48 protein-coding genes and 2 pseudogenes (1 of these 50 only partly in view) are annotated in these 57,003 nt (G+C 67.1%); 28 read left to right on the forward strand and 22 right to left on the reverse strand.

Annotation, left to right across the window (positions count from 1 at the left end):
* Nucleotides 1-163: 163 nt before the first annotated feature.
* From ABY44_RS13240 to ABY44_RS13255, 4 genes are all read left to right on the forward strand, one after another.
* Entirely contained in the window at nt 164-631 is a 468-nt protein-coding gene (locus ABY44_RS13240; RefSeq protein ID WP_060082641.1) for a hypothetical protein, read from the forward strand.
* Nucleotides 632-859: 228 nt separating this feature from the next.
* Entirely contained in the window at nt 860-2,080 is a 1,221-nt protein-coding gene (locus tag ABY44_RS13245; RefSeq protein ID WP_060172883.1) for a putative glycoside hydrolase, read from the forward strand.
* On the forward strand, nt 2,026-4,413 hold the full coding sequence (locus tag ABY44_RS13250) for an exo-beta-N-acetylmuramidase NamZ domain-containing protein (protein WP_196488022.1): 2,388 nt from the start codon (nt 2,026-2,028) through the stop codon (nt 4,411-4,413). The genes ABY44_RS13245 and ABY44_RS13250 overlap by 55 nt, the downstream gene beginning before the upstream one ends.
* 294 nt (nt 4,414-4,707) lie before the next feature.
* The gene (locus ABY44_RS13255; protein ID WP_230948841.1) at nt 4,708-5,841 is read left to right on the forward strand and encodes a TIGR03364 family FAD-dependent oxidoreductase; all 1,134 of its coding nucleotides are present in this window, start codon (nt 4,708-4,710) and stop codon (nt 5,839-5,841) included.
* Between the two features lie 87 nt (nt 5,842-5,928).
* Here the strand turns inward: ABY44_RS13255 and ABY44_RS13260 are convergent, their stop codons facing one another.
* The 3 genes from ABY44_RS13260 to ABY44_RS13270 are packed head-to-tail and all read right to left on the reverse strand — an operon-like array spanning nt 5,929 to nt 8,226.
* Entirely contained in the window at nt 5,929-7,119 is a 1,191-nt protein-coding gene (locus tag ABY44_RS13260; RefSeq protein ID WP_060172815.1) for a zinc ribbon domain-containing protein, read from the reverse strand.
* A gap of 29 nt (nt 7,120-7,148) precedes the next feature.
* Nucleotides 7,149-7,832: a hypothetical protein gene (locus tag ABY44_RS13265; protein WP_224051807.1), complete on the reverse strand. Its 684-nt coding sequence runs from the start codon at nt 7,830-7,832 to the stop codon at nt 7,149-7,151.
* 19 nt (nt 7,833-7,851) lie between these two features.
* The gene (locus ABY44_RS13270) at nt 7,852-8,226 is read right to left on the reverse strand and encodes a hypothetical protein (RefSeq protein ID WP_230948843.1); all 375 of its coding nucleotides are present in this window, start codon (nt 8,224-8,226) and stop codon (nt 7,852-7,854) included.
* On the opposite strand from ABY44_RS13270, the gene ABY44_RS13275 reads away from it, so the two are divergent.
* Nucleotides 8,198-8,959 (forward strand): hypothetical protein, encoded by a 762-nt coding sequence (locus tag ABY44_RS13275; RefSeq protein ID WP_230948845.1) that lies wholly within the window; start codon nt 8,198-8,200, stop codon nt 8,957-8,959. The two genes, ABY44_RS13270 and ABY44_RS13275, sit on opposite strands and share 29 nt — an antisense overlap.
* Before the next feature lie 116 nt (nt 8,960-9,075).
* On the opposite strand, the pseudogene ABY44_RS13280 reads toward ABY44_RS13275, so the two are convergent.
* A pseudogene (locus ABY44_RS13280) lies at nt 9,076-9,228 on the reverse strand (double zinc ribbon domain-containing protein); the annotation flags it as partial.
* A 514-nt stretch (nt 9,229-9,742) separates the two neighbouring features.
* On the reverse strand, nt 9,743-9,871 hold the full coding sequence (locus tag ABY44_RS13285; protein WP_021162513.1) for a hypothetical protein: 129 nt from the start codon (nt 9,869-9,871) through the stop codon (nt 9,743-9,745).
* A gap of 224 nt (nt 9,872-10,095) precedes the next feature.
* On the opposite strand from ABY44_RS13285, the gene ABY44_RS13290 reads away from it, so the two are divergent.
* Nucleotides 10,096-11,061, forward strand: a complete 966-nt coding sequence (locus ABY44_RS13290; protein ID WP_414143096.1) for a hypothetical protein — start codon at nt 10,096-10,098, stop codon at nt 11,059-11,061.
* Nucleotides 11,062-11,224: 163 nt separating this feature from the next.
* Nucleotides 11,225-12,334, forward strand: a complete 1,110-nt coding sequence (locus ABY44_RS13295; protein WP_060172817.1) for a DNA alkylation repair protein — start codon at nt 11,225-11,227, stop codon at nt 12,332-12,334.
* Between the two features lie 37 nt (nt 12,335-12,371).
* Here the strand turns inward: ABY44_RS13295 and ABY44_RS13300 are convergent, their stop codons facing one another.
* The 4 genes from ABY44_RS13300 to ABY44_RS13315 all read right to left on the reverse strand — a co-directional run bounded on the left by ABY44_RS13300 (nt 12,372) and on the right by ABY44_RS13315 (nt 16,773).
* Nucleotides 12,372-13,004 (reverse strand): hypothetical protein, encoded by a 633-nt coding sequence (locus ABY44_RS13300; RefSeq protein WP_060172818.1) that lies wholly within the window; start codon nt 13,002-13,004, stop codon nt 12,372-12,374.
* A gap of 33 nt (nt 13,005-13,037) precedes the next feature.
* Nucleotides 13,038-14,909: a hypothetical protein gene (locus ABY44_RS13305; protein ID WP_059696753.1), complete on the reverse strand. Its 1,872-nt coding sequence runs from the start codon at nt 14,907-14,909 to the stop codon at nt 13,038-13,040.
* Between the two features lie 173 nt (nt 14,910-15,082).
* On the reverse strand, nt 15,083-15,850 hold the full coding sequence (locus tag ABY44_RS13310) for a hypothetical protein (RefSeq protein WP_431641282.1): 768 nt from the start codon (nt 15,848-15,850) through the stop codon (nt 15,083-15,085).
* 56 nt (nt 15,851-15,906) lie between these two features.
* A complete protein-coding gene (locus tag ABY44_RS13315; protein ID WP_155637916.1) occupies nt 15,907-16,773 on the reverse strand; it encodes a PASTA domain-containing protein in 867 nt (288 codons plus the stop codon).
* A gap of 336 nt (nt 16,774-17,109) precedes the next feature.
* Here ABY44_RS13315 and ABY44_RS13320 point away from each other — a divergent pair, with 336 nt between their 5' ends.
* From ABY44_RS13320 to ABY44_RS13340, 5 genes are all read left to right on the forward strand, one after another.
* Entirely contained in the window at nt 17,110-17,481 is a 372-nt protein-coding gene (locus ABY44_RS13320; protein ID WP_060172821.1) for a hypothetical protein, read from the forward strand.
* Nucleotides 17,481-18,428: a hypothetical protein gene (locus tag ABY44_RS13325; RefSeq protein WP_230948846.1), complete on the forward strand. Its 948-nt coding sequence runs from the start codon at nt 17,481-17,483 to the stop codon at nt 18,426-18,428. Before ABY44_RS13320 ends, ABY44_RS13325 begins: the two co-directional genes overlap by 1 nt.
* A gap of 148 nt (nt 18,429-18,576) precedes the next feature.
* A complete protein-coding gene (locus tag ABY44_RS13330) occupies nt 18,577-19,179 on the forward strand; it encodes a TetR/AcrR family transcriptional regulator (protein WP_059696745.1) in 603 nt (200 codons plus the stop codon).
* A 418-nt stretch (nt 19,180-19,597) separates the two neighbouring features.
* Nucleotides 19,598-20,317 carry a response regulator transcription factor gene (locus ABY44_RS13335; RefSeq protein WP_021162521.1) on the forward strand — a complete coding sequence of 240 codons (720 nt, stop codon included), beginning with the start codon at nt 19,598-19,600 and terminating at the stop codon, nt 20,315-20,317.
* Entirely contained in the window at nt 20,317-21,822 is a 1,506-nt protein-coding gene (locus ABY44_RS13340; RefSeq protein ID WP_027792332.1) for a sensor histidine kinase, read from the forward strand. Before ABY44_RS13335 ends, ABY44_RS13340 begins: the two co-directional genes overlap by 1 nt.
* Before the next feature lie 19 nt (nt 21,823-21,841).
* Here ABY44_RS13340 and ABY44_RS13345 read toward each other — a convergent pair whose 3' ends face one another.
* Nucleotides 21,842-22,945 carry an AraC family transcriptional regulator gene (locus tag ABY44_RS13345; RefSeq protein WP_059696744.1) on the reverse strand — a complete coding sequence of 368 codons (1,104 nt, stop codon included), beginning with the start codon at nt 22,943-22,945 and terminating at the stop codon, nt 21,842-21,844.
* Between the two features lie 452 nt (nt 22,946-23,397).
* On the reverse strand, nt 23,398-24,186 hold the full coding sequence (locus ABY44_RS13350) for an HAD-IIB family hydrolase (RefSeq protein WP_060172822.1): 789 nt from the start codon (nt 24,184-24,186) through the stop codon (nt 23,398-23,400).
* 301 nt (nt 24,187-24,487) lie between these two features.
* Between ABY44_RS13350 and ABY44_RS13355 the strand changes: the two genes are divergently transcribed.
* Entirely contained in the window at nt 24,488-26,122 is a 1,635-nt protein-coding gene (locus ABY44_RS13355) for an AMP-binding protein (protein WP_059685891.1), read from the forward strand.
* Nucleotides 26,122-27,276: an AraC family transcriptional regulator gene (locus ABY44_RS13360; protein WP_060061316.1), complete on the forward strand. Its 1,155-nt coding sequence runs from the start codon at nt 26,122-26,124 to the stop codon at nt 27,274-27,276. The genes ABY44_RS13355 and ABY44_RS13360 overlap by 1 nt, the downstream gene beginning before the upstream one ends.
* A gap of 95 nt (nt 27,277-27,371) precedes the next feature.
* On the opposite strand, the gene ABY44_RS13365 is transcribed toward ABY44_RS13360, so the two are convergent.
* The 10 genes from ABY44_RS13365 to ABY44_RS13410 form a co-directional block, all read right to left on the reverse strand.
* Nucleotides 27,372-28,001, reverse strand: coding sequence for a PqiC family protein (locus tag ABY44_RS13365; RefSeq protein WP_060172823.1), 630 nt, complete (start codon nt 27,999-28,001; stop codon nt 27,372-27,374).
* Entirely contained in the window at nt 27,998-29,668 is a 1,671-nt protein-coding gene (locus ABY44_RS13370) for an intermembrane transport protein PqiB (protein WP_060172824.1), read from the reverse strand. Before ABY44_RS13370 ends, ABY44_RS13365 begins: the two co-directional genes overlap by 4 nt.
* Nucleotides 29,665-30,312 (reverse strand): paraquat-inducible protein A, encoded by a 648-nt coding sequence (locus ABY44_RS13375; protein ID WP_060172825.1) that lies wholly within the window; start codon nt 30,310-30,312, stop codon nt 29,665-29,667. Before ABY44_RS13375 ends, ABY44_RS13370 begins: the two co-directional genes overlap by 4 nt.
* Nucleotides 30,309-30,956, reverse strand: a complete 648-nt coding sequence (locus tag ABY44_RS13380; RefSeq protein ID WP_136471312.1) for a paraquat-inducible protein A — start codon at nt 30,954-30,956, stop codon at nt 30,309-30,311. The genes ABY44_RS13375 and ABY44_RS13380 overlap by 4 nt, the downstream gene beginning before the upstream one ends.
* A gap of 381 nt (nt 30,957-31,337) precedes the next feature.
* Nucleotides 31,338-31,598 (reverse strand): hypothetical protein, encoded by a 261-nt coding sequence (locus tag ABY44_RS13385; RefSeq protein WP_060172827.1) that lies wholly within the window; start codon nt 31,596-31,598, stop codon nt 31,338-31,340.
* Complete coding sequence (locus ABY44_RS13390; RefSeq protein WP_060172828.1) at nt 31,595-32,284, reverse strand: response regulator; 690 nt, start codon at nt 32,282-32,284, stop codon at nt 31,595-31,597. The genes ABY44_RS13385 and ABY44_RS13390 overlap by 4 nt, the downstream gene beginning before the upstream one ends.
* Before the next feature lie 113 nt (nt 32,285-32,397).
* On the reverse strand, nt 32,398-33,840 hold the full coding sequence (locus tag ABY44_RS13395; RefSeq protein WP_060198449.1) for an efflux transporter outer membrane subunit: 1,443 nt from the start codon (nt 33,838-33,840) through the stop codon (nt 32,398-32,400).
* 4 nt (nt 33,841-33,844) lie between these two features.
* Nucleotides 33,845-36,988, reverse strand: coding sequence for an efflux RND transporter permease subunit (locus ABY44_RS13400; RefSeq protein ID WP_060172830.1), 3,144 nt, complete (start codon nt 36,986-36,988; stop codon nt 33,845-33,847).
* 20 nt (nt 36,989-37,008) lie between these two features.
* Nucleotides 37,009-38,166, reverse strand: a complete 1,158-nt coding sequence (locus ABY44_RS13405; protein WP_060061322.1) for an efflux RND transporter periplasmic adaptor subunit — start codon at nt 38,164-38,166, stop codon at nt 37,009-37,011.
* 402 nt (nt 38,167-38,568) lie between these two features.
* On the reverse strand, nt 38,569-39,708 hold the full coding sequence (locus ABY44_RS13410) for an ATP-binding protein (RefSeq protein ID WP_060172831.1): 1,140 nt from the start codon (nt 39,706-39,708) through the stop codon (nt 38,569-38,571).
* A 226-nt stretch (nt 39,709-39,934) separates the two neighbouring features.
* Between ABY44_RS13410 and ABY44_RS13415 the strand changes: the two genes are divergently transcribed.
* From ABY44_RS13415 to ABY44_RS13440, 6 genes are all read left to right on the forward strand, one after another.
* Entirely contained in the window at nt 39,935-40,174 is a 240-nt protein-coding gene (locus tag ABY44_RS13415) for a hypothetical protein (protein WP_155637917.1), read from the forward strand.
* Between the two features lie 183 nt (nt 40,175-40,357).
* Nucleotides 40,358-41,053, forward strand: a complete 696-nt coding sequence (locus tag ABY44_RS13420; RefSeq protein ID WP_060172832.1) for a hypothetical protein — start codon at nt 40,358-40,360, stop codon at nt 41,051-41,053.
* A 10-nt stretch (nt 41,054-41,063) separates the two neighbouring features.
* Nucleotides 41,064-41,720 (forward strand): TetR/AcrR family transcriptional regulator, encoded by a 657-nt coding sequence (locus ABY44_RS13425; protein ID WP_060172833.1) that lies wholly within the window; start codon nt 41,064-41,066, stop codon nt 41,718-41,720.
* A gap of 60 nt (nt 41,721-41,780) precedes the next feature.
* Nucleotides 41,781-43,259, forward strand: a complete 1,479-nt coding sequence (locus tag ABY44_RS13430) for a flavin monoamine oxidase family protein (protein WP_060172834.1) — start codon at nt 41,781-41,783, stop codon at nt 43,257-43,259.
* On the forward strand, nt 43,260-44,162 hold the full coding sequence (locus tag ABY44_RS13435) for a c-type cytochrome (protein WP_060172835.1): 903 nt from the start codon (nt 43,260-43,262) through the stop codon (nt 44,160-44,162).
* A gap of 278 nt (nt 44,163-44,440) precedes the next feature.
* A complete protein-coding gene (locus ABY44_RS13440) occupies nt 44,441-45,112 on the forward strand; it encodes a TetR/AcrR family transcriptional regulator (RefSeq protein WP_059676297.1) in 672 nt (223 codons plus the stop codon).
* A 182-nt stretch (nt 45,113-45,294) separates the two neighbouring features.
* Here ABY44_RS13440 and ABY44_RS13445 read toward each other — a convergent pair.
* Nucleotides 45,295-46,053, reverse strand: a pseudogene (locus ABY44_RS13445) (thioesterase family protein); the annotation flags it as partial.
* Nucleotides 46,054-46,572: 519 nt separating this feature from the next.
* Between ABY44_RS13445 and ABY44_RS13450 the strand changes: the two are divergent.
* From ABY44_RS13450 to ABY44_RS13485, 8 genes are all read left to right on the forward strand, one after another.
* On the forward strand, nt 46,573-48,060 hold the full coding sequence (locus ABY44_RS13450) for a flavin monoamine oxidase family protein (protein ID WP_060172837.1): 1,488 nt from the start codon (nt 46,573-46,575) through the stop codon (nt 48,058-48,060).
* A gap of 10 nt (nt 48,061-48,070) precedes the next feature.
* Nucleotides 48,071-48,727, forward strand: a complete 657-nt coding sequence (locus ABY44_RS13455) for a c-type cytochrome (RefSeq protein WP_060172838.1) — start codon at nt 48,071-48,073, stop codon at nt 48,725-48,727.
* 34 nt (nt 48,728-48,761) lie between these two features.
* On the forward strand, nt 48,762-49,451 hold the full coding sequence (locus tag ABY44_RS13460) for a hypothetical protein (RefSeq protein ID WP_060172887.1): 690 nt from the start codon (nt 48,762-48,764) through the stop codon (nt 49,449-49,451).
* 560 nt (nt 49,452-50,011) lie between these two features.
* A complete protein-coding gene (locus tag ABY44_RS13465; RefSeq protein ID WP_060061331.1) occupies nt 50,012-50,845 on the forward strand; it encodes a phytanoyl-CoA dioxygenase family protein in 834 nt (277 codons plus the stop codon).
* Nucleotides 50,846-50,863: 18 nt separating this feature from the next.
* Entirely contained in the window at nt 50,864-51,277 is a 414-nt protein-coding gene (locus ABY44_RS13470; protein ID WP_060061332.1) for a RidA family protein, read from the forward strand.
* 269 nt (nt 51,278-51,546) lie between these two features.
* Nucleotides 51,547-52,911: a DUF1329 domain-containing protein gene (locus ABY44_RS13475; protein WP_060198467.1), complete on the forward strand. Its 1,365-nt coding sequence runs from the start codon at nt 51,547-51,549 to the stop codon at nt 52,909-52,911.
* 85 nt (nt 52,912-52,996) lie between these two features.
* Entirely contained in the window at nt 52,997-54,838 is a 1,842-nt protein-coding gene (locus ABY44_RS13480; RefSeq protein ID WP_048023287.1) for a DUF1302 domain-containing protein, read from the forward strand.
* Nucleotides 54,839-54,881: 43 nt separating this feature from the next.
* Nucleotides 54,882-57,003, forward strand: partial view of an efflux RND transporter permease subunit gene (locus ABY44_RS13485; RefSeq protein WP_060061335.1) — the 5' portion only. It continues 239 nt past the right edge of the window; only the first 2,122 of its 2,361 coding nucleotides appear in the window; the start codon lies at nt 54,882-54,884; its stop codon lies beyond the right edge, outside the window.

A 57,003-nucleotide genomic window follows, 5' to 3' on the forward strand; every position in this document is an offset into this window, starting at 1 on the left:
GGGCCGGTCGGGGGCACTTGACCTGCGTCAACCGGAAATCGACGTTCCGCGCGACGCTGGCTTCGTCAACGATGCGAATGCGTCACGTCGCGGCACGCCGGCCGTGACGCGCCCGGACGAACGAGCCGCATCGCCACCCGCGTGCCTGAATCGGGAGAACGAAATGCGGACTGGAATCGTCGGGTCGCTACTGCTGTCGACCTGTTTGATGGCCGCCGCCGCGAGCGTGCCGGCTCAAGCGCTGCCCGAGCCGATCGTGCGGAACGGTGCCGTATACATCACGGGCGGCGTCGGCGAGGAGGAAGTCGCGGCGTTTCGCGCCGCTGCGCCGCGTTACAACCTGCGGATCACGTTCGCGACGAAGGCCGGTCATTACCTGTCCGACATCGACGTCACGTTGGCGTCCGGCAAGTCGACGATCCTCGACGCGCACACGGCCGGCCCGTTCCTGTTCGCGCGCGTACCGCCGGGGCGATATACGGTATCGGCGCGCGATCGGGCCGTTCAGGAAGTCCGTCACGTCGTCGTGCCGGCGCACGGCGCCGTCGATATGCGGTTCTACTGGCGGAACCCGGACCGGCGCGATGTGATGCGGCTTTGCAGCGGTTGTCCGGGCGCAGGCACGCCCTAGACGCGCATTGCGATCGACGCGTTTCGGGCGGCGGCGCAGCGCGTGCCGTTGATCTGCCTCACGCGGCGTGGCGGCGGATTCGCAACAATATCCGCAGGAATTCGCGTCGCGAGGTGTGCTTTGAAGAATCGTGCAATCGTCCATTGGCCGCGTGCCGGGCGGCACCGGCATGAGCCGTTTCGAGGCGGGTGGCAGGGCGCAGCGACGCTCGGCCGCGTGCTGGCGGGCATGCTGCTGGCGCTCGCGTGTGTCGCCGCCCGGGCCGGAACCGTCCCGGTGACGGTCGTCGATGCCGGCAGCGGCCGGCCGGTGTCGGGTGCGCTCGGTTATGCGTCGGGCAGCAGCCTGGTTGCATCGGCCGCCGGCATGTTTGCCGCGCCGGCGGGCGACGTGACGCTCAGCGTGACCGCGCCCGGCTATGCACGCGCGGAGGTCGTGCTCGCCGCCGGCGAGACGGCACGCACGGTGCGGCTCGTCCCGTTCCGTCCGAAGGCCGTCTACCTGTCGGTCTACGGTGTCGCGGATCGCACGCTGCGCGACGCGGCGCTCGCGCTCCCGGGCCGCACGGCCGTCAACGCGTTCGTGATCGACGTGAAGGGCGATCGCGGGATGACGCCGTATCGCAGCGACGCACGCGAAGCGATCGGCGCGGCGAGCGGCGAGCCGGGCCCGCGCGTCGCGGACCTGCCGGCGCTGATCCGCGCATTCCACCTGCGCGGGCTCTACCTGATCGCGCGCATCGTCGTATTCAAGGACGATCCGCTCGCGGCCGCCCATCCCGACTGGGCGGTGCGCGACGCGGCCGGCGGAATCTGGCGTGATCGCGAGCATCTGCGCTGGATCGATCCGACCGTGCGCGCCGCGTGGGAACACAACTTCGATGTGGCCGAGGAGGCCGCGCGGATGGGTTTCGACGAGATCCAGTTCGACTATCTGCGCTTTCCGGATGCGAGCGGCCTGCGGTTCCACGAACCCAACACCGAGGCGAACCGCGTGGCCGCGATCACCGGATTCCTGGAGGGCGCGCGCGCACGGTTGCGGCCTTACAACCGCTACCTGTCGGCCGATATCTTCGGCTACGTGTGCTGGAATGCCGACGACACGCAGATCGGGCAGCGGCTCGGCTCACTGGGCGGGTTGGTCGATTACATTTCGCCGATGCTGTATCCGTCGGGCTTCACGTGGGGGCTGCCGGGCTGCCGCAAGCCGACCGATCACCCCGGCGAGATCGTCGGGCGGTCGCTCGCGGAAGCGATGCGCCGCACGGGGCTCGACGGCGTGCGGTTCCGGCCGTGGCTGCAGGCATTTCGCGACTATGCGTTCGACCGGCGCGCGTTCGACGCGGCGGACATCCGCGCGCAGGTCGACGCCGCGGACGCGGCCGGCACGGACGGATGGATGCTGTGGAATCCGCGCAATCGTTACGATCCCGCTGCGCTGCCGCGCTGACCGGTGCGCTGCTGTTCGCACTGGCGCCGGCCGGCGCTCGTGCGGTGCGCGACGCGGCACCGGCGACGGCGCCGCAACGCCAGGCGGCCGCGATCGATGCGGCGATCGCGGCTGAAATCGCCGACGGCCATCTTGCCGGCGCGGTCGTCGTGACCGGCGACGCGGACGGCGTGCAGGTGCGCGTGGCGCGCGGCTTGCGGGTGACGGGTGAGCACGCGGAGGCGATGACGGCCGATACCGTCTTCGATCTCGCGTCGCTGACCAAGCCCGTGGCGACGGCGGTCGCGATCTTCCAGCTCGCGGAGCGCGGCCTGCTGGGCCTCGACGCACCGGCCGCGCGCTACTGGCCCGCATTCGCGGCGCACGGCAAGGACACGATCACGATCCGTCAGCTGCTCGCGCACGTGTCGGGGCTGCCGGCCGGCGTGTCGTCGTCGCGCGCACTGCGCAGCCGTGCGGCCGTGCTGGCCGACATCGTCGCGATGATGCCCGCGGAGCCTCCCGGCACCCGTGTGCGCTACAGCGACGTCAACTACGTGGCGCTCGGCGAGATCGTCGCGCGCTTGTCGGGGCAGCCGCTCGACACATGGTGTGCGGGTCACGTGTTCGCGCCGCTCGGCATGGCCGATACCACCTTCAGGCCGGGCACGGCGATACGGGCACGCGTCGCGCCGACGCTCGTTCGCGACGGGCGGTTGCTCAGGGGGCGCGTGCACGATCCCGTCGCGGCGGCGATGGGCGGTGTCGCGGGCAATGCGGGGTTGTTCTCGAGTGCCGGCGATCTGGCGCGCTTCGCGCGCATGCTCCTGAACGGCGGCACGCTCGGCGAGACACGCGTGCTCGGCGACGGCAGTGTCGCCGCGCTCGAGACGCCGGCCACGCTCGACGCCGAAGGCGACTGGCATACGCCCGGCTGGCGGGTCGGGCCGCCGCTCGTGGCGAACCGCTATCGGTTGCCGCCGGCCGGTGCGCTGGAGCATCTCGGCTATACGGGCACGGCGCTGTGGATCGATCCCGTGACGCGCCGTTTCGCGATCGTGCTGACGAGCCGGCTGTATCCCGACGAAACCGGCACCGCGATGCCGCTGCGCGCGCTCGTGGTCGGCCTCGTATCGAGCGCGGCCGCGCCGGTGACGTCATTGCAGATCGCGACACGCGTGCCGACGATGGCTGCGGCCGTCGCGCAGGCCGGCCGGTTGCCGGTTTCGCGCGGGCCGGTGCTGGCCGGCATCGACGTGCTCGCGGCAAGCGGCTTCGCCGCCGTGGCCGGCAAGCGAATCGCATTCCTGACCAACAGGAGCGGATTCGACCGGTTCGGCCGGCGTTCGGCCGACCTGCTCGCGCGGGTGCCGGGCGCGCGGCTCGTCGCGCTGTTCGCGCCCGAGCACGGGCTCGGCACGGATGTCGACGAAACGTTCGGCGACACGACCGACGCCGCGACCGGCGTGACCGTTCACAGCCTCTACGGGGACCGGCGCAGGATCGCGCCCGAGTGGCTCGCCGACGTCGACGTGCTGGTGATCGACCTGCAGGATGCAGGCGTGCGCTTCTTCACGTATCTGGCCACGCTCGGCTACGCGCTGGAGGCAGCGGCCGCCGCGCACCGCCCGGTGCTCGTGCTCGATCGCCCCGACCCGCTGGGCGCCGACGTGGTCGGCGGCCCCGTGGCCGATGCCGAGCCGGCGACGTTCACCGGTTATTTCCCGTTGCCGCTGCAGCCCGGCATGACGCTCGGCGAGCTCGCGCGGCTCTTCAATGCGCGCCTGCATATCGGCGCGGCGCTCACCGTGGTGCCGATGGCGAACTACGCGCGCGCGATGCGTTTCGACGACACCGGGCTCGGCTGGGTGCCGCCGTCGCCGAATTTGCGGGATGGCGCCGCCGTGTCGCTCTATCCGGAGACGGGGCTCATCGAGGGGGCGGCACTCAGCGTGGGGCGCGGAACCGCGACGCCGTTCGGCGTGGTCGGCGCGCCGTGGATCGACGGGCGCGTGCTCGCCGGCGATCTTCGCGCGACGGGGCTGGCTGCGACGTTCACGCCGGTCCGGTTCGTACCGACGGAGGGGCCGTATCGCGGCAGGTTGTGCGAAGGCGTGCACATCCAACGGCGGCCCGGCGCGACGTGGCCGGGTGAAATCGGGCTGGCGCTCGCGCTGGCGTTGCGTCGGCGATATCCGGTGCAATTCCGGATCGATGCAATCCGCGCGTCGATCGGCTCGCGCGAAGTGGCAGACATGCTGGATGCGGGGCGGCCGCTCGGCGATATCGAACGGGTGGTCGAGACGCAGAGCGTTGCGTTCGCGCGCGAACGTGCGGCATTTCTGCTGTACTGACCTCGGCATCGCGCTGTCCTGTCGCGCCGGTCACGTTGCGCCACGCGCCGGCTACGGCATGTGCGAATGCCGCGCACCAACGGATCGATGCGATTCTCCACGGCGTCGTGCAATGGCAAAATTTGCCAAAACATGCCGTTTTGTGGCTTTTCACGCGGATGTCATCTCGCGTCGCGATAGTGCGGGATCGCGCGCCAGTCCCGGGGATCTACCCGCGGGACGCGGCGCACTGCAACCGACACGCCCGCTCCGAACGGGCGGTGCATCACATCTCGACAGAAGGAGCGTGCCATCGTGAACGCCATCGCAGCGGCGGATGCTTACGACGTGATCGTCGTCGGCGCGGGCATCGTCGGCCTTGCCCATGCCTATACGGCGGCGCTCGAGGGGCTGCGCGTCTGCGTGATCGAACGCGACGCCGCATGCGTGGGCGCGTCGATCCGCAATTTCGGTTTCGTCACGGTCACCGGGCAGCACGCCGGGCACAGCTGGCGGCGGGCGCGGGCGAGCCGCGAGGTCTGGGCGGACGTGGCGCCGCAAGCCGGCATCGATGTGCTTCACCAGGGCCTGCACCTGATTGCGCGTCGCCCCGAGGCGATGTACCTGATCGATGCGTTCATGCAGACCGGCATGGCCGACGGCTGCCGGGTCATGACGCCCGGCGAAGCGGCGGCCGTGGCGCCCGAGCTGCGGCTGCACGGCGCGCAGGGCGTCCTGCACAGCCCGCATGAACTGCGCATCGAGCCGCGTACCGCGATCGGGTTGCTGGCGTCATGGCTGGCCGAACGCTTCAGCGTGCGGTTCCGCTACGGCGAGATGGTGCACGAGGTGCGCACGCCGACGGTACGGACGTCGCGCGGCGTGCTGCACGCGGAGCGCGTGATCGTCTGCGGCAACGCGGACAGCCGTCACCTGTACGGCGACTGGTTCGCGCGGCACGAGGTCCGCCTGTGCCAGTTGCAGATGCTGCGCGTGCGGCCGCGCCGCCCGCTGGCGCTGCGCGCCGCGGTGATGAGCGACCTGAGCCTGCTGCGTTACGCGGGTTTCGCGGCGCTGCCGGCCGCCGGCGCGTTGCGTGCGCGCCTGAACGCGGAGGAGCCCGTGTGCGTCGGGTACGGCATCCACCTGATCGCGGTGCAGAGCGCCGACGGCAGTCTCGTGGTGGGCGATTCGCATGAATACGGCGCCGCACCGCTGCCGTTCGCAACGCAGGAGATCGATGCGCAGATCCTGCGCCTGCTGCACGAGACGCTCGATGTGCCGGAGCTGGATGTGGTCGAGCGCTGGACCGGCAGCTATCCGTCGGCGCCCGATGCCGATTGCGTGATCGAAGCGCCGGACGACGGCACGCGTGTCGTCGTCGTGACGAGCGGCGCCGGGATGAGCACGGGCTTCGGGATCGCGCAGGACGTGTTTGCCGCGTGGTGACGGCGTGGACGAGCCGGGGAGGCTCGCGCGGCTGAACCGGCCGGCGCCTGCCGATCGACAGCAGGCGCTGGCGCGATCATGCAGCCGTCACGCGTGACGGCGTGCGCCGCATTCGCCGCAGAACAGGTCGTCGGCGGCCATCGGCTTGTGACACTGCGCACACGCCGTGGCTTCGTCCGTGGCGGGCGATGCCGTATCCGACGCCGGCAGCGAAGCCGCTCCGGCCGCACCGGCGGCGTGTGACGCGCGTGCTTTTGCGAGGTGATCGGCGGCGCGCTCGCGTGCCTGTTCGGCGTGGCGTTTCGCGTCCGCGACGTGCTGGCTCAGTTTCTCTTCGGTCGCGGAGAAATCGACACCGCTGACCGTCTGCAGATAGATGAGGCACGTGCCGTTGACGAACGTCAGGAACGGGATCACGAGGCCGATCGCGACCAGCAGGCCGTTGCCGAAGCCGTACGCGCCCAGATAGGCCATGCTGCGGTAGTCGAATCCGCCTTCCGCCGCGTCCGCGCCGAGGCCGTACGCGCTGGCATGACGGCCGAAGCCGCCCAGGCCGCCGAGCGTGCTCATCAGGCCGCCCAGCGGGCTGGTGCCGGTGGCCGCCGAGATCGACGAGGCGATCGCGGCGCCCGTGCCGAGAATCCCGAGTACGACCGCGGACAGGACGCCGACGAGCAGCAGCAGCCCGAACATCCTGACGATCACGCCGAGCAGCTGGCGGCGGCCGATCTGCAACAGGCGTGCGGCGGTCTGCAGCGTCGAGTTGCCTTGCCAGATGGCGGGCGCGGCCAGCGGATAGCCGACGTACCACATGCCGGCGAAGATCGCGCCCGCGACGATCGCCGCGAGCGGATACGCGATCGCATAGAGCAGCGGGCCGAGGCCCGGGATCTTGCAGACCAGGAACACGATCAGCAGCGCGAGCAGGAACAGCACCCAGCCGACGGCGAGCAGCACGCCGACCCCGATCAGGCGGTGGACGGTGAACGTCGCCTGCAGCAGCGCGTCGGCGAATCCGACCGGCTCGCCCTGGGCATCGCGCATCAGCACGATGCCGACCGCGGAATAGCCGATCAGCGAGATCGCGCAGGTCGCGATGACGAACAGCAGGCCGAGCACGGGGCTGTGACCGAGTACCTGGATCGTGAGCATGCCCATCAGCATGCTGGCGACGAGCGCGAAAGCGCACATCGCGAGTGCGCGCCAGTTCGTGACGGCCTCGGCGGCGCGCAGTAGTCCGAACTTCCCCGACACGGGGGCGTGATCGAGCGTTGACATCGTTGAATCTCCTTGCAGGTGCGGGCGGGTCAGTGTGCGGCGGGGGCGTCGAGCAGCGCGACGACGGTGACGCCGTCGACCTGCGCGAGCTGGATGCTCGACTGCCGGACCGAGCCCGGCTTGCCGTTCAGGTAGACCTGGCTTTTCAGCGTATACGTGCCTTGCGGTGCGCCCGACGGCAGTTTCAGCGTGAAGCTGTTGTCGAATTCGCCGCTGCCCGGCGTCGCGTTGACGACCTTCTCGCCGCGCTTGAACTGTTCGCCCGACGGTGCATAGACGGTCACGACTTCCTTGACCTCCTGGACGGGCTCGTTCGTGCCGGACACCGCGCGAATCTGCGAGGCCAGCCTGATCGGCTCGCCAGCCTTGACGGCGGAGCGCGGCGTCACGACCGTGTTGTATGCGTCGATCTTCGCGTAGGGCGGCAGGTTGTTGCGGTTGCTTGCGCGGTAATCGCGGTCGACTTCGGCTGCCGTCTTCGTCTGCCGTGTCGCCACTTCGATCACCGCGCACGCGGCGAGTCCGGCCACCGCGCCGCCGATCGCGCCCTTGGTGCCGCCGATCAGCGCGCCGACCAGCGCGCCGCCGGCGCCGAGTGCGGTACAGCGCAGCACGGATTCGGACGAGATCCCGCCGGCGCCGTTCTGGGTGGCGCAGCCGCTGGCGAGCAAGGTGACCGCGCAGGCCGCGGCGAGGGTTTTCTGGATTGTCATGTCGGTGTTCTCCGGCGCTTCATTCAAGTGTGCTGTTGTTGCGCAGTGCATCCATCTGCCGCGCCTTCGCCTTGCCGATGAGCGTCTTCGCCGGACGGTTGCCGGGCTCGATCGCAAGGACGCTTTCCGCTGTCGCGATGGCCTTGTCGTACTGGCCGCGCGACAGGTCGCCCTGCGCGCGTTTCAGCAGGCCGTCGACGGCGGGCGATGCGGAGTTGGCCGCCGTGGACGGGTGCACGGGCGGTGCAGGGCGCGGCTTGTTGCGCGATGCTTCCGCAACGGCGGCGGGTGCGGGTGGTGCGGGTGCGTCGTCCTGCAGTTTCGCGAACGGCGACGTCTGTTGCGCGTTCGCCGATGCAGGCGGCGTGTTCGACGCGGGCGGCGTCGCGGGCACCGAAGGCGTCGCGACATTCGTGACGACGGCCGGGCCCGACGCGGGCGAGGTTGTGGCTGCGGCGGCGGCCGTATCGATCGGCGCGGACGCCGGTGTGTCGGCCGGCGTCGTCGCAACGACCGCGCTGGCGATGACGGTACCCGCTCCGGTGATGTCCGACGCGGCGTTGGCCGGGACGGCCGGCACCGTGGATGCGGCGACCGGCTCGGGCGTTGCGGGGGCGCTCGCCTGGCGGCCGTGCCACCAGAATGCGCCGCCCGCGCAGGCGACCGCGACCGCGACGCCCGCCGCAATGATCTTGAGTTTTGCCGACGTATCGTCGTTCGTAGTCGCGGGCTGTGCGATCGGCCGGGACACCACGCCGGATACCGGACGTATGGGTTCTGTATCCGGCGCCGGCGCGGTATCGGTGTCCGGTACGTCGCGAGGTTCGGCAACCGTTTCGACGGCGATCATGTCGTCGTCTGCGAGCGCCGCTTCGGTGCTTGCCGATGCGCCCGCAGGCCCGGACTGCCCGTCGGTGACGACGGGCGAGACATGCGACGCAGCTACCGTATCGCCGCGATGGTCTGCCGCTGCGTTGGGCGTGGCGGTTGCCGCGGCGCCATGCGATGGCAGCGGTGCGCTCGCGCGACCCGATTCCGCATCGGCGATGTTCGCGACGTGCGGGGTATCGTTCGGGGTGGTGTTCGCCGCCGGTGATTCGACGCCGATGTCGTGCACAGGCGCGTGAGCCGATTCCGCGGCTGCGTATGCGGGTTGCGGTGCGGACTCGGCCGGTGGAGCAGGCACGTCGATTTCGATTGCGCCATTGTCATTCGCGGATGCGACGGGCGTCCCGCACTTGTTGCAGAAACGCTGGCCTGGCGTCAGAACGGCATGGCAGCTCCGGCATGGTGCGCCGGCCGCTTCGTTACGAGTGGCCGCCACCGGTGTTCCGCATTGCTTGCAGAACTTGAGCCCGACGGGCAGATCGGTGCCGCAGTGGGTACACGCAGTCATGATTCAGTAATCCTCTTCTTTTGAACGATCGACGTGAAGGCGCCGTGCGAGCAAGCGCACGTATGTCCGAATCGCGGGATGGCGGCGTATCGGCCGTGTGCTACGAAGGCACGCGACGCGGAACGGGCCGCTCGGCGCGGGATATCAGTCGAATTCGGGACGGCCGCGCGGGAAGTGGCGGCATAGAGAAGAAGAGATCCGGCCGACGTGGATCGGCACGTATGGCACGTACGGCCCGACGAATCCGGATGTTCCGGTATTGAATGGCGAGTTCAAGCTTTCCCCGTTTCAGTCGCCAGGTTGAATCCGGCGGACTGTTTTCATTATTTGGATTGGTAATACAAATGGTCTTCTGCGGCGGATATTACACTGAAATCAAGCGGTTTTGCCATCCGCCAATCGCGTGGCGCAGTGTGTCGACGGAGAGTTGCACAGCACGGCAGCGAGCGCCTGGCGGCTTCGGAGCGGACGTCATGGCGCAGGAAGAATTCCGCTCGAAAATGCGCATCTGCCGTCACAGCAGACAGACGCGACGCAGCGTGACCGTGCGCAGATACACGGATTTATCGAGCCACGGCACAAACACGTACTCGTCGTATGCGTCGCAGCCGATCAGAATCCAGTGGGACAGAACGTTGGACATGATGGTCTCCTTGACCCGGCTCGTTTCTCTCTCTGACGTGGTGGGTGCCGACGTGCAGCTGTCGTCGTTCCGTCGTGCGCTCACACACGGTATACCCGGCGAGCACGGTACCTATTCCCGAAGCTGCGCGATGCATTTCCGCGGCATGTCGCTCATCGCGGGAATAAACGGGCTTGTTTCCCGGTATGTCGATCACGCACTGGAGGCATGGAGAGGAGGCGCCAATGCACGACAGGGAGAGGCAGACCGGGGACACGCCGGGCCGGGCGCAGCGCGATCGCGAGGGCGCCCCGAACGCGAGCGGGGCGCAGCGGTCGTCGTGGTTGCGGGAGGGCGGCATGCGCCCGCCACGGAGCAATCGTGCCTTGCGTCACGCACCGCATACGCACGACCCCGACGACGGTCGACCGGTGTCGGCGCATGACCTGATGCGCAAGACCGGGCGGAGGCTGCAGCTCGGGTCCGGCATCCTGCTGTGGCTCTATATTTCGATTCACATGGTCAATCACGCGCTCGGCATCTGGTCGATCGATATCGCCGAGCGCGGGCTGCACCTGGCGATCGGGCTCTGGCAAAGCCTGCCCGGAACGATCGTGCTGTACGGCGCGGCCGGCCTGCATTTCGCGCTGGCGATTCGCACCATTTACGGCCGCCGGCACTGGTCGCTGCCGCCCGCCGAATGGCTGCGTCTCTGGGCGGGACTCAGCCTGCCCATGCTGTTGATCCGCCATGTTGTCGGGACCCGCGTAGCGACCTCGTTCTACGGCTTCGAACCCAACTACGAGCGGGTCATCGTGTCGCTCCTCACGAGCGGCACGCAGGGGCTGCAGATCGCGCTGCTTGCACCGGGGTGGGTGCACGGCAGTCTCGGGTTGTGGTTTCATCTGCGCCGGCATGCGTTTTTTCGTCGCGCAAGGTTCGTGCTGCTGGCCTTGCTCGTCCTGCTGCCCGTGCTGTCGGCGGCGGGCTTCGTGCAGATGACCCGTGCGATCGTGCCGGAAAGTCTTGCCGTACCGGCGCCTGATGCGGCGCTGGTCGCGCATCGCGCCGCGCTCGACAGCTGGCGGCATCTGCTCGTCGCCGGTTATCTGTCGCTGATTGCGATCGCCTTCACCGGCGGTCAGTTGCGAAACCGGCTTTTCGGTGACGATCCATCCGCTGAGCCGCGGCGAGAGCCGACGCATGAATGAATACCGTGCGCCCGCTCGCGGTTCGCGATCCGCCCGTGCCGGCTGCACGCGCATCGGCGCAAGCCGGACAGGTAAAGTCTGCTGACAGAATCTGGCAGGGGCTTCGGCGATACTGTGCGTTTTCGCACCCGATGATCCGCGACGCGCGTCGGATCTCCACGTCATGACAACCAATCAAGTTCCCGTCCCGTTGAAGGAGTCGCTGGGGAAGCGGCAATTCCATGCGCTGTCCGACGCGCTGCATTCGATCGAGCCTGCCTTCGACCGGTCGGCATTTCTAGCCACGGCGCTCGAAGGCCTCGACGGCTTGACGTTGATGGAGCGCGTCAGGCGCGCCAGTCTCGCGATCGACACGGGCGCACGGCCGCTGCCGGGCGGGTACGATGCCGTGCTGGCGTTGTTGCAGGAGGCGGCGCCGCGATTGGGCCGGGGTTTCGTATCGCTCATCGCGCCCGATTACGTCGGGCAGTACGGTCGTCACGCGTTCGACCGTTCGATGGACGCGCTGAAATACTTCACGCCGTTCGGCACGTCGGAATTCGCGGTGCGCGAATTCCTGCGCATCGACCTGGCGCGTGCGCTCGCAACGATGGAAGCCTGGTCGCACGATGCGGACGATGCCGTGCGCCGGCTGGCGAGCGAGGGAAGTCGCCCGCGTCTGCCCTGGTCGTTCCGGCTCCGCGAGATCGAGGCCGACCCGTCGCTGGCCGCGCGGATTCTCGACAACCTTCGCTCCGACCCGAGCGCCTATGTGCGCCGCTCGGTCGCGAATCACCTGAACGACGTGGCGAAGACGTATCCGGCGTGGGTGCTCGATCGGGCCGAACGATGGGGCGGCGACCATCCGCATACGCGATGGATCGTCCGTCATGCGCTCCGCACCCTCGTGAAGCAGGGCAATGCGCGAGCGCTCGCGATCCTGGGTGCCGACAGCGCGCCGCGTCTGGAAATCGGCCCGTTCGGCGTGACGCCCGCGCAGGTGGTGCTCGGCGAGTCGATTACGCTCGCGTGCGAGCTGCAATCGACGGCCGAGACCGCGCAGCGGCTCGTCGTCGATTACCGTATCGCGTATGTGAAGCAGAATGGCGACGCGTCGCCGAAGGTGTTCAAGCTGAAGGGGCTGACGCTCGAACCCGGGCAGCGCGTCACGCTGCGGCATAGTCGCCCGATGCGCGATTTCACGACGCGCCGGCACTATGCGGGCCGGCATGAGGTGGAGCTGATCGTCAACGGTCAGGTCGTTGCGCGATCGTTTTTCGAGCTTGCCGTGTGAATCAATTCAGTGCCCGCGCAAAGGCAGGCGGCTTGCGCTATTGCACCAGTACCGCCTTGACGCAAGCCGGACCCAGTGGCTCGCCGTTATCGGAGCGTGCGCCGATGGCGTAGACCGAGACATGCATGCGTTGACGCTCGAAAGCATCGAAGAGCCACCGGCCGTGTTCGCCATAGTGAGGGTGACGACTGAACCCAATGGACTCCAGTGCCTCCGTGAACCGGGCGAAGTCGGGATCGCACGCCGGCAACGGGGAGGCCGGCGCGCCGGGAATCGGATCGAACATCAGATCCACACGCGTACCGGTATCACCGATCGTCAGCCGCTGGAGACTGAATGCCCAGTTGCCCGGCAGGCGTTGACCATAGCCGAACTGATCCTTGTCGATCGCTTTGGTCTGCACGCCAAAGATGCGGTGTACCGTTTCGGGCGTGATGTCGGTCACCTGGCTGCTGTCCTGAAGCAGCGCCAGCATGCGTTGTAGCGCCTGCGTCGTGCTCAGGTTCGCCGGCGCCCGGGATTCGACGGGCGATTCGCCTGCGCGGTCCGGCGCGGCCGAGTCCGCGAGCTGTCCGTATACGCAGTCAAAGGGCAAGCAAAAACTCAAGGCCGCCACGACAACCCCCGACGTGCGGAACAGGCTGCGGGCAATGGGCGGTTTGGCGGTCATGGCAATGTCCGGCGCGATGTTCGGGGCATGCGTCTAACGCACGCCAAGCGAATAGTCCTGGCCGTACACCGAGCGAAGTTCTCCCGGCTTGCCCAGGAGCCTGAGCGGGCGATACCTGGCGTTGGACAGGATGCGCGTGGCGCGCGGGTAGAACCCCGGGTCGGAAGCCAGCCCCCTTACGTGCGCCATGTCGGCCGCGATGCGCGTGAGCGTGTAGCGCGTCAGGTCGCACTGGATCTGGCCGCCGGCGATCTCGCAGGCTTGCTTGTCGTAGTCCGCGTTGGGCGGGGTAGGGTACAGGCCGTCGATCACGATGGCTTCGCCCGGCGCTACGCTGAACGAAGCAAATTCGCGCTTGAGCCTGGTCGAGACTGCCAGCCCGTCGACGGATTTCTCGCGGGTGACGGTCTTCCATCCCGCAGGCTCGGTCATCTCCGACACCGTGCTCTTTTCCGTCGCCCAGAATGCGCAGCCGCCGCTCTGGACGAAGACCGACGAGCAGTACGTATTCGTGACCTCACGGTCACGATACTGCGCGTTGAACCATTCCTGCGACTGGATGAAGTCGGTGTTCTTCTTGGGCAGCAAGGCGATCAGCCCCAGCGGCGAGCTGCCCGGCTTCTGCCGGGTGCCGAGTTGCGACATCGCCTCGGAGGTCGTTTCGTAGGTGTTGCCGGCGACGGTGTACGTGCCCGGATTGACGATGTAGACGAAGTACTGGGCGTTGCCCGCCACGAAGGTCGATACGTAGCCGTGCAGCCCCACTTCGGTGAAGGGTTCGTCCGGCCCCACGCGTATCACGTCATGGGCATCGGTCTTGTTTTGCCAGATGGTGGTGGCCGTCACGTCGGTACGGAACGCCCATTTCCTTGGGTCGATCGCCTCGTTGCCGGTGTATTTTTTGTCGAGGTTGATCGCGGGCACGATCACGAGGGACTTGCCGGCCACCACGGCGCGGTTGATCAGCCAGTCGATGCCGGTGTGCCAGCTTTCCAGCTTGCGCTCGCGGGGAAGCGCCGGGGGCGCTTTCGATTCGCCCGGTGGTGCTGCCGTCATGGCCGCGACGAGCGTGCAGATTTCCTTGCGCAGCGTTTCGTCGTCCATCTCCTGCTTCGGGTTGAGTCGTGCGACCACGGAGATCACGCCCAGCGCCTCCTCCAGCATGAAGCGGATCGGGAACGAGCGCTTCTCTCCCTGTTCCGGGAGCGGCTGGACGATCGTGACGTCGGTCAGCGTGCCGTATCGTTCGTTCGACGTCACGCTCAGCTTTGCCGCGGTGGCGGCTTGTGTCAGCCGCGAGGCCGCGTCGGCCGGGTTCAGCGCCTTGATCGGCAACCAGGTGGTGTAGTGGCGGCCCGTGACGCCATCCAGCGCGGGGCGGAAGTTATAGGTGCAGGTGGTAAAGGCGGGCGCGCCGAGAAACGCGTCGCTGGACGACGCGGGCGCCGTGGCGGCCACGCCTGAGCCCACTGCGTTGCGGCTCATGTCGACGCGGCCGAGCATGCCGCACATGCCGCCCCGGATGGCTTCGGGTGCTGCCTGCATGCCCGGGGGCAACGTCGTCGCCACGGAAATGGTTTTCGTGTCCTGATTGGCCGTCAGCGTAATGGCGAAGCCGCGTGCGCGGTCGCTTTGCTTTTGCTGGATGGTCAACTGGCCCGCCGGGCCGGTGTAATTTTCGTCGCCGATCACGAAGCCGTCGCTCGCGGCAATCTGCTTGAGTTGCGCGATGGCGTTGCGTGCGTCCAGTCCCGGCACCGTGGAGAAGGTCGAGAAGCGCGTGCCGGTGCCGGTGTCGGCTTCACGCCTGAAATTGGCCTCGCAACCGGCCGCAGCCGCGGCGTGGTGCCAGCCGAGACCCAGCATCAGCCCGGCGAAGGCCAGGCGCAGGCGTGCGGAACGCATGGTGCTGCGTTTCCCGTGTAGTGATGTCGTCACGTCGATGTCCCCCAGTCGATCAGAAGTTCAGGTGTGCGGTCGAGCGCTCGACGCCTCGCGGTTTCGGCTGCCGTTGCGGCCGCGGGCAGGTGTCGTCATGCACGGCGCGTGCGAGCGGCGCGATGTCGAGGCGCGCTCGCTCAGGCGTCGGCGCGCTTGCACCGCATGCTCGTGATACGTTGGTCCGGCCTGTTGCGGTAGAACACGAAGGTGGTTGCCCCGGGGCCGTGCTTGCCGCCATCTTCGTCGACGTAGGTTTCGGCAAACACCGGTACGGCCGCGTTGGCGATACTGACCCGGTAGAACACGTTCTTTTGCGTGTTGGGTGCGGTGGTGCCGTAGTCCCGCGCGCAACTGCCGGCGATGCGCTTGACCGCGGCACCTCTGCCGAACTGGCGCAGCAGAATGTCATGCGTGTCGTCGTTCGGGTAGAACTTCCGCAGCACGATCGACAGGACGGCGGTCGCATTGCCGTTGAGTACGACGCCGACGTGGCCTTCGTTGTCTTTTTTGACGCCGGCGCTCTCGCCGACCTTGCCGTCCGGCACGTCCACCTCGCCAAAACCCGCGAGCAGCAGGCTGCCGCCACGGTAGCGCGTGGCCTCGCGGGCGTTCGTGTCCGGATTGACGAGCGGCCCGGCGTCGTCCCAGTGCACGCCGGTGACGCTGTCGAACGCTGGCCAGGTTGCCGGCTTCACTCCGCCGAACACGCCCAACAGCGCCTGCAGCGGCAAATCCGCGGCCATCGCCGGCTCATGGGGGGCAGGCCGGGATGCGGCGGACGCAGGTGCTGTCATCGGGCGGACGGACGGCGTCGCGCGCTCGCACGCGTTCAGGCCGACCAGCAGCGCGCAAGCGGACAGCGCGCGCAAGACGTTGGCCGAGGTTCGCATGTGCAGACGTTGCATGAGGCGCTCCGCATTCATGGAGGGCGCGGCCGGGCAGCGCGGCGGGCGATGGGAGATCAGCGGCACTTGACGTCGTAGTCCGTGACGGACGGGAGGGCGCCTTCGCCTACGGTGGTCAAGGTCAACTTGCCGGCAGGGCCCGTGTAGCCGAAGTCGCAAAAGGCGAGCCCGGTGCCCGCGCAGGACTCGGTCTCGACAATGCCGCGCCTGACCAGGGCGGACTGCCGCGGCTCTCCGCTGGCGCCGCCTCGCACCGGATTCCACCCGTTGGCGATCAGTGCCTTGCGGGCCTTGTCGATCGGCATGTTGTAGACGTTGGGCACCTTCGCGCGGCCTTGGCATACGGCGTCTGCGTCGGCCACCCTGGACAGGCGCAGCGTGCCGTCGCGGTCGACGTGCAGGTCGCCGGCGGGCGAGGGGGCGATGTCGCCATCCCAGATGCGCACGGCGCCGCTCTCTAGCGGGGCCAGTCTGCCGATGGCGGTATCTTCCGCCGATTTGCCATAGGCCAGCGCGATCAGCCTGCCGTTCTCGAACACGGCCACGTTGCCTTGCGTGATGCTGCAGGTGCCGCTGGTCGCTGCCTCCATCTGGCCCGCGAAGCTGATCGCGCGGTAGGGTCCCAGCGGCATGTCCGACATGACGGCCCAGCCTTGCGCTGCCACCAGCCTGGCCGCCGCCGATTTCGGCTGGATGACCAGTTGCGAGCAGTCTCCGCGATCGTTGGCGCTACCAGCCATGGGTAGATTCGCGAGCGGCTTCATGCGGATGTCCTTCAACTCGGACACGACGCGTGGCGCGGATACGGTCGTTTGTGCGGCGGCCGGCACGGTGAGCGCGAGGCCGAGCATCAGGCCGGCGCCATACAGGCAGCTCGATGCGAACGATGCGGCGAAACGAGGCGGAAAGGAGGCGCGCGGCATGGCGGAGAAATCCGTAGAGGTCGTGGAAGCGGGCTACGAGGTACGGTGCGTTTGTGTTTGCCTGTTGCCGGCATCGCGAGAGGGAATGCGTCGCCGGGTAACGTTTTTATGAAGCGCTTCCGCTTCCCGAATATCAGGATCGGAAAATATATTCAAAGGCAATAAAGCGGAGGCCGTTGCGCATGCATCGGCTGTTTCCGCTTCGACATTCGGGATTCTAGTCAAAGTAGATCGACTAGTATACATTCGTCATATCTTGCTTCCCGATCCGTAAAGAAAGGCACCTGTTACCCGGCAGGAGGCGACGCCGAGTCCGGTACAGGCAGGAATTCCACCATGACGCTGAAAGCCGGTATCGATGAAATCGCCCGGAGCCTCGACGGATTGCATCCGCCCTGGTTGCCCGCGTACGACATGCGGGCCTATGCGGCGAAAGTAGATTCGGAATGCGGATATGGCTCCGACATGATGGTCGCCATCGAGATCAATACGAGAATGTTCGAGGAGATTGTTGCATTCGTGCATGTGTGCGGCGCGTTTGCTTCGCTGCAACCGTCCACTGCGCGACAGTACGCATGCGTGCGCAATGACAGCGCGGAAATCGACGACGTGCTCGCACTCAATGCTTCCCGGGCATGTCCGACATACACGGGGTTGCTGAAGTCGCTCGTCGATCGGGGTATCGTCGTGCGATGTGCGCTGGATTGATGTTCAACCCCAATGAGGGCTTGGTGCCGATTCAATCTGTACTGCGACGCATCGCGTTCGCAGTCGCGATCGGCACCGGGCCAAAAATGACCAAGCCTTTCGGACACCGTGCCATGCAGACAAGCGCATTCAGGAAAACTCCCGTTTTGTTCGCCCTGGTCAACCAGGCGCTCGCCTGCATCCCGCGTCGACGCCGGACGGCTCTTGGCGCGACAGTCGGGCTAATGCTGGCCGCCAGCGTGTTTTCGGGGTGTGCGCCCCTGTCGGCGTCTGCGCCGACGGATCCTCAGCAACAGCTTGCCGCAGAGCAGCGCAATGCGAATGCGTTGTATAGCCAGAAGGTGCTGGCTTACAAGCCGATGTTCGAGAATCCTGGCGGCTATGGTCGAGCGCAGATACTGGACGCGTACGAGGCGGTCCTCCAGCAGTACTCCGTCGCTGCAATCACGTATGTCCGTACCATCTATCCCGAGGCTCGACAGACGCTTCCGCCTGCCCTGCAGCCATTGCCGGCGCCGTCGGGGCCGGTCACGCTGGCGGTCGTCAATCGCGACTACGAGCATGTGCTTGGAATGGGCGCTGCGATGTGGGAGATGGATATGGCGGCGAACTTCGGCCGGCCATCCCGGTTCCCGATACCGAAATACACCGGCCCGGTGCTCATCATGCCGCCTACGCCACCGTTTCCGCCCCTGCAGGATGTTCGCGATCCGAAGTTCGCACGGCTCGTGGCCATGACGAAGAAACTGGACGATGCGCAGAAGGCGGATCTGGCACGAGAGCATGCCGCGATCGAACAGCAGTATGCCGAGCAGGCCGCGTGGCGGGCTCGACACCCGATGGGCCAGTACGATCACATCGATCCGAGAACCGGACTACCGTATGCGGCCCCGCAACAGGAGACGCAGCGGTGGTGCATGATGAACGGCGGCCGGGTGCCTTGCTGAGACTGCCGCGAGCAGGGGCATGGCGGCCACGTGTTTGACGCCCTGCAAGGCGTGGTCGTACCGGCAGCCTGCACGCTTGCCCTGCAACCTGAAGAATCGGTGCTGACGGTGGTGCTAAGATGCCGCCCCGTAGTCAGGAGAAGCATGCATGCGCGCGAGCAAACGCCAGCAGGTGGTGGACAAGGCCGGTGAGTTGTTTTCCCGCCATGGCTTTCATCCGGTCGGTATCGACCGGATCATCGCCGAGGCGGACGTGGCTCGCATGACGCTCTACCATCACTTCGCGAGCAAGGACGATCTGATCAAGGCGGTGCTGGAGCAGCGCTACACCTTCATCATGGACAGCATTGCCGCCAAGCTCGAACCCATGGCGGATGCCACTGCGCGCCTGAAGGGGATCTTCGACTGGTACGGCGTCTGGTTTCGCAGCCCCGAGTTTGCGGGCTGCCTGTTCGAGCGTGCGCTGGCCGAGTTCGGCGCGACCTGTCCCAAGGTGACCGACGTCGCGGTGCGCTACCGGGACGACCTGTTGGCCATCATGGAGCGATTGCTGTCCGAGATCATTCCGCGTCGCCGCGCACATCAGCTGGCCGGCGTGTATGTGATGTTGCTGAGCGGCGCGACAGCGGATGCGCGTGCGATCGGGGATCCACGTGCCGCCGCACGGGCGTGGGAGGCAGCGAAGGTGTTGCTGAATGAGTCGACGGTCGCAACCGGGAGTACGCGTCAAACGCGTAGCCGTCCGGGTTAGGCGTTTGCTGTCGGCCTCCCGCTGCGCGTTCCGTGCGCCGCGCGTGCCGGTCGGCGGCACTGAATGTCGGAGGCGCCACTCACACAGCGTGCAGCGCGGATTCGGATCGGCAATCCGGGGCGCGCCGCCATCGCTCGACAGATCCGAGCCCGAGTGTCCAGCTTGCGTCCGGACGGAACGGCGCAGGTTCCGTTTCATGGGGCCGGATTGGAAAGCCATACCGGCATTGGCTCAAGGGGCGGACACGATGCAAAGATAAACGAAATGTGATCCCTCCCTCCCGCAAAATTTTGCACAATGGCGGCAGAGCGGCGCATTGCCGCGATTCGCTCCCCGGGAACCCGGCCAGCCGGCCCGGGCCCGGGGCCGGCCCGAACCGATACCCGACCTCGGCACCGACGTGCCGCCATCCGCCGCCATGGACCAACCGAAACGCATCCTGATCGTCGAAGACGACGCCGACATCGCCGACGTGCTCAGCCTGCACCTGCGCGACGAGCGCTACGAGGTCGTGCACAGCGCGGACGGCGCCGAAGGGTTGCGCCTGCTCGAGCAGGGCGGCTGGGATGCGCTGATCCTCGACCTGATGCTGCCGGGCGTCGACGGCCTGGAGATCTGCCGGCGCGCGCGGGCGATGACGCGCTACACGCCGATCATCATCACGAGCGCGCGTTCGAGCGAGGTGCACCGGATCCTCGGCCTCGAGCTCGGCGCCGACGACTATCTGGCCAAGCCGTTCTCGGTGCTCGAACTCGTCGCGCGTGTGAAGGCGCTGCTGCGCCGCGTCGATGCGCTCGCGCGCGATTCGCGGATCGATGCGGGTACGCTCGACGTCGCCGGGCTGGCGATCGACCCGATCGCGCGCGAAGCGAGCGTGGACGGCGCGCGCATCGACCTCACGCCGCGCGAATTCGACCTGCTGTATTTCTTCGCGCGGCACCCGGGCAAGGTGTTCTCGCGGATGGACCTGCTCAATGCCGTGTGGGGTTACCAGCACGAAGGCTACGAACACACGGTCAACACCCACATCAACCGGCTGCGCGCGAAGATCGAGGCCGATCCGGCGGAACCCGTGCGGATCCTCACCGTGTGGGGCCGCGGCTACAAGCTCGCCGCGCCGGGCCAGCGGGACGGATGATGAAGCTCACCCTCACCCAGCGGCTGTCGCTCGTGTTCTCGGTGCTGCTGCTCGCGTGCTCGGGCGCATCGGCGTGGCTGCAGATTCGCGCGAACGACATGCGCGAACAGGAAGTCGTGCAGGGGCTGTCGCGTGACCTCGCCGCCAATATCGTCAACAGCGTGACCCACAGCGCGCCGCTGATGGACGCGAACGGGCTGCGCCCGGACGCCGTGCGCACGCTGTTCGGCCAGTTGATGGGCGTGAACCCGAGCGTCGAGGTCTATCTGCTCGACAACGCGGGGCGCATCAAGGGCGACGATGCGCCGCCCGGCCACGTGAAGCGCGACCGCGTCGATCTCGCCCCCGTGCAGCGCTTCATCGCGGGCGAGCCGCTGCCGATCCTCGGCGACGACCCGCGCAGCCCCGACGCACGCAAGGTCTTCAGCGCCGCGCCGCTGCAGCGTGCGGGGCAGCCGCCGTCGGGCTACATCTATGTGGTGCTGCTCGGCGAGGCGCACGACCGGCTGGCCGCGCGCGTGGACGCCGGCAACGTGCTGCGCACGACGCTGTGGTCGATGGCGCTCGTCGCGCTGCTCGGCCTGCTCGCGGGCCTCACCGCGTTCAGCTTCATCACGCGCCCGCTGCGCCGGCTCACGGACGCGATGCGCCGCTTCGACGCGAACGGCACGCCCGACACGCAGCCGCCGGTGCCGCGCTCGCGGCCGGGCCGGCGCGGCGACGACATCGTCGTGCTCGAATCCGCGTTCGCGCAGATGGCCGACCGGATCGGCGACCAGTGGCGCGCGCTGACGCATCAGGACCAGCAGCGGCGCGAGCTGATCACGAACATCTCGCACGACCTGCGCACGCCGCTCACGTCGCTGCACGGCTACCTGGAGACGCTGTCACTGAAGGCCGATACGCTCGCCGACACCGAACGGCGTCGCTACCTGTCGATCGCACTCGCGCAGAGCGCGAAGGTCGGGCGGCTCGCGCAGGCGCTGTTCGAGCTCGCACGCCTCGAATCGGGCGGCGTGCAGGCCGAGCGCGAGCCGTTCTCGCTCGTCGATCTCGTGCAGGACGTGTTCCAGAAGTTCGAGCTGACCGCGCAGGCGCGCGGCGTCGCGCTGCATGCGCGGATTCCGGCGCGGGTACCGGTCGTGTCGGCCGATCTCGGGATGATCGAGCGCGTGCTGACCAACCTGCTCGACAACGCGCTGCGGCACACGCCTGCGCATGGCGAGGTCGAGGTCGCGCTGGAGCCGCGCGGCGACCGCGTGCTCGTGACCGTGGCCGATACCGGGGAAGGGATTCCGGCGGCGCGGCGCGAAGGGTTGTTCCAGCGGCCGCAGCGGCCGATGAGCGGCGGCGCGGTGACGAGCGGCGGGCTCGGGCTGCTGATCGTGCACCGGATGCTGGCGCTCAACGGCAGCAGTATCCGGCTGGTCGACCGGCCCGGGCGGGGGGCGGTGTTCGAGTTCGCACTGGCGGTGGCCGCGCCCGCGACCGGCGACGGGCGCTGAGCGCGGTCACTGCTCGCGCTCAGCCGCCGCGCTTGTTGCGCCGCACGTCGCTCGGCGTCATGCCGGTCCAGCGCTTGAACGCGTGGCGAAAACCCACCGCATCGCTGAAGCCGAGCGTCGATGCGATGTCCTCGGTGCTGAGCGTGGTCGTGCTGAGATAGTCGATCGCGAGCGCCTTGCGCACGCTCGCCAGCAGTTCGCTGTACGAGGTGCCTTCGGCTTCGAGCTTGCGGCGCAGCGTGCGCGACGTGATGCAGAGGATCGCCGCGATCGCATCGATATCGGGGAATTGTCCGGGCGTGCGGGTGAGTTCCTGGTACACGCGCCGCGTGACGCCGGCCTGGCTGCGCAATTCGTCGAGCAGGCTCGCGCAGTGCGACGACACCTGCGCGGCGGTAATCGGATTCGCGAGCTGCGGCGCGCGCGCGAGCCACGCGGCCGGATAGCTGAGCACGTGATGCGGCTGGTCGAACGCGATCGGGCATTCGAGCGCATCGCCCAGCAGCGCCGCGTGCGCCGGCTGCGGCTGCGCGAACTGCGCGCGCGCCGGCACGCACCACGCACCCATCACGTCCTTGATGATCGTCACGTGCAGCGCGAACTGCATGTCGATCAGGAAACGGTACAGCGGCTCGTCGAGATCGGGCAGCGCGACTTCGTGCCGGTCGGGAAACAGCCACGACGCGGTATCACCCTGTTCGACCCAGCGGATCGCGAGCATGCCGTTCGCGAGCCGGTGATATTTGACGGCCGATTCGAACGCGTGCGCGAGCGATTCCGAGCACAGCATCGCGTAGCCGTACATCCCGTAGCTCGACACGTGCAGCCGGTGGCCGACGCGCACGCCGAGATCGGAGCCGTCGTAGCGGCCGATGGCATTGCGCGCGGCCGTGAGGAACTGCAGCGGCGACGTGAGCGTGAACGGGTCCGCGACGGCGGCCGGCGTGAGGCCGGTACCGTCGAGCACCGCGACCGGGTCGATGCCGGCTTGCGCGGCCACGTCGAGCAGCACGGCCAGCTTGGCCGGCGTGAAGCGCTGCTGGCGCAACGCGTGGGCCGGCTCGAGGTCCGGCAGGCGGGCTGCGCGGGCGGTCGTCGGGTTCAAGGGCACACTGCGCGGCATGGGAACATCCTGCGTCCGAATCGATATCGTTTACGGCACGCAATTCTGCTCGGGATCGGTCCCATGCGCCACAGGGTTCACCCTGACGATCACGCGACAGGATCACGCGACAGTCGATGCGCGAGCGCGCTCAGCCCCGCTAGGGCCTGTTCACGCTAATAACGGGCTTGCGCTGGCCCCCAGAAGGGCCGAGCGCAAGGATTGCGACGACCAACGGAAGTCCCCGTGGGACGAAGCGAATACTCGACGTATTCGCGAGGAGCATGACGCGGCGATCGGCCCTTCTGGGGGCCAGCCCCACGAACGAATTTTTCTAAACAGGGGAACGTGCCTTTCCGCCCACATTGCGGCATCGTGCGTCGCTTGTTTGGCACGGCCAAACGGCGCTCCTTACTCCTTGCACTGCGAGCGGAAAGGCACGTTCGCAAGCCCGTTATTAGCGTGAACAGGCCCTAGTCCGCGCGCGTGCGCAGGATCGCGTCGGCGAACTCCACGAACCCGCTGCCGCCCGGGCCCTGCGTGATCCAGCGCGGCAACGCGGGCAACTGCCGCAGATACTCGACCACGGTGCTCATGCCGGCCGTGTGCGTGAAGTAGCCGAACATCGGCGCATCGTTGGTGGAGTCGCCGGAATAGGCGACACAATCGCGCGCCGCGCCGGCGCCCGCATCGACACCGAACGTGTCTGACAGCACGCGCAGCGACATCGACAGCTTGTCGTACCCGCCGACCCACCCGATGATCCACAGGTTGTTGATGGTCGCGTCCGCGCCGGCCTCGACCAGCGCGTCGCGGATTCGGTCGTCCTGGTCGCCGCCGGTGCGGGCGTATGCGAGCGACGTCAGCCTGAAATCCTGGTCGTCGGCGGGGCGGGCGGCGGGGACGGCGGCCTCGACCTGCCGCGCGATGCGCCGGAGTGCGTCGCGCGCGCCGGCGAGCGCATCGTCCGCATGCCAGTACCGGCGTTCGACGCCGTGCCCGTCCGGGCCGCGCCGGATGAAAAGGCCGCCGTTCTCGGCAATCACGCCGTCGACCGGCCACATGCGCGCCATCTGGTCGCACCAGCCCGCCGGCGCGGCCGTCACCGGGATCACGCGGATGCCGCCCGCCTGCAGGCGTTCGAGCGCCGTGTAGGTGCGGGCGGACAGGCGGCCGCGATGGGTCAGGGTCTCGTCCATGTCGGTCAGCAGGAAGCGGACGGACGAGAAGGTGTCGGCGGGGGCCAGGGAAAGCGGCTGCATGGTTTCGACAGCGGAATGACAGGCGTCGATTATGAAGAAGGGCGCCCGGCCGTGCCATGCCGCTTGCTGCTTTGCAATTCGTGCCGGGGAATAAGCGGTTTCCCGCGCCGGCCGGCGAAGTTGTCTGGACAAGCGTGCACGCCCGCGTGTCCGTTTCGATCATCTTTTCGGCCGCCCGGATCATTTTCAAAGCGGCCCGCACGGGCGATAGTCGCCGGTCAGGCGACGGCCCGCGCTTCTGGCGTGCAGGCCGTCGTGCGAACGGCGCGCGGCCGGCGCGCCGTCCCCCGTGGAGTGAGACATGACGAAGAGACACTGGACCGGGTCGTATGGCTCGATCCCCGCCGAGATCGATCCCGATCGCCATCCTTCCGTAAGCGCGCTGCTGGACGACGCGATGCACCGTTTCGCCGATCGTCCGGCGTTCCATTCGTACGGCCGCACGCTCACCTATGCCGACGTCGACCGCCTGTCGACGGCGCTGGCCGCTTATCTGCAGCAGGTCGTGGGCGTGCGCAAGGGCGATCGCGTGGCCGTGATGCTGCCCAACGTGCTCGCGTTTCCGGTCGCGTTCGTCGCGGTCGCGAAGATCGGCGCGATCCAGGTCAACGTGAACCCGCTCTACACGGCGCGCGAGCTCGAGCATCAGCTCAACGACGCGGGCGTCGAAGTCGCCCTGGTGTGCGGCGGGTCGATGGGCACGTTCGCCGAGGTGGTCGGCGGCACGCGCGTGCGTACCGTGCTGAGCGTCGGGCGCGGCGATCTCGGCGTCGTCGATGCGCCGGCCGGTGCATGCGACGCGCTGCCGCCCGGTTCGATCCCGCTCGCCGACGCCATCGCCGCCGGCGAATCGCTCGCGTTCGAGCCGGTGCCGCTCGGCGGCGCGGACCTGCTGCTGCTGCAGTACACGGGCGGCACGACCGGCCTGTCGAAGGGGGCCGCGCTGTCGCACCGCAACCTCGTCGCGAACATCGCGCAGTTCGGCGCGATCGTGCCGGCCGCGCGCGAGCCGGGCGAGGAGGTCGTCGTCACGGCGATCCCGATGTATCACATCTTCGCGCTGACGGTGAACTTCCTGTCCTACTTTGCGATCGGCGCGCAGAACTGGCTGGTCGCGAACCCGCGCGACATGGACGGTTTCATCGACGTGCTGAAGGCCGCGCGGCCGACGGTGTTCGTCGGCGTGAACACGCTGTATGCGGGGCTCGCCGGCCATCCGCGCCTGACGGAAGTCGACTGGTCGCGGCTGAAGCTGTCGGCCGGCGGCGGCGCGGCCGTGATCGACGTGATCTCGTCGCGCTGGAAGGCGGTGACGGGCAACTTCATCCGCGAGGGTTACGGGCTGTCGGAAACGTCGCCGGTCGTGTCGTTCAACCCGCAGTCGATCGACACGTTCACGGGCACCACGGGCCTGCCGCTGCCGTCGACCGACGTGAAGCTGCTCGACGACCAGGATCGCGAAGTCGCGATCGGCGAAGCCGGCGAAATCTGCGTGAAGGGGCCGCAGGTGATGAGCGGCTACTGGCAGAAACCGGACGCGAATGCGGCCGCGTTCACGACCGACGGCTATTTCCGCACGGGTGACGTCGGCGTGTTCGACGAAGCCGGTTTCCTGCGGATCGTCGACCGCAAGAAGGACATGATCATCGTGTCGGGCTTCAACGTGTACCCGAACGAGGTGGAAGCCGTCGCGACCGCCATGCCGGGCGTTGCCGAATGCGCGTGCATCGGCGTGCCGGACGCGCGCACGGGCGAGGCCGTCAAGCTGTTCGTCGTGCTGGCGCAGGATGCGTACGTCTCGGAGGAGCAACTCGTCGCGCATTGCCGCGCGAGCCTCGCGGCCTACAAGGTGCCGAAGCTGATCCGCTTCGTCGACCGCCTGCCGAAGTCGACCGTCGGCAAGATCCTGCGCCGGGAACTCAGCCGCACCGACTGATGGCGTCGGCGCGCCGCGCAAGGCCCGGCGCGCCCCGGGCCCGGAAGGCCCCGCGCGGGCCGCTCAAGTACAATGCGAGCGGTTCGACCGACGGGGACGCGATGACCGGTTCAGATGCACTTTCCGCCCAGCCCGGGCCCGGGCGGGCGCTGCCTTCGCCGAGCGCGACGGTGCCGATCTCGCTCGTCAACGGCTTCCTCGCGAGCGCGGGCGTGCAGCGCGACGTGGTCGAGCGCTACCTGCGCGGGGCCGGCATCCCGATCGAGCTGCTCGGCGAACCGCATGCGCGCGTGACGGAGGAGCAGTTCTCGACGCTGTACCGCACGCTCGCGATCGACCTCGACGACGAGATGCCCGGCATCTTCTCGCGCCCGCTGCGCGGCGGCACGCTGAAGTACCTGTGCCTGAGCCTGCTCGACGCGCGCAACCTCGAAACGGCGCAGCATCGTTTCGGGCAATTCTTCCATATCCTGCTCGACGATTTCTTCGTCGAATCGAAGCGCGACGGCCTCGTCGCGCAGGTGCTGCTGCGCCCGAACGACGCGATCGGCCCGATCGGCGCGCTCGGCCAGGAGCTGATGCTCAAGCTCGTGCACGGCGTGTGCTCCTGGCTGATCGGGCAGAAGATCCCGCTGTTGCAGATCGAGTTCGCGTGCCCGCGGCCGCGCCATGCGGTCGACCACCTGTATTTCTTCACCGGCTCCGTGGCGTTCGACTGCGAGCGCACGCTGATGCGCTTCAGCGCGGACTACCTCGATGCGCCGATCCGGCAGAGCAAGCGCAACCTGCGCAAGTTCCTCGCGCGCGCGCCCGGCGACTGGATCTTCGAATCGTTCAGCGAACAGCTCGTGTGCCATCGCGTGCGGCAGTACCTGTCGGCCGCGTTGCCCGACCTGCCGGTGATCGACCAGGCGGCCGAGCACCTGCATTGCTCGGTGCGCACGTTGAGCCGCCACCTGGCCGCCGAAGGGACGACGTTCCAGGTGCTCAAGGACGAACTGCGGCGCGACATCGCGATCCAGCGGCTGACCGACACGCCCGACACGATCGCGGCGATCGGCGCCGACATCGGCTTCGACGATCCGAGCGCGTTCCATCGCGCGTTCCGGCACTGGACGGGGAGCACGCCGGGCACTTACCGGCGGCGCGCGTAGCGCATCGCTTCAAAGGTTCAAGGGTCAAGGTAGCCGGTTCCCATAACCGGCTCCCTTCGCGCGCTCCCATGGATGGCTCCCATCGGCGGGATGATTTACGAATCGGCGGGACAGGCGGGGCGCCCGCTGCCGAAGCTGCGCACAGTGCTCGCAATCCGGGCGGCGAACTGCCCGATCATGCGCTGCTGCACGCGCACCATGTCGGCATGACTTCCAGGGGCGGCCTCGTCGAGCCGCGTGCTGCACGAAATGCGCGGGCCCGGCATGTCCTGCTGCACGCCGACGACCCAGTCGGCTTCGAACTGGGCCCGGCTCCCGGGCCACGCATCGAAGCGGCGCACCTGCGTGCGGATGCTCATGACGGTCTGGTTTGACGGGCGCGGCAGGCCGGTGACGTTGCGCGCGCCCAGCTGCTCGACGAGCGCCGACGAAAGCGCCGCGCGCAGCTCCTCGCCGAGCGGGGCGATCCAGCGTTCGTTGTCGAGTATCACCGCGGTGCCCGCGCCGCTGCGAACGACCATCTGCTGCTGGTCGAGCTGGGCGGGGATGCCGACCGGCAACACATTGATCGCGAGCGGCGCGGTGCCGCGCGCGGCCGTCGCCGTCGCGGACGTGGCCGGCGAGACGAGCGTGTAGTAATGCACCGGGTTCGACGCGCACGCGGTCAGCGCGATGACGGCACCGGCGCCCAGGGCGATCGTCCTGGCGCGAATCGGGAAGCTCATGGTTGTCGTGGCTCCTGCTGGACAGGCGGGGTTGAAGTGTCGGCCGGCGCGAGCGGTGCATGATCGGCCCCGGTTCCCCGGAGCAGCGATTCGGGACGGCGGCCCAGCATGTCCGTCAGCGTGCGCAGCGATCGCGCGGTACGCTGGACTTCGGTCAGCGTGTTAGCCAGGTTTTCCTGAAGCGGACCGTCCTCGGCGATACCCTGGCGCAACGCGCCGAACGTCTGGTTCGCCTGGTCGAGCGTGCGCGCCGTCGACGGCAGCAGCTGGCCGTTCACTTGCCTGAGCGTCGCGTCCAGGTTCGTCAGGCTGGAATCGACGTGCTTGCCGATCGATTCCAGCGGCATCTTGTTGATCTTCTCGACGATGTCGGCGATCTGCTCCGGCAGCTTGTCGAACGTGCTCGTGACGGTGGGAATGGTCAGCGGCGTCGCGTTGGCATCGAACGGCACCTTCGGCGCGTTCTTCACGAAATCGAACGAGATGTAGAGCTGCCCGGTCAGCAGGTTGCCGGTACGCGTCTCCGCCCGGAGCCCGTGCTCGACCAGGCCCGCGAGAAACTGGGCCGCGCGCGGATTGCCGTTGCCGTCGGTCTTCTGCAGTTTCTCGACGACGGGCCCGAGCCGATACGGATAGACCTTGACCATGACGATGGACTGGAAGCGCCGGGACGCACGGTCGAAGTCGAGCCGGGTCGAGACGACCGCGCCCATTTCGATGCCGGAGAATTCCACCGGCGCCCCGACCGCGAGTCCGCGCAGCGGCTGTTCGAAACGCAGCCGGATGAGCTGGGACGGGCCGTCCGGCGCGGCCATCGCGGCGGCTTCGTCGACGGCGAGCGTAAACAGCTTGCCGGCAGGGGCGGCCGTCGTGCCGCCGTCTTCCGGTGTCGCGAACGCGATGCCGCCGCCCACGATCGTCGCGACCGACTGGGTTTTCAGCTTCAGGCCGTTCGCGTCGAGCGAAAGATCCATGCCGCTCGCGTTCCAGAAGCGCGTATCGGTCGTCACCAGCCGGTCGTACGGCGCGTCGATGAACACCTGCAGGTTCATGTCGCGACTGTGCATGTCGAGCTTGTACGACGCGACGTGGCCCACCATCAGATGGCGGTAGTAGACCGGCGAGCCGATATCGAGCGAGCCGAGATCGGCGGCCCGCAACGCGAAGCTCGTCCCCGGCGTGCCGTTGATGACGGTCGGCGGCGTTTCGAGCCCGGTGTAGGCTTTGCGCGCCTTGTCGGAGCGGCCCGTGTCCATGCCGATGTACGCGCCGGAGAACAGCGTATCGATGCCCGATACGCCGCTCATGCCGACGCGGGGCCGCACAACCCAGAAGCGCGTGTCGTCGCGAATGAGGTTGCGCGCATTCTTCACGAACGAAACCGTCGCGACCACGTGTGAACTGTCGTCGCTCAGCGAAATGGCGGTCACGGTGCCGATCACGACGTCCTTGTACTTGACGGGTGTCTTGCCGGCCTCGAGGCCTTGCGCGGTGTTGAACGTGATCGTGATTTCCGGTCCGACGGACAACCACGCGTGGATCACCATCGACAGGCCGATCAGCGCCGCGACGAGCGGCACGAGCCAGACGAGCGAAAGCCGCATGCGGTTGCGTGACACGGGCGGGTCGTGGGGTTCGAGGCCTTGCGGGCCGGATGCAGGATTCATGCTTCTTCGGCGTCCCAAATGAGGCGTGGGTCAAAACTCATCGCGGACAGCATCGTGAGGATGACGACCATGCCGAAAAACAAAATGCCGGCGCGCGGTTCGATCTCGGACAGCGGACCGAACTTCACCAGCGCACAGATGATCGCGACGACCAGCACGTCCAGCATCGACCAGTAGCCGACCAGCTCGACCGCGCGGTACAGCACGGCCCGCTCGCGCATGGCCGACACGCTGCGCCGGCCGGTCGTGACGAGCAGCATGGCGATCGCGAGGAACTTCGTACACGGCACGACGACACTCGCGATGAAGATCACCGACGCGATGCCGTACGAGCCGGCTTTCCAGAACACCACGACGCCGCTGAGGATCGTCGATTCGCTGTGGCTGCCGAGCAGCGTGGTGCGCATCACCGGCAACAGGTTGGCCGGGATGTAGAAGATCAGGCTGGCGATCAGCAGCGCCCACGCACGCACGATGCTGTCCGGACGACGCGCGTGCAGCGCGGACCCGCACCGCGGGCAGTGTGCCGTTTCGGCGGCGTGCGGATGGGTGTCGGTTGTGGCGGATGCGTGCGCGCGGCAGACGAGGCCGCACGCATGGCACCCGACCATGCCCAGCTGACCGGCGCGCACGGGCAGGCTCACGGGCGGCCTCCGGCGGGTTCCACCGGTACGACCCGGTCCCATAGCTGGCGTGCGTCGTGCCCCGCGATCAGCAGGATCAGCACCATCAGCACGGCCGTGGCCCACAGGCCGGCGCCGGGAATGATCTGCATGAGGCTGGACAGCTTGATGATCGCGATGAGGATGCCGAGCAATCCGACCTCGATCATGCTCCATGGCCGCAGCGCGACGAGCAGCCGCATCAGCGGGCCGAACGCGGGCGCGCGACGCCCCGCACGGGCAAAGGCCAGCAACCAGATCAGCGTCGCGATCTGCAGGAACGGCACCACGACGATGGCGAAGGCCGTCGGAATCGCGATCGGCGCGGCGAAGCCGTGGGCCAGCGCGAGCGCGGATTGCCACAGCGTGGCTTCGCTGTGCAGCCCCTGCACGCCGATCCGCATGATCGGGCAGAGGTTGGCGATCGCGAAGACCACGCCGGCCGCGACCGCCAGCGCGAGCCACCGGTCGATATCGAGCCAGCTCGATCGAAACAGCACCGCGGAACACCGTTCGCAACGCGCGACCTCGTGAGGCGCCAGCGCGCGGCGTCGGTAGATGCTGTCGCAATGCTCGCAGGCGATCAGGGTCGGAAACGTGTCCATGTGTTCGGGTGGCTCGCGCATGCGGATTCGATGACTTGCTTCGCAGTGTGTGTGGCGTCGATGGACGTTGTTGTGCGGTTCGATGGAGAAACGATGGAGCCGCTATCGAAACGCGCAGGCCGCCGCGCGGCCTTGCCGGGGCGGCTTTCCGCGCGCGCACGATCCGTTACGGCAATGGCGAGCCGGGGTTCGACGGGAGCGCCATCGTTCGCCGGCCTTTCGACGAATCGAATGGGCAGCAGCGCCGTGCACGATGTCCGCCATCGAAGCGGGCGCGACGAACGACGCGAAGCCGTTGCCCCCGCATGCTCGTCGAGACGTGCATGACGCAACCCGATCTGCTGCGCGTAGCGGAGGTTCAGGCGAGGTCGTTTCACGAGGGCGGCGAATGCGCGCGGCGGGTTACGAACGCGTCCTGCGCGCCAGCTTGACGAGGTCGACGACCGTCGCGACCAGCCCGGCCAGCAGCACGGCGGCGAGCACCAGATAGCTCGGCGTCTCCCGGATCACGACCGCGATCGGGTTGTCGGTCGCGGGAGACGAAACGACGAGGATCAGGCCGTAGACGACGAACCATCCGGTCGCGACCGTCAGCACGACAGCAACCGTCAGGAGCCCGACGATCCGCGCAGCACGCAGCCGCGATCCATGATGCGGGTTCACTGGCTGCTGCGCAGCCGGTAGCCGACGCCGCGCATCACCTCCGGCATCCCGGACGCGCCCGCGCATTCGAGCTTCTTGCGCAACCGGCTGATATGGCTGTCGACGGTGCGTTCCAGCGCATCGACGTCGGCGAGGCAGGCGTCGATCAGTTCGCCGCGCGTGAACACGCGGTTCGGCGAGCCGGCCAGGTGGGCGAGCAGCCGGAATTCGGTCAGCGTCAGCGCGATGCTGGTTTCCCCGCTGTCCGTGCGGACCGTGGTCAGATAGCTTTGCGTATCGATTTCGAGGTTGCCGACCTTGATGAAGCGTCCCGCGGCGGCGGTTTCCAGACGGCGCAGGATCGCCCGGATGCGCGCGACCACCTCGGCCGGGTTGAACGGCTTCGTGATGTAGTCGTCCGCGCCGAAGCGCAGGCCCTGCAAGCGATCGATTTCGCGGTCGAGCGCCGTGATGATGACGATCGGCGTGTCGCCGCGGCGGCGCAGTTCGACCAGGACTTCCCAGCCGTCCTTGTTCGGCATCCTGACGTCGAGCAGGATCAGGTCGGGTTTCAGCACGCGCTGCACGTCGAGCACGGCCTGGCCGTGACCGACGCGATAGGTGCGAAAGCCGTCGTGAGCCAGGTAGGCGTCGAGTATGTCGGCGATCTCCGGATCGTCTTCGGCAATGAGTATCAGAGGGTTCATCGGTATCACTGAAAGTGAACGTGACCTGCAGGCGGGCCGGCGGCGCGGCACGTGCGCCGCCGGACTTCACCGTGCGTTCGGGCGTCGCGAACGGATCGGCGACGACGCGTTGCTCAGTCGTTCGCCACGTTGTTGGCGGGAGGCACGTCGGTGTCGACCAGGCCGCCACCGAGCGCCTTGTAGAGTGCGACCGCGTTGCCCAGTTCGGCGTTGCGCAGATCCAGCAGGGCCTGACGCGCGGCATACAGCTGGCGCTGCGAGTCGAGCAGTTCCAGCCGGTCCTCGATGCCGGCCCGATAGCGCAGGTTCACGAGATCGGTACGGCGCTCGGCGCTCTTGACGACGCGGTTTTGCGCATCGATCTGCCGGGTGAACGTCTCGCGCCCGGCGAGGCCGTCGGCCACTTCGCGGAACGCGGTCTGGATCGCGCGTTCGTATTCGACGACCGCGCTGGACTTGCGCACTTCCGCGAGATTCAGTTCGGAACGCAGCCGGCCGCCCTGGAAGATCGGCAACGTGACCTGCGGCGCGAAGCTCCACACGTTCTGGCCGCCGGCGAACAGGCTGCCCAGCCCCGGGCTCAGGAAACCGATCGACGACGTCAGCGACAGCCGCGGGAAGAACGCCGCGCGCGCCGCGCCGATGTCGGCGTTGGCGGCGACGAGGTTCTGCTCGGCCTGCTGGATGTCCGGCCGGCGGTACAGCAATTCCGACGGCAGGCCGGCCGGCAGTTGCGTCATCACCGGCTGGCGTTCCAGCGACAGCGGGTCGGGCAGGTCTTTCGGCAGGTCGGTGCCGACCAGCAGCCGCAGCGCGTTGCCTGCCTGCTCGACGGCGCGCGAGCGCGCTTCGAGATCGGCGCTGGCGCTCGCGACCTGGCCTTCGGCCTGCGCGATGTCGACGCCGCTCGCCTGATCCGCGAGCTTGAGCCGGCGTGCGAGGTCGAGCGACTGGCGCCAGTCGTTCAGCGTGCGCTCGGACAACGCGCGCTGTTCCTGCGCGAGACGCTCCGCGAAATACGCGTTGGCCACGGAGCCGACGAGCGCGATCTGCACCGCGCGGCGGCCGTGATCGGTCGCGAGGTAGCGCGCGAACGCCGCATCGGACAGCGACTTCACGCGGCCGAACAGGTCGATCTCGAACGCGCTGACGCCGACGTTCACGCCGTACTGGTTCTGCGTCGTCTCGAAGATCGGCGGGTTCGATTGCGAGTCGGCCGGCGTGCGCTGGCGCGTGAAGCTCGCGCCGGCGGCGATCGACGGCAGGCGCGCGGAACGCTGGATGCCGTACTGTGCTTCGGCGGCCTGCACGTTCAAAGCGGCCAGGCGCAGGTCGCGGTTGTTCTCGAGCGCGAGCTCGATCAGGCGCTGCAGGCGGCGGTCGCCGAACATCGTGCGCCAGCCGAGATCGGCCGCGTTCGCGTGCTGGTCGGCCGCGGCAGCGGTCGTGTAGGCGGTCGGCACCGGCATCGCGGGCTTGACCAGCTTCGGGGCCATCGAGCATGCCGACAGCGCGAGGGCGGCGGAAACGGCCGCGGTAAGAATGAGCAATCGCATGGCATCAACCTTCTTGTTCGTGGGTCACGGTGGCGGGCTTCTTGCCGGATGCGCGCCATGCCGAGATGCGTTCCTGGATGCTCATCACGAACACGAAGAAGACCGGAACGAAGAAAATGGCCAGCACGGTGGCGGTGATCATGCCGCCCAGCACGCCGGTACCGATCGCGTGTTGCGTCTCGGAGCTGGCGCCGGAGGCGATGACGAGCGGCACCACGCCGAGCCCGAACGCGAGCGACGTCATCAGGATCGGGCGCAGGCGCAGCCTGGACGACTGCACGGCAGCCTCGATCAGCCCCATGCCTTCCTCGCGCAGCTGCTTCGCGAACTCCACGATCAGGATCGCGTTCTTCGCCGACAGGCCGATCACGGTAATCATCCCGACCTTGAAGAACACGTCGTTCGGCAGCCCGCGGAGCATCACCGCGCCGAGTGCGCCGATCAGGCCGAGCGGCACCACCAGCATCACCGACAACGGAATCGCCCAGCTCTCGTAGAGCGCCGCGAGCACCAGGAACACGACGATCATCGACAGCGCCATCAGCATCGGCGCCTGCGATGCCGATTCACGCTCCTGCAGCGACTGGCCGGTCCAGGCCACCGTGAAGCCAGGCGGCAACTGGGTTGCCAGGCGCTCCATCTCGGCCATCGCCGCGCCGCTGGAGTAACCGGGTGCCGGACTGCCGGAGATACGCGCGGCCGGGTAACCCTGGAAGCGCACCATCTGCAGCGGGGCTTCCGACCAGACCGGATGCACCACTTCGGACAGCGGTACCATGCCGCCGGTCGCGTTGCGCACGTAGAGTTTCATCACGTTATCGATCTGCATGCGTGCCGGGGCATCCGCCTGGATGATCACCTGCTGCATGCGGCCGGCGTTCGGGAAGTCGTTCACGTAGGTCGAGCCCATCGCGGCCGACAGCGTGTCGCTGATGGTCGTGAACGACACGCCGAGCGCTTCGGCCTTCTCGCGGTCGATGTCCAGCCGCACGCTCGTGCCGGCCGGCAGGCTGTCCGGATAGACGCCGGTCACCACCTTGCTTTGCGCGGCCAGTTCGAGCAGCCTGGTTTCAGCCGCCTTGAGCGCAGCGAAACCCTGGTTGGCGCGATCCTGCAGGCGCATCGTGAAGCCCGAACTCGTGCCCAGCCCGTCGATCGCCGGCGGCAACAGGCTCATGACCGTACCTTCGGTCACGCCGCCCGTCGCGGCCTGCGCGCGCATCGCTTCTTCCAGCGTGGACGAACCTTCGCGCTTGTCCCAGTCCTTGAGCACCGCGTAATTCAGTGCCGCGTTGGAGCCGAGGCCGGAGAAGCCGTAGCCGATGATGGAGATGCTCGACTGGATCGCCGGACGCGACGCGAGATGCTTCTCGAGGGTCTTGACCACGTCACCCGTGCGCTCGACGGTCGAATCCGCCGGGAGCAGGAAGCCGGTCATGAAGTAGCCCTGGTCTTCCTCGGGCAGGAACGACGACGGCAGCACGCGGAAGCCGAACACCAGCGCGACAGCGATCGCGACGAACAGCAGCATCACGCGGCCCGTGCGGCCGACCAGGCGGCCGACGCGCGTTTCGTACCAGTCCGTGAGGCGGTCGAAGCGACGGTTGAACCAGCCGAAGAAGCCGCGCTTCTGGTGATGGCTGTGGTCGACCGGCTTGAGCATCGTCGCGCACAGGGCCGGCGTCAGCGTAAGCGCAAGCAGGGCCGAGAACATGATCGACACGGCCATCGACAGCGTGAACTGCTGATAGATCACGCCAACCGAGCCGCTCGACATCGCCATCGGGAGGAACACGGCCGTCAGCACCAGGGTGATGCCGATGATGGCGCCGGTGATTTCCTTCATGGCCTTGATCGTCGCGTCCTTCGGCGACAGGCCTTCTTCCATCATCAGGCGTTCGACGTTCTCCACGACGACGATCGCATCGTCGACGATGATGCCGATCGCGAGCACCATGCCGAACATCGTCAGCACGTTGATCGAGAAGCCTGTCATCAGCATGACCGTGAACGTGCCGAGCATCGCCACCGGCGCGACGATCGCCGGGATCAGCGTGTAGCGCACGTTCTGCAGGAACAGGTACATCACCAGGAACACGAGCACCATCGCTTCGAGCAGCGTGTGAATCACCTTCTCGATCGAGATCTTCACGAACGGTGCGGTATCGAACGGGATCGAGTAGGTCATGCCGGAAGGCATGGTCTTGGCGATCATGTCGAGTTGCTCGCGCACGGCCTCCGCGGTCTTCACCGCGTTGGCGCCCGGCGCCAGCTGCACGCCGGCGAAGGTGGCGGGTTTGCCGTTCTCGCTGTTGACGAAGGTGAAGGACTGCGGGCCGAGTTCGACCCGCGCGACGTCGCCGAGCACGACCTTCGAGCCGTTCGCATTCGCGCGCAGCACGATCTTCGCGAACTGCTCCGGCGACGTGAGCTGGCCTTGCGCGGTGAGCGGCACCGTCACGCGTTGGCCCGGCAGTGCGGGCGCCGCGCCGAGGCTGCCCGGGGCGATCTGCACGTTCTGCTGGCTGACGGCCGTCGTCAGGTCGTTCATCGACAGGCCGTAGGTGATCAGCTTCTGTGGATCGACCCAGATGCGCATCGCCTGTTCGGAGCCGAACAGCTGCACCTTGCCGACGCCTTCGACGCGTCGCAAGTCCTCGACGACGTTGCGCGCCATGTAGTCGGCAAGCGCGTTTTCGTCGTAGCGGCCGCTTTCCGACTTCAGGCCGACAAACAACAGGAAGCCCGATGAGGCCGACTGCACGATCACGCCGTTTTGCCGCACGACGGGGGGCAGGCGCGGTTCGACCGACTTGAGCTTGTTCTGGACTTCGACCTGCGCCATCGCCGAATCGGTGCCGGGCTTGAAGGTCGCGGTGATGGTCGCCTGGCCGGAGGTATCTGCCGACGATTCGAAGTACAGCAGGTTACGCACGCCGGACAGCTCGCGCTCGATGAGGCTCAGCACGCTGTCGCTCATCGTTTGCGGCGTGGCGCCCGGGTAGGTGGCGGTAATGGTGACGGTCGGCGGCGCGACCGACGGATAGCGCGCAACCGGCAGTTCGGGGATGGCGATCAGGCCCAGCAGGATGATGAAGAGGGCGATCACCCACGCGAAGACCGGGCGCCGGATGAAGAATTGGGACATGACTGGAGGCTCCCCGTGACTCAGTGCGCGGCAGCGGTCTTGACCGCTTCAGGCGACTTCCATGCGGTCGCCGTGACGGCCGCGCCGTCGCTCAGGCGCTCCATGCCTTCGACGACGACCTTCTGCCCCGCCTGCAGACCCGACTTGATGCGGTAGCTGCGATGCGTCAGCTCGCCCACTTCGACGCCCTTCAGGTGCGCCTGATTCTTCGCGTCGATCACCCAGACCTGCGGTTTGCCGCCGGCGCGGACGATCGCCTGTTGCGGCACGGTCAGCGCATCGGCGTAGTGCGCGCGCGGGATGCGGGCACGCACGTACATGCCCGGCAGCAGCTCGCGCTTCGGGTTGTCGACCAGCACGCGCAGCAGCACGTCACCGGTACCCGGATCGACGTTGACGCCCGAGAACAGCATGCGGCCCTTCACGTCGTAGCGCGAGTCGTCGTCGCGCAGCACGTCGACCGGCAGCCCGTTTGCCGTGGTGTCCGGCTGCCCGGCGAGCGCGCCGCGCAGCGAATCGAGCGACGCGGCCGGCTGGCGGACGTCCACATAAACCTGGTCGATCTGCTGGATGCGCGCCATCGGCTGGCTGTCGCTGCTCGCGACGAGCGCACCCTCGGTCACGAGGGCCTGGTCGATGCGGCCCGTGATCGGCGCCTCGACGGTCGCGAACTTCAGGTCGAGCTGGCGGCGCGCGAGCGTCGCGCGGGCCTGTGCGACGTCGGCGGCAGCCTGGTCGCGTTGCGACACCGAATCGTCGTAGACCTGCCGGCTGATCGCGTCGGCTTCCACCAGCGGCTTGAGGCGGGTGGTCTGCACCTTGGCCCGTTCGAGCGCGGCTTGCGCACGTTGCAGGGCCGCTGCGGCCGTGTCCATGTCGGCCTTGAACGGCGCCGGGTTGATCTGGAACAGCGGCTCGCCCGCGCGCACTTCCGAGCCTTGCTCGAACAGCCGTCGTTGCACGATGCCGCTGACCTGCGGCCGGATCTCGGCGATCCGGTGGGCCGCGACACGGCCGGGCAGGTCTTCGGTCAGGTCGAGGGGCGCGGCCGCGAGCGTCATCGCCGCAACCGGGATGGCCGGCGCGGCGGCCTGCTGTTCGGAGGGCCCGCAGCCCGCCAGCATCGCTGCCACCAGCGCGCACACGGCGCCGTAGCAGGCTCGTTTCTGATTCTTCATGTGGACTCCATGGGACGCAGGCACCCGATGGCCCGCATTTTCGGTTCGCAGTGTGCGTGTGCCCGATGGAGTTTTTTGTGCGGAAAGATGGAGGTTTGATGGAGGCGGCGAAAGAATCGCGGAACGGCGATGCGGCGGCGGGCCGGGCCCGGAGGGGCGGGCTTTCGGAGGACCCGGCGGTGTGCGGAAGCGGGATGGGCGGCGCGGGAAATCCGCAATCCTCCGATGAAATGGCGGCGGCCGTGCGTTCCGGGTGCTGTTATTGCGAAGATCGCTTCGGCGCGGGCGGCGGGCACATCGCGCGACGCACGCGCACTGCCCGTTCAGCGGTGGCGGGCGTGAGCGCGAGGGCGCGGGGCGGCAGGCCGGCGCACGGGGCGTGTCGCCGGCTCGCCGGGAGATTCAGCACGGATCGGCATCGACGGAGCGTTGCGTAGCGGACGTCACGTCCTTCCGGTTCGGCGTCGCGATGCGCGGCGATGCGGGGCCGTCGGGCCAGCGCAGTTCAAACGACGTGCCGCCGTGTGCCGTCGGGCGACACGATGCCTCTCCGTCGTGCGCCTGCGCAATGGCCGCGACCACGGCCAGCCCGAGGCCGCTGCCGCCCTTCTGGCTGGACTGCGCGTCGTCCACGCGCCGGAAGGCATCGAAAATCCGGGCCGCGCAATCGGCCGGGATGCCCGGCCCCTCGTCTTCGACCAGCAGGCGACACGCGCCGTTTTCGACACGCGTGTGGATGCGTATCGCGCCGGGTACCGCATAGCGCCGCGCGTTCTCCAGCAGCGCAAGCAGCGCCTGGCGCATCCGGAACGGGTCGCAGCGCATGGGCCGCGTATCGAGATCGAGCACCATGTGCTGGCCGGCCGCGGTCAGTGCATCCTCGAACATCTCGACGACCGCGTGGATGTGCGTCGCGAGATCGGTCTCCTGGATGCTGACGCTCAGATGCCCGCTTTCGGCGAGGCTGATCACGCGGAGATCCTCGATCAGGCGCGTCAGTCCTTCCGCCTGGGTCAACAGGTTCCGGAACAGCGCCTCGCCCGGCTGGAAGACGCCTTCCGCCAGCCCCTGCAACCGCCCGCGCAGGACCGTGACCGGCGTGCGCAGTTCGTGCGCGATCGCGGCATTCCAGAATGCCTGTTCGTCCGTCATGCGCTGCAGCTGGGCCGCGAGTGCATTGAAGTCGTCCGCGATCAGCGCGGCTTCGCGCATCGATCGATCGCCGGCGACCGCGCGCGCGGTCAGGTCGCCCTTGGCGACGCGACGAATGCTGTCCGCGACGGAGTTGAGCGGCACCAGAATCCGGTGCGCGAGTCGAGCCGACACGACGACCGCGAGTGCCAGGCCGGTCACGATGGTGATGCCCAGCCAGATCCACTCGGGGTTCGACGGAAACCAGCCCGCCTGATTGCAGACCTCGCTCCAGTGCCGGAGCATCACGTAGTAGAACGCATAGATCATCAGCACGACGATCAACGTGATGCCGAGTGCCAGCTCCGTCATCGATACCGCAATCTTGCGGCCCAGTCCTCCGAGCTTCATTTCGTGCTCCCAAGCGTGGCATTGCGTCGATTCACGACGGGAAGGTGGCGCGGTCGGATTGCGTTGGCGTCGGGGGAAGGGCATGACAGGGGCGCGCGAGCGGTGTGCCGGCCGGGGGCTGCCGCTGTGGCGCGGAGGGCGGCGGCGCGCGTCGCGCGGGACGGTATGGATTCTTCAGTCATGGTGTCCGCTTTGTCTTATTGCTATTTCACGCCATCGAATCGCAATGTTACCGCACGAAATCGGCCACCGGACGACACGATGGTTCGGCATGGGTTGGGATGCGATCGCCACCGGCGTTGCGGCGCGGCGCGGGTCGTCAGGCGTGCTGCGCCGTTGGTTGGCGCCCGCTGATTGCCCGATGCTTCCCCGCGATCCAGGTGATTTCGAGGCAGGGGAATACCCTGCTTTTTTTCGTGTTCAATTGTTATGTATCATGACCTACAATGGTCAACGTTTTCTATAAGCGGAATGCCCTGTCCCGCTCGATCCGGCGGGGTTCGGCGGAAGGATCGAGGAAGTGTGGGGGCCGCCGACGGTTCGAACAGGAAGCATGAGCACACCGATGGGCGTGCGCCATCGCGTCGGGCGAGCGTTCATCCGGAGAACCAACGAAGCATCGAACCGAATCGGTACAGGAAGTTTCATGATGGATTTCAGATCTCCCGACATCGCGTTGTCCGTTGCCTTGCTCGCGTGGGTGACAGGCACCTATGGCATGAAGTTCGTCCGGATGCGCAACCCGTTGCTCGGGGCCGCCTGGTGGGTCGTTGCGGCGTCCGCCGTCAACGCGCTGATTTTCATGGCGACGGGCTGGTCAGGCTCGTCCGGCGTGGCGCACTTCCTGGACATGTTCACGAGAGGGTTCGGCATCCCGGTGATCGCGGCTGCCGGCATGATGGCCGTCACGCACGAATACAGGCCGATGGCCCAGCAGGTCGTGATGTTGCTCGGGATGGCCGTGGTGGGAACGATGGCGCTGATGACGCTCGAGTTCGTCGATGTCGTCCTGCCGTATTTCCATGTGGCGATGTGGGTGTTGCTGGCGCTCTATCTGGTCTATTTCGTCGCGCGGCTGTTGCGCGCCGGGGAACCGTTGCATGCGATGACGACGGCGCTGGCACTCGTGCTGTCGCTGGTCGTCGCGTACGTCGACGACCTGTACGGGCTGCCCGGCGACGCGCACGGTGCCGTATCCGGTTTTCCCGTGCTGGCGCTGCTGACGTGGTCGTATTTCGCGGTCGCGATCTATTACGCGTACTGCGCGCTCGAACGGAAGCGTCATGTCGAAACGGCCGGGGCCGCCGGCATGATCCGGTGGCGTGAATTTACCTCGTTCGAATAGGAATCCTGAGATGAATGAGGGTCTTGAAGCGCATGAAACTCACGGCGCGGATCAGGCCGGACAGGCGGTGAAGCCGACGCCGCGGCGCGGCAGGAAACGCGACGGCGAGTCGCGGGAGCGCCTGCTGCTGGCGGCACGCACGATCTTCGCCGAAAGGGGATATGCGGCGGCGAGCATCGAAAGCATTGCCATCGCGGCGGGCTATACGCGCGGCGCGTTCTATTCGAATTTCGGCGACAAGACGGCCGTGCTTCTCGAGTTGCTCAGGCGCGATCACGAAGGCGTCGAACATGAACTGATGCGCGTCGTCGAGGCCGCCAGCGACCGCGAGGTGATGGAGCGCGCGATGCACGCGTACTTCAGGCAACGCTATCGGCAGCCGGACGCCTGCGTCATGTGGATGGAAGCGGCGCTCCTGTCCGTGCACGACCCGTCGTTCCGCGTTCAATTCGCTGCATTCCTGAACGAGCAGCGAGGCCGGAGCCTGGCGTGCGCCGGTGTGCGGTTGCCGTTGCCGATCGAGTTGCTGACGCTCGGCCTGACAGGGCTGGGCGACGACGTGTTGCCGGACGGCGCGAGCGGACGGTGGCACCTGACCGACGCATGGGTCGACGCGGCGGTGGCGCAGGTGTTCGCGAGTAGCCCGTGCGACGAGACGATGGAATGACCGCGCGCTCGCCGCGTACCGGTGCAAGGACAAACTGACGAGGACGGAAGGAACATAAAAATGAATCGCAAACCCAGGCCGGATGCCCAGACCCGGCGCAACCTGCTCCGCCTCGCAGCGGTGGGCGCGGGGTCGCTCGCGGCCGGCGGAGTGTCGCTCGCGCAAGCGGCCGGCGCAGTCGCCGGGAACGACGGCGTGCTCGACGTCGCGATTATCGGCGCGGGGCTCGCGGGGCTGACCGCCGCGCGCGACCTGAAGCGTGCCGGATGTGAGTCGTTCGTCGTGCTCGAGGCGCGCGATCGCGTCGGCGGGCGAACCTACAACCACGACCTCGGCGGCGGGAGAATTTCCGAGGCGGGCGGGCAGTGGTTCGGCCCCGGCCAGACGGCGATCGTCGATCTCGCGCGCGAACTGAACGTCGATACGTTCGACACGTACTACGCCGGCAAGACGGTGTATCTGGCGGACGGTGCGCGGGTGACCCAGGACACGCAGGGTACGGTGGGCGGCAACGGCACGATTGCGGCCCGGCTCAACGCGATGGCGAAGAACGTGCCTTCGGCGGCACCGTGGAAAGCGCCAAATGCGGCGGCGCTCGACAAGCTGTCGCTGGGCGCGTGGCTCGCGCAGCAAGGCCTGACCAACGAGGAGAAATTCTCGTTCAGCCTGGCGGCCCGGTTGTCGCTCGGCACGGCACCGGCGCAGCTCGGCTTGCTGCACTACCTGGCGACGATCAACAGCGCGAACAGCGACTACGACCAGCTCGAGTCGATCAAGGGGGGCGCGCAGGAATCGCGTTTCGTCGGCGGTTCGCAGGTGCTGAGCATCAGGATGGCGGACGAACTGGGCGAACGGGTGAAGCTGTCCTGCCCGGTGCGCAGGATCGCCGGCTGGAATCGCGAGGTCGTCGAGCTGCATACCGACCAGGGTGTCGTACGTGCGCGCCGCGTGATCGTCGCGTTGAATCCGGCGCTGTGCAACCAGGTCGTGTTCGACCCGCCGCTGCCGGACGGTCGCGCGCAGTTGCAGCGCCTGTGGCCCGCGTACGCGCCGATGCGCAAGACGGTTCACGTCTACGACCGGCCGTTCTGGCGGGACGACGGGTGCAACGGGCAGGTCATCCCGGTCAACGGCCCGCTGTTGTGGGCCTATGACAACTCGCCGCCGGACGCGTCGATCGGCGTCATCAACGGCTTCATCGCACCGGGCGCGCTCGCGAGCGACGCGAAGGTGGCGGAACGGACGCTTTCCGCGATCTATGCGCAGGCGCTCGGTGACAAGGCGCTGCGCCCGACGCAGTTCCACGATTACGACTGGGGCAAGGTGGATCCATGGTCGCTGACCTGCATTCATCCGATTCCGCCCGGCTTCTGGACGAAGTGGGGCGAGTACCTGCACCCGCCGGCGGGGCGGCTGATCTGGTCGGGAACGGAGACGGCCGACATCTGGGCCGGTGCAATGGATGGCGCGGTGCGTTCGGGGCATCGCGCCGCACTGCAGGTTCTGGGTGCGCTCGCGCATCGGACGACGGAGGCTTGAGTGAAGCGAGCATGGATCATCGGTGTTGTCGTGGTCGCTGCCGTGTCGGCGGCCGGTGTGCTGTTCGGGCCGGATCTGTACGGCTATTACCGCTTCGGGAAAGCGCTGGACGGCGAGGCCGACACGCTCAAGGCCGATGCCGGCCCATGGCCGCAGCCGCAGGAGACGTGTTTTATCTGTCACGGCCCGCGCGGACAATCGGGTAACGGCGGATATCCGGCGCTGTCCGGCCAGCCGGCGGCCTATATCGAGGCCCAGTTGCGCGCGTTCGCCAGCGGCCGCCGGCCGGACCCGTACATGGGGCCGCTTGCGCGCGGCATGGACGAGAAGCAGATGAAGCTGCTGGCCGACTATTTCGCGCGCCAGGCGCCGGTCCAGAACGAGAAGATCCGCGTCGACGCGGCGCTCGCCGCGCGCGGCATGTCGGTGGTTCAGACGAGGAGCTGCGTCGCATGTCATGGCGCGGGCCTGACGGGCAACGAGCGCGCGCCTCGCCTCGCAGGGCAGGGCGAGGCGTATCTCGCGGGCCAGCTCGTCGCGTTCCGGGCGGGCAGGCGGCACGACGAGACGGGCGCGATGAACGGGGTGGCCGCCGCATTGTCGGACGAAGACATCCGGGCCGTCGCGCATTACCTGGCGGGTATCGCACCGACGCATGCCGCGGCCGCGACCGCATCGACGGATCATGCGCCGCGCCTCGCGAATCACGGCGAGGCGGATCTGGTGAAGCAGATCACGGCCATCAAGACCGGGTATCGGAACGATCGGGCCGATCCGGCCGATCCGGCCGGTGCGATGCATGCCGCTGTCGCCAGGTTGTCCGGCGACGACATCCGCGCCGTCGCGTACTACCTCGCCAACGTGTCTGCCGCGCGCGGCGGCGGTGGCGTCAGCGTCAGGTAACGCGGGGAGCGGAGCGGCTGCCCGTTGCGATCGCGCGGGCGGACGTCGGCGCCCGGGCGGAGCGCGCAGGCTCGTGGCGGCCCCGGCGGTCGCGATACGGTGAACGCCGCGCACGCGGCACCGGCGCCGCGACGAACGGTGGCAGCGGCGGCCGCCCGCCGCCCGGCGGCGCCCCGGATGGAAATTGGTGTCGGCATCGGGTATAGTCGTTCGCGACCGGCGAAACGCCGGTCCTATCACATCAGGAGGGCGGAAACGCCCGGATCATGACGGAAGCGATGACAGTGCCTATTGAGCAACCGACCCGGAAACGGCGCACGTCGAGTGCAGGACCCACCGGCGCGCAGCCTGAAGGCCTTCGGGCCCAGGGCGTTCGTACGCGCAAACTCATCGTGCGCGTGGCGAGGAAACTCCTGCTCGAGGGCGGTGCGCTGGAGTTTTCCCAGCGTGCGGTCGCGCAGCGCGCCGGCATCAGCGTCAGCAACCTCCAGTACTACTTCCCAACGCGGCTTGCCGTGCTGCGGGCAGTCATGGAGCCCGAGATCGAGGCGTACCTGAGCGCGCTGAAGCGCGCGCTCGAAAGCGGCGCGCCGCCGCGTGAAACGCTCGAGGCATTGCTCGGCATGGCGCTCGAGAATGCGAAGGACGTCAAGGGCACGGCCCTGTGGGCCCACTTCGTTTCGTTTGCGTCGATCGATCCCGAATGCGCGCGGCTGATCGACGAATGGTATGCATCCTTGACGCAAGCCATCGCCGCGCTCGTCCGTGCGGTGAATCCGGGCCTCAAGGCGGCCGACGGCGAGCACGTCGCGATGCTGCTCGTCGCGATGGCCGACGGGCTGGCGCTCCAGTACACGATGGGGCGGCAGACGGAGGGGCTCGATGCGAGGTTCCTGGCGTCGGCGTACTCCCTGGTGGAGAGCAAGGCGCCCGGCGGCAAGAGCCGGTAGCAGTCGCGGCCCAGCCAGGTGACACAGGAAGACAGGGCATGTCCCTGTCTTTTTTCTTTTTTGCCCCGCGCGCATGATGCCGCGTGGCGGGCGCCACCTCCGGCGAGGGCGACGCACAGGGCGGGCATTCGGCTTGCCGGACGTGTGTCGCCGAGCGTTCCGCGGAATTTCGCGAGCTGAAGCGACTCCGCCACGAGCTGCCCGCTCGTATCCCGCAATTCACCATCGATGACCAGCAGGCCATTGCGGACGTCCTTCGTCACGAAGCGGGCGTGGATCGGCCCGGGGGCGGGAGCGGCCTTGAGGTGTGCCGCATAGTCGATCGTCGGCACCGATCCCCACTCGGCGCGATCGATGACGTTGTCGCTCGGCGGCGGGAACGCATCGGCGAAGAAGGCCAACGACGCGAGCGTCGGCGATGCTTCGTCATCCAGAGCAATCCATCCATCGATGATCGCGGTGTGTTCAGGCTCGCTGTTCCGCAATGCTCCGGGTGCGAGACGCAGGTCGAACTGCGAGATGAACGAGTGCATCGGATCGGGGATCGCCAGCGTGTCGATGCTCACGCACGCGCGATAAAGCGTGGCCGGCAGCTGCGGTCCCGCGCAATGCGTCGCCGTGGCGCCAGTTGTCTGCGAAAAGTCGGTGAACGTCGCCACGTAGAGCGCCTTGAGTGCGCTTTCCTGCATCAGCGACAACGTCGCGCGCGACAGGCTTTTCATCGATCTCAATTCGACGATGCGGGCCGTCGCGGGGCTGGAAACGGGATGGCCGAGAAAACTCGCGTTGATCGACAACAGGTCGGGGTGCGCGCTTCGGCGGGCAAGCGTCTCGGCCGCCAGCCTCGTGAGATAACCCCCGTTCGGATAGCCGAGGACGTTGAATCGCGACGAGATATCGACGGGTATTTCCGCGCAGGCGCCCGGCATTCCTGTTCCCATGAAGCCATGCCCCGTCGACGACACGGGGAATCGGATTGAACGGCACGCGCACCACGGCGCACGCGCGAGTCGCTACCGGGCACGGGTTGCCGTGAACCGGCGCGTGGATGCCGTACGGCGATGCCATCGCCGCCGGACCGATGCGATTTCTCGCGTGAATTCGTGACCGCGAGCATAGCGGGCACGTGCGTCACGCTGAAGTTTATTTTGTGAATCGGCCGGCATTCCCGCGATGAATGGTCTGCTTCGCAGCAGCGTCTGCAACCGCCAAAAAAATTCTCCAAGGCAGGGTAATCCCGTGTCTTTTCTTTATTTTGTTTGTATGTATCATGACCTACGTTTGTCACATATTCCTACAAATGGATTGCGTGGTTCGCCGACTTGCCCTGCGCCATGAGTGAGGCGGGAGCAGCGGCCGCATTCCGATCGGTCTGGAACGACGTGCCGAACGGGCCGCCTATCGTTCGTCATCCTGATTGACGGCTCCCGAGCGACTTTCATTGCAGTAGCCAAGACAACATGCCAAAGAAGTCTTTCCCCAATGGAGCAGCCGATTTGCGTCGGAGGCAGTGGCTCAAGTACGCGGGCGCGTCAGCCGCCGCCGTGGGCACGCTCGCGATCGGCGCGCGGCAGGCGAGCGCCGGCGAAGGCGGCACGTCCGGCATGCCGGTCGACGTGCTCGACGTGGTCATCATCGGCGCGGGGCTGGCCGGACTGACGGCCGCGCGCGACTTGCGACAGGCCGGTTGCGAATCGTTCGTGGTGCTCGAGGCGCGCGACCGAGTCGGCGGCCGGACACTCAACTACAACGTGGAAGGCGGATTTGTCACCGAGGTCGGCGGCCAATGGATCGGGCCGGGCCAGACCGCCGTCGCCGATCTCGCCCGCGAACTGGAGGTCGGCACGTTCCCGAGTTACTACGACGGCAAGACGGTCATCCTCGGCGGCGAAGGCCGCGCGACGGTCGACCTGAAAGGCACGTTCGGCACCGACGAAGCCATATCGTCGAAGCTCGGCAAGATGTCGCGCGACGTGCCGTCGGGCGCGCCGTGGACGTCGCCCCGGGCCGGCGAGCTGGACAGGATGTCGGTGGGCGACTGGCTCGTGACGCAGGACATCAAGCCCGAGGACCGGGTGGGTTGGGAGGGCTCGTGCACGCTGAGCGGCGGCGCTCCGCCGGTCAGTATGGGGCTGCTGCACTTCCTGTCGATGATCAATTCGGCGTCCTGCGACTTCACGCAACTCGATTCCATCAAGCACAGCGCACAGGAAACGCGTTTCGTCGGCGGCTCTCAGATCCTCTGCACGAAGATGGCCGGGCAACTGGGCGACAAGGTGCGCCTGTCGACCCCGGTGCGACGGATCTCCGGTTGGGACCGCGACATCGTCACATTGCATACCGATCGCGGAGAGGTGCGGGCGCGCAAGGTCATCATGGCCATCCACCCGGCCCTCTGCAACCAGGTGCAGTTCGAGCCGGCGTTGCCCGAGAAGCGGGCGTCGCTGCAGCGTGCGTGGCCCGCCCACTCGCCGGCGCGCAAGACGGCGATGGTCTATCGCCGTCCGTTCTGGCGGGAGAAGGGGCTGAACGGCCATGTCTTCCAGGTCGGCGGACCGATCATCTGGGCGTACGACAACTCCCCGCCCGGCGGCGAGATCGGGATCATCAATGCGTTCGTCCGGAACGCGCTGTTGCCGACGGACCGGAAGGCCGCGCAACACATCCTCACGGACATCTATGCACAGGCGTGGGGCGACGACGCGTTGTCGCCCGTGTCGTATCACGACCACGACTGGAGCCGCGCCGACCCATGGACGATCACGTGCGTGTCCGCGATTCCACCCGGTTTCTGGACTGCGCACGGCGAGGGACTGCATTTGCCGTGCGGCAATCTGATCTGGTCGGGAACCGAAACCGCGAACATCTGGGCGGGCTACATGGATGGCGCCGTGCGTTCGGGGCATCAGGGCGCCTTGCAGGCACTGAACGGCCTGCGCCGCGCATAGGAGAGCAATCATGAAAAAACGCATCTTGCTCGCCATTGCGGGGCTCGTCGCCGTATCGCTCGTCGTCTTCGGGCCGACGTTGCTGAATCTGTACCGCCTTCAACAGTTCGTGTCCGCGTCGGAAGAGGCGTACCGCGCCGACGGCGGACCGTGGCCGCACCTGACCGACACGTGCCTCGGCTGTCACGGCGTCAAGGGTACGTCGGCCGACCAGGGTTATCCGAGCCTGGCGGGGCAACCGGCGTCCTACGTGGCGGCCCAGCTTCACGACTTCGCGAGCGGCAAGCGTGTCAATCCGAACATGGCGCCGCTGGCGATGAGCCTGAGCGAGACCGAAATCAAGTCGCTGTCCGAGTACTACGCGCGCCAGCCGGCCCGCAGCAACCGCTACTTCGAGGCCGATCCGCGACAGGCGGCGCAAGGCAGGCAACTGGTCGAGAAGGGGGCGTGTGCCGCGTGCCACGGCGCCCGCCTGATGGGCCAGGCGCAGTTCCCGCGGCTGGCGGGCCAGGGGCACGACTATCTGCTGAAGCAACTGGAGGCGTTTGCAGCCGGCACGCGAACGGAAGCGACCGGCACGATGCAGCGCGTCGCCGCCGCACTGTCGCCGAAAGACCGCGAGGCCGTTGCTCAGTACCTGGCGAGTTTGAATCCGGAGAAGGAATGATGAACCGTATGCAATCGGAATGGAGCATTTGATCATGGACAGCAGAACGCTCGCACTTTGCCTCGCCAGCGCATTGCTGGCAACCACGACGGCCACTTACGGCTGGAAGTTTCTCAAGCGGCGCAATTTCCTGCTCGGGATCGAGTGGCTCATCGTCACGGTCTCTTCGACCAACGCGCTGATCTACTTCGCGACTCACTTCGAGCTCTCGGGGCTCGTGTCGCATGTCCTGGATGCGTTTTCCCGGGGCTTCGGGATGCCGCTCGTCGCCGTCGCGGGCCTGATGGCCGTGACGCGCGGCTACAGGCCGTCGGGCCGCCAGGATGTCGCGCTGTTCGCGATCTCCATCGTCGGCACCGCCGTACTGGTGTCCGGCGTGATCGCGAAAGTGCAGCCGTATTTCTATGTCGCGGCATGGGCGTGGCTGACGATCTACCTCGCGGGTTTCGTGCGGAAACTGCTGGCGGCAGGCGAGCGGTTCCATGCGACGACGACGACCGTCGCGGCGGTGACGTCGATGGCGATCGCGTGCATCTACGACTTCTATCCGATACCGGGAGACGAGCACAACGTCGTGCTCAATTTCTTCGTCCTCGCGCTGGTGACGTGGTCGTACTTGACGGTCGTGGTGTATTACGCCTATTGCGCGCTGGAGCGCGCAGGTCAGACGCATGACGCCAGCCGGTTTGGCTCGAACCGGAGCGGGGATCGTCGCCTCGCGTAAGCGCGTGGCGACGCGCATCGGAGCATTCGCGTCGATCGACGACACGCGCCGGAGATGGCTGTTGTGCCGTCGTGCCGCTCAGCGCCGCATCGCTTCCGCTATTCCGTTACTCACCGCGGCCGATCGAGCGCGTGAGCAACGGTGTTCCGGAGCGAGGCGAGTGCGGATCGGCCCTCGCGTATCCGCTGGCCTTCGTCGGACGGTGTCGACATCGATCCGGCGATGGCCTGCATGTCACGTTGTCCGGCGTGTTCCGGATGGCGGGGTGTCGGCTCGGCGCTGACCGCGACACGTGAAGGCCGTCGAACAATCGTCGGAGGAAAGAGGGGCGCGTGCCCTCGGTGTGCCCTTTCGGCGCGCGGGCGGGCACGCGGCCGTGATCGGCTTCGCATGCCAGGCATCCCGTTTTGTCCACGTATCGAATCCGTACCGGGAATACCCTCTCTTTTTATTTTCTTCTATCTTTATCATCATTACCTAACATTGTTACTCTGTTCCATGTTCGGAATGGTACAAGGCACCCGCAAGCAGGGCGGGGGCGAACCAACAGGAGGTGACCGATGGACGATGTCAAGCGCAAGGCTTTCGCGGAAGACGGTGCGATTCTGATCGAAGGCGTGTTGAACGAGGAACAGCTGGCCCAATGCCGGCTCGCGTTCGACTGGGGGATTGAAAACCCGGGGCCGATGGCGTCGAGTCTCCTCGACGGTACCGAATTCCGGTCGCACGTCGACAACGCGAATCCGTATGCGAAGGAACGGCTCGACGAACTGGTCGCCACGCTGCCGCTCGGTCGCCTGTTTGCCGACTTGTGGGGATCGGAGCACGTGTGGTTCTTCGCCGAGGAACTGTTCCTGAAGCGCGGCGGAAAGGGCGCACGCTCGTTGTGGCATCAGGACACCTCGTACCTTCCGTGGTCCGGGACGCACTTCGGCAACGCGTGGATCAGTTTCGAGGCCGTTCCCAAGCGCAACGCGCTCGAGATTGTCCGGGGCTCGCATCGCGGCGTGCGTCACGACGGCACCACGTTCCAGAACGCCGACGATCCCACCGAGCCGCTGCATGGCGGCGGCGTCTGGCCGCGGATGCCGGACATCGAAGCCGAGCGCCGCGCCGATCCGGGCAAGTACGACATCCTCTCGTGGGCCACGAAGCCGGGCGACGTCCTGCTGCTTCATCCCGGCGTGCTGCACGGCGGCGGCGTGGTCGATCCGGCGTTTCCCGATCGCCACACGCTCGTGCTGCGCTTCTTCGGCGACGACGCCACGTTCAGCCCGCTGCCGGACAACAGCGCATCCGGTTTCACGCCGGCGGGCGTGCTGTTCGTGGACGAGCTCGCGTCCTTGAAGGCGGGCGACCCGTTTCGCGCGCCGTGCTTCCGTCAACTCGTCTGAATCCGGAGGATTCCAGTCATGGCAACAACCAGCAAGCGGCAACCGATCGTTCCACCCGGGTTCAAGGCGTGGTACGACACCTACCATTTCGCCCCCGCGACGCGTGTGGGCGACACGATCTGGGTTTCCGGCCAGGTCGGGATCGGCGCGGACATGCGGCCGGGCGACGGCGTGCAGGCGCAGGCGCGCATCGCGTTCGAATCGCTGAAGGCGATTCTGGTCGAGGCGGGCGCGAGCCTTGCCGACGTGGTGGAACTGACGACTTTTCATACGGATCTGCGCGCCGAGGTTGAAGCCTTCGCAGCCGTGAAGGACGAATACTTCCCGGATCGCTATCCGTCGTGGACGGCGGTCGGGGTGACGCAGCTCGCGTTGCCCGAGCTGTGTGTCGAAGTGCGGGCGGTGGCGGTGGCCGGATCCGGCGCCGCCTGACGCGGACGCCCGGCCGTTCGGGCGACCGGCGCGGCGTCGACGCAAGAGGGTGTTAGACGCCGCGGAATTCGGCGGAAGAATACCGACAATATTTCGCATTACTTACAACGTAGAACGCGTCGGCTCGGTGATGTCGAGCGTTTCACGGTCGCGGAGGTCGCGCGACGGCCTTCCGAGAAGCGGCGTGTCAGCCGCTCGAAACGGATTGAACGCCTGTCGCCCGTCAACCGCACAACCGGTGAATGAAAGCTGAGTCTCGGAAGGAGAACATGATGAAGAAGCACACGATCGGAACCGTGTCCGCAATCGCGGCTGCGTTTCTGGTGATGGCAGGCAGCGCGGTGGCTGACGACCTTACCTCCGCAGGCGCCGAACGCGGCGCGAGCAAGGACGGTTCCATTCCGGCCTTTTCCGGCAAGCAGGAGCCGCAGTCGGGCTGGGAATACGGCAAGACGCGAGGCGATTTCTGGAAACACCGGAACGAGAAGCCGCTTTATTCGATCGACGCCGCGAACGTCGACAAGTACGCGAGCAATCTGTCGCCCGGCCAGATCGCATTGGTCAAGCAGCGCAAGGGCTACCGGATGGATGTCTATCCGTCGCACCGCGAGTGCCAGTTGCCGGAATTTGCCGAGCAGAACACGAAGGCCAACCTCACGGCCGCGAAGCTCGCGTCGGATGGCGAAACGCTCGAAGCGGGCGTCTTGCCCGGCGTGCTGTTTCCCCAGCCGAAAACCGGCGCCGAAGCGATCCTGAACTACGAGAACCGGTATCGGGGTGTCGGTATCGAGTGGCCGCTGGTCGTCACGTCGATCTCGCCGCGTCCGGGCGGCGGCGAATGGATCGACGGGATCGGCCCGCAGGTCTTCTTTTTTCCGTCGGGCAAATCGGGCAAGAGCGGGCCGAAGGATGTCGACCAGCTCAGCCTGGCCGCCTATTTCTCGGCCACGTCACCGGCCGCGCTGGCGGGGCAGGCGTTCGTGCAGCGCCAGTATTTCAACAAGGACTCGGAAACCTACTACTACTTTCCGGGCCAGCGCCGCGTGAGACGCATGCCGGCCTATACGCATGACGCGCCGCTGATCGGCTTCGAGAACCAGTACCTGATCGACGAAGCCAACATGTTCAACGGCTCGATCGACCGGTTCAACTGGAAACTCGTCGGCAAGCGTGACCTGCTCGTTCCGTACAACGCGTTCGGCATGTACAAGTTCAAGAGCAAGCTGCACGACGTCGCGACCCCGGACGGCATCGCGTCGGCGAACCGGCGCTACGAGATGCATCGCGTATGGGTCGTCGAGGCGACGGTCAAGCCGAGTGCGCGCCACGTCGCGTCGAAGAAGGTGTTCTACCTCGACGAGGACAGCTGGCTCGCACTCGTCGGCGAGGACTACGACGCGCAAGGCAAGCTGTGGAAGGTGCGCGAGAGCTACCCGATTCCGGTATGGGAGCTGGGCGGTGCCTGCGACAACGAACCGATGGCGCAGTACGACGTGCTGAGCGGGCGTTACGTGTTCGATTCGTCGACGATCGGCCAGGGCAAGGATATTCGCTGGTACCAGGAGATCAACGATCCGCGCTTCAAGCCCGATTTCTACTCGGCGGAATCGCTGAGATCGGTCAGCGAACGCTGATTGCCGTAGCCAAAAAAATAGAAAACAGGCCCGACGTGCGCACTCGCGCCGTCGGCATCCGGTCTGGAGATGGGTGGGTGGTGCGATGAAAGCAAGCAATATCGTTAAGAGTACTACGGTGTCGATTGCCATGCTGGGCGCGGCAACGTCGACTGCGTACGGGTACGAGTTCACGCTGGGGGACGGCGCCGTTCAGGGGTCGTGGGTGACCAATCTCACGGCGGGCGGCGGGATCCGGACCAGGAGTCCGAGCTGCTCGCTGACCGGCGATCCGAATGCATACGGTTGCGGCGCGGCTGCCAACACGGATCAGTGGGGTTACGGTGACAACGGCGACCTGAACTACCGCAAGGGGCAGCCGTTCAGCACCTACGTGAGCGCGACCAGCGAGCTGCTGCTGAAGATGCCGGGCGAAGGGCTCAAGTTCATGGTGCGCGGCACGGGCATGTACGACTTCCTCGCCGGGAGAACGGCCAGAACGCCGCTGTCGAGCACGGCGGCCGCGCAGGTGGTGTACAACGCGCAGCTGCTCGATCTGTGGGCGCAGAAGGATTTCACGATCGGCGGGCGCAACGCGCACGTCCGGCTCGGCAACCAGGTGATCAACTGGGGCGAGAGCATCTACGCGCAGAGCGGCATCAACGCGACCAACTCGATCGACGTCCAGAAGCTGCTGATCCCGGGTTCGCAGCTCAAGCAGGCGCTGCTGCCGGCGCCGATGCTGAGCCTCGCCGCCGATCTTTCCCACGGCTTCAGCACCGAAGCGTATTACCAGTTCCAGTGGAACGGCAACCGCCTTCCGCCGGTCGGTTCGTACTGGTCGCTGGCGAACGTCATCGGCCGCGGCGCCGAACCGTTCACGATCAACGCGAACAACCCCAATGTCGCTGGCCCGGGCGTCGGCACGATCGCCAATGCGATCGGCGGCGGGGCCGCGGCGGGCAACCAGGACACGCTGAATGCGATCAAGAACGGGCTCGTGAACGGCGCGTTCGCCGGGCCGCCGTTCAACGACCTCGGCATTCCGGTGTCGACGCAGCTGCCCGCGAAATACCGGCCGCAGTTCGGCGTGAAGTTCAATTACTCGCCGCGCTCGTTCGATGCGAACTTCGCGTTTTACTACCTGAACTACACGGACAAGTCGCCGGTGCTGTCGACGCTGTCGAACGGCACCGCGCAATGGTCGTATCTCCAGAACCGGCAACTGTTCGGCGCGAGCGCGAACTTCGGGGTCGGCCCGTGGGCCATCGGTACCGAGCTGTCGTATCGGCCGCGCGATGCGGTCGCGTTGTCGAGCTGCTACGGCGCAGGCGGCCCGACCGACCTCATCACGAACGGCGTGCAAGGCGTCAACTGCCAGCAGTGGGCCGACAAGAAGAAGTTCCAGCTGGATGTCAACGGGCTGCTCGCGCTGACGCGCAGCGAGTACCCGTTCCTGAAGCTGATCGCCGCGGATTCCGCTGCGTTGACCTGGGAACTCACGTGGATCTACTACCCGGGCCTCGGTTCGGACGTGACGCGCACGGTGGACGGGCAGCCGGTCACGCAGGTGCCGGCCGCCGGTTATTTCCCGTGGCTGAACAACAACTCGGGGCTCGGCTATCCGATCACGCAAGGGCAGGGCACGTCGAGTTCGGTGGGCGCGACGGTCGACTTCAACTGGACGTATGACGGTTCGCTGATCCCCGGCTGGCAGGTGACGCCGGGCGTGACGTTCAGCACCGGCCTCTACGGGTACACGCCGACCTTCACCGCGAACTACATGCAGGGTGCGAAGTCGGTGAACGTCTACGTGCTGTTCAACCAGAATCCGCCGAAGTGGCAGGCAGGCATCAACTTCGCGGCGTTCTTCGGCGGTCACCAGTCGGTGGGCAATCCGTATGCGGACCGCAATTTCGTCGGTGTGTTTGCTACCCGGAACTTCTGACGCGCGCGTCGGGCATCGCCGGAATACATGAAGGGGTAATGCAGTGCTCAATCGTCTGGTCAGCCGCCTTGAAAGGCTATTCTTCGGTCATCGCGCGATCGTGCTCGCGGCGATCGGCCTGTTCACCGTCGTGATGGCCGTGTTCGCGATGCAACTGCGCATGGATGCCGGCTTCGAGAAGCAGATGCCGATCGGCCACGAGTACATCCGCACGTTCCAGCAATACCGGAACGACCTGCTCGGCGCGAACCGGATCACCGTCGTCGTGCGCGCGAAGCACGGCTCGATCTGGACGCCGGACGGCCTGACACGGTTGTACAAGGTCACGCAGGCGGTGACCTACCTGCCGAATGTCGACCGGATCGGCGTGCGCTCGCTGTGGACGTCGAATGCGTTCGTCAATGAAATCACCGACGAAGGCTTTCGCGCGGAGCCGATCATTTCCGGCACGATCACGCCGGACCAGCTGACGCCGGAGATCGTCGGGAAGATCCGTCGCGCGACGACGCTGGGCGGCTATGTCGGCACGCTCGTGTCGCACGGCGAGGACAGCGCGATGATCACGGCCGAGCTGAACGAGCGCGACAGTGCGGGCAAGGTGCTCGATTACGTCGCGTTCAATCATTTGCTCGAACAGAAGATCCGCCAGCCGTTCGAGGATGCCGGCTACGAGGTGCAGATCATCGGCTTCGCGAAGCAGATCGGCGACATCGCCGACGGCGCGAAGGCCGTGCTCGGCTTCTGCGCGATCGCGCTGCTGCTGACCGCGCTCGCGGTGTACTGGTATTGCCATTCGCTGCGCTTCACGGTGCTGCTGATCGCGTGCTCGCTGACCTCGCTGGTCTGGCAGTTCGGCACGCTGAAGCTGCTGGGTTTCGGCCTCGACCCGCTCGCGGTGCTGGTGCCGTTCCTGGTGTTCGCGATCGGCGTGTCGCACGGGGTGCAGCAGGTGAACTTCATCGTGCGCGAGATTTCGCACGGGCACAGCTCGTACGAGGCAGCGCGCCGCAGCTTCAGCGGGCTGCTGATTCCGGGCGTGCTGGCGCTGATCACCGCGTTCGTGTCGTTCATCACGCTGCTGCTGATCCCGATCCCGATGGTGCGCGAACTGGCGATTACCGCGTCGCTCGGCGTGGCGTACAAGATCGTGACGAACCTGATCCTGCTGCCGGTGGCCGCGTCCTGCTTCAACTTCACGAAGCGCTACGCGGACAGCGCACTCAAGCGCGGCGAGCGGCGCTCGGCATGGCTGCGGCCGCTTGCGCGCGTCGCGCAGCCGAAGTATGCGGGGGCGACGGTCGCCCTGACGCTGGTCGTGTTTGCGCTGGCCGCGTGGCAAAGCCGCGATCGCGTGATCGGCACGCTGCAGCCGGGCGCGCCGGAGCTGCGCGCGGATGCACGCTTCAATCGCGACGCGACGTCCATCGCCGGCAACTACGACATGGGCCTCGACTGGCTGACGGTCGCGATCGAGTCGGCCGGCAAGAGCTGCAACAACCCGGCGGTCGGACTGTACGAGGACGATTTCGCGGCGGCCATGCGCACCGAGCCGGGCGTGGTGTCCGTGCAGTCGTACTCGGGCATGCTGCGCGGCTACAACCAGGGCTACAACGAAGACTATCCGAAGATGAGCGTGGTGCCGATCGACCCGGAGAACTACGGGGCGGTATCGGTCGACGTCGGGCGCGTGAAGGGCTTCATGAAGGCCGACTGCACGATGTCGGCCGTGCACCTGTTCCTGACGGACCACAAGGCGACGACGATCAATCGCATCCTCGACGACGTGAAGCAGTATCGCGCGTCGCATCCGTTCCCGGGTATCGCCGTGCGGCTCGCGGCCGGCAACGCGGGCGTGCTGGCGGCGACCAACGAGGAGGTCGCGGGAAGCGAGCTGCCGATGATGCTGTACGTGTACGGCGCGATCCTGATCCTCGTATTCCTCGCGTACCGCGACTGGCGCGCGATGATCGCCTGCTGCGCGCCGCTGTCGGTCGCGACCTTCATCGGCTACTGGTTCATGAAGGAACTGCAGATCGGGCTGACGGTGGCGACGCTGCCGGTGATGGTGCTCGCGGTGGGGATCGGCGTCGACTACGCGTTCTATATCTACAACCGGCTGCAGGTGCATCTCGCCGGCGGCCAGCACATCGTGAAGGCCGTGCAGC

The sequence above is a fragment of the Burkholderia sp. ZZQ-2 genome, from assembly GCF_050768715.1.
Taxonomy (GTDB): Bacteria; Pseudomonadota; Gammaproteobacteria; order Burkholderiales; family Burkholderiaceae; genus Burkholderia; species Burkholderia cepacia.

What these genes read in the sequence shown, in the direction of transcription:
- ABY44_RS13340 (WP_027792332.1), top strand. Translation starts at nt 20,317, where the DNA reads ATGAAGCTCACCCTCACCCAGCGGCTGTCGCTCGTGTTCTCGGTGCTG.
- ABY44_RS13250 (WP_196488022.1), top strand. Translation starts at nt 2,026, where the DNA reads ATGGATGCTGTGGAATCCGCGCAATCGTTACGATCCCGCTGCGCTGCC.
- ABY44_RS13425 (WP_060172833.1), top strand. Translation starts at nt 41,064, where the DNA reads ATGAATGAGGGTCTTGAAGCGCATGAAACTCACGGCGCGGATCAGGCC.
- ABY44_RS13480 (WP_048023287.1), top strand. Translation starts at nt 52,997, where the DNA reads ATGAAAGCAAGCAATATCGTTAAGAGTACTACGGTGTCGATTGCCATG.
- ABY44_RS13405 (WP_060061322.1), bottom strand. Translation starts at nt 38,166, where the DNA reads ATGAAGAATCAGAAACGAGCCTGCTACGGCGCCGTGTGCGCGCTGGTG.
- ABY44_RS13310 (WP_431641282.1), bottom strand. Translation starts at nt 15,850, where the DNA reads ATGCAACGTCTGCACATGCGAACCTCGGCCAACGTCTTGCGCGCGCTG.
- ABY44_RS13240 (WP_060082641.1), top strand. Translation starts at nt 164, where the DNA reads ATGCGGACTGGAATCGTCGGGTCGCTACTGCTGTCGACCTGTTTGATG.
- ABY44_RS13325 (WP_230948846.1), top strand. Translation starts at nt 17,481, where the DNA reads ATGTTCAACCCCAATGAGGGCTTGGTGCCGATTCAATCTGTACTGCGA.
- ABY44_RS13395 (WP_060198449.1), bottom strand. Translation starts at nt 33,840, where the DNA reads ATGCGATTGCTCATTCTTACCGCGGCCGTTTCCGCCGCCCTCGCGCTG.
- ABY44_RS13335 (WP_021162521.1), top strand. Translation starts at nt 19,598, where the DNA reads ATGGACCAACCGAAACGCATCCTGATCGTCGAAGACGACGCCGACATC.
- ABY44_RS13365 (WP_060172823.1), bottom strand. Translation starts at nt 28,001, where the DNA reads ATGAGCTTCCCGATTCGCGCCAGGACGATCGCCCTGGGCGCCGGTGCC.
- ABY44_RS13455 (WP_060172838.1), top strand. Translation starts at nt 48,071, where the DNA reads ATGAAAAAACGCATCTTGCTCGCCATTGCGGGGCTCGTCGCCGTATCG.
- ABY44_RS13390 (WP_060172828.1), bottom strand. Translation starts at nt 32,284, where the DNA reads ATGAACCCTCTGATACTCATTGCCGAAGACGATCCGGAGATCGCCGAC.
- ABY44_RS13320 (WP_060172821.1), top strand. Translation starts at nt 17,110, where the DNA reads ATGACGCTGAAAGCCGGTATCGATGAAATCGCCCGGAGCCTCGACGGA.
- ABY44_RS13370 (WP_060172824.1), bottom strand. Translation starts at nt 29,668, where the DNA reads ATGAATCCTGCATCCGGCCCGCAAGGCCTCGAACCCCACGACCCGCCC.
- ABY44_RS13380 (WP_136471312.1), bottom strand. Translation starts at nt 30,956, where the DNA reads ATGCGCGAGCCACCCGAACACATGGACACGTTTCCGACCCTGATCGCC.
- ABY44_RS13415 (WP_155637917.1), top strand. Translation starts at nt 39,935, where the DNA reads ATGTTACCGCACGAAATCGGCCACCGGACGACACGATGGTTCGGCATG.
- ABY44_RS13315 (WP_155637916.1), bottom strand. Translation starts at nt 16,773, where the DNA reads ATGCCGCGCGCCTCCTTTCCGCCTCGTTTCGCCGCATCGTTCGCATCG.
- ABY44_RS13285 (WP_021162513.1), bottom strand. Translation starts at nt 9,871, where the DNA reads ATGTCCAACGTTCTGTCCCACTGGATTCTGATCGGCTGCGACGCATAC.
- ABY44_RS13465 (WP_060061331.1), top strand. Translation starts at nt 50,012, where the DNA reads ATGGACGATGTCAAGCGCAAGGCTTTCGCGGAAGACGGTGCGATTCTG.
- ABY44_RS13305 (WP_059696753.1), bottom strand. Translation starts at nt 14,909, where the DNA reads ATGCGTTCCGCACGCCTGCGCCTGGCCTTCGCCGGGCTGATGCTGGGT.
- ABY44_RS13400 (WP_060172830.1), bottom strand. Translation starts at nt 36,988, where the DNA reads ATGTCCCAATTCTTCATCCGGCGCCCGGTCTTCGCGTGGGTGATCGCC.
- ABY44_RS13360 (WP_060061316.1), top strand. Translation starts at nt 26,122, where the DNA reads ATGGCGTCGGCGCGCCGCGCAAGGCCCGGCGCGCCCCGGGCCCGGAAG.
- ABY44_RS13430 (WP_060172834.1), top strand. Translation starts at nt 41,781, where the DNA reads ATGAATCGCAAACCCAGGCCGGATGCCCAGACCCGGCGCAACCTGCTC.
- ABY44_RS13260 (WP_060172815.1), bottom strand. Translation starts at nt 7,119, where the DNA reads ATGTCAACGCTCGATCACGCCCCCGTGTCGGGGAAGTTCGGACTACTG.
- ABY44_RS13475 (WP_060198467.1), top strand. Translation starts at nt 51,547, where the DNA reads ATGATGAAGAAGCACACGATCGGAACCGTGTCCGCAATCGCGGCTGCG.
- ABY44_RS13330 (WP_059696745.1), top strand. Translation starts at nt 18,577, where the DNA reads ATGCGCGCGAGCAAACGCCAGCAGGTGGTGGACAAGGCCGGTGAGTTG.
- ABY44_RS13245 (WP_060172883.1), top strand. Translation starts at nt 860, where the DNA reads ATGCTGCTGGCGCTCGCGTGTGTCGCCGCCCGGGCCGGAACCGTCCCG.
- ABY44_RS13265 (WP_224051807.1), bottom strand. Translation starts at nt 7,832, where the DNA reads ATGACAATCCAGAAAACCCTCGCCGCGGCCTGCGCGGTCACCTTGCTC.
- ABY44_RS13410 (WP_060172831.1), bottom strand. Translation starts at nt 39,708, where the DNA reads ATGAAGCTCGGAGGACTGGGCCGCAAGATTGCGGTATCGATGACGGAG.
- ABY44_RS13345 (WP_059696744.1), bottom strand. Translation starts at nt 22,945, where the DNA reads ATGCCGCGCAGTGTGCCCTTGAACCCGACGACCGCCCGCGCAGCCCGC.
- ABY44_RS13450 (WP_060172837.1), top strand. Translation starts at nt 46,573, where the DNA reads ATGCCAAAGAAGTCTTTCCCCAATGGAGCAGCCGATTTGCGTCGGAGG.
- ABY44_RS13440 (WP_059676297.1), top strand. Translation starts at nt 44,441, where the DNA reads ATGACAGTGCCTATTGAGCAACCGACCCGGAAACGGCGCACGTCGAGT.
- ABY44_RS13420 (WP_060172832.1), top strand. Translation starts at nt 40,358, where the DNA reads ATGGATTTCAGATCTCCCGACATCGCGTTGTCCGTTGCCTTGCTCGCG.
- ABY44_RS13350 (WP_060172822.1), bottom strand. Translation starts at nt 24,186, where the DNA reads ATGCAGCCGCTTTCCCTGGCCCCCGCCGACACCTTCTCGTCCGTCCGC.
- ABY44_RS13460 (WP_060172887.1), top strand. Translation starts at nt 48,762, where the DNA reads ATGGACAGCAGAACGCTCGCACTTTGCCTCGCCAGCGCATTGCTGGCA.
- ABY44_RS13470 (WP_060061332.1), top strand. Translation starts at nt 50,864, where the DNA reads ATGGCAACAACCAGCAAGCGGCAACCGATCGTTCCACCCGGGTTCAAG.
- ABY44_RS13300 (WP_060172818.1), bottom strand. Translation starts at nt 13,004, where the DNA reads ATGACCGCCAAACCGCCCATTGCCCGCAGCCTGTTCCGCACGTCGGGG.
- ABY44_RS13355 (WP_059685891.1), top strand. Translation starts at nt 24,488, where the DNA reads ATGACGAAGAGACACTGGACCGGGTCGTATGGCTCGATCCCCGCCGAG.
- ABY44_RS13290 (WP_414143096.1), top strand. Translation starts at nt 10,096, where the DNA reads ATGCACGACAGGGAGAGGCAGACCGGGGACACGCCGGGCCGGGCGCAG.
- ABY44_RS13295 (WP_060172817.1), top strand. Translation starts at nt 11,225, where the DNA reads ATGACAACCAATCAAGTTCCCGTCCCGTTGAAGGAGTCGCTGGGGAAG.